This is a genomic window from Nocardia sp. NPDC127606 (assembly GCF_042671725.1).
Taxonomy (GTDB): Bacteria; Actinomycetota; Actinomycetes; order Mycobacteriales; family Mycobacteriaceae; genus Nocardia.
The window spans coordinates 227,652-285,038 of sequence record NZ_JBHXWQ010000004.1 but is presented as its reverse complement, the minus strand read 5'-3'; the positions used below and the strand labels follow the sequence as shown (position 1 = coordinate 285,038).

At 67.3% G+C, this 57,387-nt stretch carries 51 protein-coding genes; 26 read left to right on the top strand and 25 right to left on the bottom strand.

Going from position 1 to position 57,387, the window contains the following annotated elements; all coding sequences use genetic code 11:
* Nucleotides 1–80 precede the first annotated feature (80 nt).
* The 5 genes from ACFVJ5_RS20985 (at nucleotide 81) to ACFVJ5_RS20965 (ending at nucleotide 4,482) form a co-directional block, all read left to right on the top strand.
* Nucleotides 81–872 (top strand): TIGR03084 family metal-binding protein, encoded by a 792-nt coding sequence (locus ACFVJ5_RS20985; RefSeq protein WP_379222330.1) that lies wholly within the window; start codon nucleotides 81–83, stop codon nucleotides 870–872.
* Nucleotides 873–1,369: 497 nt separating this feature from the next.
* A complete protein-coding gene (locus ACFVJ5_RS20980; protein WP_379222329.1) occupies nucleotides 1,370–2,065 on the top strand; it encodes a hypothetical protein in 696 nt (231 codons plus the stop codon).
* On the top strand, nucleotides 2,062–3,279 hold the full coding sequence (gene lhgO / locus ACFVJ5_RS20975; RefSeq protein ID WP_379222327.1) for an L-2-hydroxyglutarate oxidase: 1,218 nt from the start codon (nucleotides 2,062–2,064) through the stop codon (nucleotides 3,277–3,279). Before ACFVJ5_RS20980 ends, lhgO begins: the two co-directional genes overlap by 4 nt.
* Nucleotides 3,280–3,350: 71 nt before the next feature.
* Entirely contained in the window at nucleotides 3,351–3,824 is a 474-nt protein-coding gene (locus ACFVJ5_RS20970; protein ID WP_379222325.1) for an SRPBCC family protein, read from the top strand.
* Between the two features lie 10 nt (nucleotides 3,825–3,834).
* Nucleotides 3,835–4,482 carry a ribonuclease H gene (locus tag ACFVJ5_RS20965; RefSeq protein ID WP_379222323.1) on the top strand — a complete coding sequence of 216 codons (648 nt, stop codon included), beginning with the start codon at nucleotides 3,835–3,837 and terminating at the stop codon, nucleotides 4,480–4,482.
* Nucleotides 4,483–4,573: 91 nt separating this feature from the next.
* Here the strand turns inward: ACFVJ5_RS20965 and ACFVJ5_RS20960 are convergent, their stop codons facing one another.
* The 9 genes from ACFVJ5_RS20960 to ACFVJ5_RS20920 form a co-directional block, all read right to left on the bottom strand.
* A complete protein-coding gene (locus tag ACFVJ5_RS20960) occupies nucleotides 4,574–5,332 on the bottom strand; it encodes a hypothetical protein (protein ID WP_379222321.1) in 759 nt (252 codons plus the stop codon).
* A gap of 133 nt (nucleotides 5,333–5,465) precedes the next feature.
* Complete coding sequence (locus ACFVJ5_RS20955; protein ID WP_379222319.1) at nucleotides 5,466–6,644, bottom strand: MlaD family protein; 1,179 nt, start codon at nucleotides 6,642–6,644, stop codon at nucleotides 5,466–5,468.
* The gene (locus ACFVJ5_RS20950) at nucleotides 6,641–7,741 is read right to left on the bottom strand and encodes an MCE family protein (protein WP_379222317.1); all 1,101 of its coding nucleotides are present in this window, start codon (nucleotides 7,739–7,741) and stop codon (nucleotides 6,641–6,643) included. Before ACFVJ5_RS20950 ends, ACFVJ5_RS20955 begins: the two co-directional genes overlap by 4 nt.
* On the bottom strand, nucleotides 7,738–8,841 hold the full coding sequence (locus ACFVJ5_RS20945; RefSeq protein ID WP_379222315.1) for an MCE family protein: 1,104 nt from the start codon (nucleotides 8,839–8,841) through the stop codon (nucleotides 7,738–7,740). The genes ACFVJ5_RS20950 and ACFVJ5_RS20945 overlap by 4 nt, the downstream gene beginning before the upstream one ends.
* Nucleotides 8,838–9,833: an MCE family protein gene (locus ACFVJ5_RS20940; RefSeq protein ID WP_379222314.1), complete on the bottom strand. Its 996-nt coding sequence runs from the start codon at nucleotides 9,831–9,833 to the stop codon at nucleotides 8,838–8,840. The genes ACFVJ5_RS20945 and ACFVJ5_RS20940 overlap by 4 nt, the downstream gene beginning before the upstream one ends.
* A complete protein-coding gene (locus ACFVJ5_RS20935) occupies nucleotides 9,830–10,855 on the bottom strand; it encodes an MCE family protein (RefSeq protein WP_379222312.1) in 1,026 nt (341 codons plus the stop codon). The genes ACFVJ5_RS20940 and ACFVJ5_RS20935 overlap by 4 nt, the downstream gene beginning before the upstream one ends.
* Nucleotides 10,852–12,351 carry an MlaD family protein gene (locus ACFVJ5_RS20930; protein WP_379222310.1) on the bottom strand — a complete coding sequence of 500 codons (1,500 nt, stop codon included), beginning with the start codon at nucleotides 12,349–12,351 and terminating at the stop codon, nucleotides 10,852–10,854. The genes ACFVJ5_RS20935 and ACFVJ5_RS20930 overlap by 4 nt, the downstream gene beginning before the upstream one ends.
* A gap of 7 nt (nucleotides 12,352–12,358) precedes the next feature.
* Complete coding sequence (locus ACFVJ5_RS20925) at nucleotides 12,359–13,222, bottom strand: MlaE family ABC transporter permease (protein WP_379222308.1); 864 nt, start codon at nucleotides 13,220–13,222, stop codon at nucleotides 12,359–12,361.
* 3 nt (nucleotides 13,223–13,225) lie between these two features.
* Nucleotides 13,226–14,080 (bottom strand): ABC transporter permease, encoded by an 855-nt coding sequence (locus tag ACFVJ5_RS20920; RefSeq protein ID WP_266294734.1) that lies wholly within the window; start codon nucleotides 14,078–14,080, stop codon nucleotides 13,226–13,228.
* 488 nt (nucleotides 14,081–14,568) lie between these two features.
* On the opposite strand from ACFVJ5_RS20920, the gene ACFVJ5_RS20915 reads away from it, so the two are divergent.
* On the top strand, nucleotides 14,569–15,237 hold the full coding sequence (locus ACFVJ5_RS20915) for a S1 family peptidase (protein WP_379222306.1): 669 nt from the start codon (nucleotides 14,569–14,571) through the stop codon (nucleotides 15,235–15,237).
* A gap of 63 nt (nucleotides 15,238–15,300) precedes the next feature.
* Here the strand turns inward: ACFVJ5_RS20915 and ACFVJ5_RS20910 are convergent, their stop codons facing one another.
* Both ACFVJ5_RS20910 and ACFVJ5_RS20905 read right to left on the bottom strand, forming a co-directional pair.
* Nucleotides 15,301–16,752 carry an MFS transporter gene (locus ACFVJ5_RS20910; protein WP_379222304.1) on the bottom strand — a complete coding sequence of 484 codons (1,452 nt, stop codon included), beginning with the start codon at nucleotides 16,750–16,752 and terminating at the stop codon, nucleotides 15,301–15,303.
* Between the two features lie 34 nt (nucleotides 16,753–16,786).
* Complete coding sequence (locus ACFVJ5_RS20905) at nucleotides 16,787–17,419, bottom strand: hypothetical protein (protein WP_379222302.1); 633 nt, start codon at nucleotides 17,417–17,419, stop codon at nucleotides 16,787–16,789.
* Nucleotides 17,420–17,590: 171 nt separating this feature from the next.
* Between ACFVJ5_RS20905 and ACFVJ5_RS20900 the strand changes: the two genes are divergently transcribed.
* The 7 genes from ACFVJ5_RS20900 (at nucleotide 17,591) to ACFVJ5_RS20870 (ending at nucleotide 25,755) form a co-directional block, all read left to right on the top strand.
* Entirely contained in the window at nucleotides 17,591–18,769 is a 1,179-nt protein-coding gene (locus ACFVJ5_RS20900; protein WP_379222681.1) for a serine hydrolase domain-containing protein, read from the top strand.
* Nucleotides 18,770–18,777: 8 nt separating this feature from the next.
* The gene (locus tag ACFVJ5_RS20895; RefSeq protein ID WP_379222300.1) at nucleotides 18,778–20,115 is read left to right on the top strand and encodes a cytochrome P450; all 1,338 of its coding nucleotides are present in this window, start codon (nucleotides 18,778–18,780) and stop codon (nucleotides 20,113–20,115) included.
* Between the two features lie 320 nt (nucleotides 20,116–20,435).
* Nucleotides 20,436–21,326 (top strand): L,D-transpeptidase, encoded by an 891-nt coding sequence (locus tag ACFVJ5_RS20890; RefSeq protein WP_379222299.1) that lies wholly within the window; start codon nucleotides 20,436–20,438, stop codon nucleotides 21,324–21,326.
* A 158-nt stretch (nucleotides 21,327–21,484) separates the two neighbouring features.
* A complete protein-coding gene (locus tag ACFVJ5_RS20885) occupies nucleotides 21,485–22,396 on the top strand; it encodes a carbohydrate ABC transporter permease (protein ID WP_379222297.1) in 912 nt (303 codons plus the stop codon).
* Nucleotides 22,393–23,259 carry a carbohydrate ABC transporter permease gene (locus ACFVJ5_RS20880; protein WP_379222295.1) on the top strand — a complete coding sequence of 289 codons (867 nt, stop codon included), beginning with the start codon at nucleotides 22,393–22,395 and terminating at the stop codon, nucleotides 23,257–23,259. Before ACFVJ5_RS20885 ends, ACFVJ5_RS20880 begins: the two co-directional genes overlap by 4 nt.
* A gap of 21 nt (nucleotides 23,260–23,280) precedes the next feature.
* A complete protein-coding gene (locus ACFVJ5_RS20875; protein ID WP_379222294.1) occupies nucleotides 23,281–24,609 on the top strand; it encodes an ABC transporter substrate-binding protein in 1,329 nt (442 codons plus the stop codon).
* 69 nt (nucleotides 24,610–24,678) lie between these two features.
* A complete protein-coding gene (locus ACFVJ5_RS20870) occupies nucleotides 24,679–25,755 on the top strand; it encodes an ABC transporter ATP-binding protein (RefSeq protein ID WP_379222292.1) in 1,077 nt (358 codons plus the stop codon).
* On the opposite strand, the gene ACFVJ5_RS20865 is transcribed toward ACFVJ5_RS20870, so the two are convergent.
* From ACFVJ5_RS20865 to ACFVJ5_RS20845, 5 genes are all read right to left on the bottom strand, one after another.
* The gene (locus tag ACFVJ5_RS20865; protein ID WP_379222290.1) at nucleotides 25,752–26,933 is read right to left on the bottom strand and encodes a Fic family protein; all 1,182 of its coding nucleotides are present in this window, start codon (nucleotides 26,931–26,933) and stop codon (nucleotides 25,752–25,754) included. The two genes, ACFVJ5_RS20870 and ACFVJ5_RS20865, sit on opposite strands and share 4 nt — an antisense overlap.
* 94 nt (nucleotides 26,934–27,027) lie before the next feature.
* Nucleotides 27,028–27,783: an MBL fold metallo-hydrolase gene (locus ACFVJ5_RS20860; RefSeq protein ID WP_379222288.1), complete on the bottom strand. Its 756-nt coding sequence runs from the start codon at nucleotides 27,781–27,783 to the stop codon at nucleotides 27,028–27,030.
* Between the two features lie 66 nt (nucleotides 27,784–27,849).
* Nucleotides 27,850–29,865, bottom strand: coding sequence for a M13 family metallopeptidase (locus ACFVJ5_RS20855; protein WP_379222286.1), 2,016 nt, complete (start codon nucleotides 29,863–29,865; stop codon nucleotides 27,850–27,852).
* A gap of 42 nt (nucleotides 29,866–29,907) precedes the next feature.
* Nucleotides 29,908–30,273: a DUF397 domain-containing protein gene (locus ACFVJ5_RS20850; RefSeq protein ID WP_379222285.1), complete on the bottom strand. Its 366-nt coding sequence runs from the start codon at nucleotides 30,271–30,273 to the stop codon at nucleotides 29,908–29,910.
* A gap of 10 nt (nucleotides 30,274–30,283) precedes the next feature.
* Nucleotides 30,284–31,138: a helix-turn-helix domain-containing protein gene (locus ACFVJ5_RS20845; RefSeq protein WP_379222283.1), complete on the bottom strand. Its 855-nt coding sequence runs from the start codon at nucleotides 31,136–31,138 to the stop codon at nucleotides 30,284–30,286.
* A gap of 220 nt (nucleotides 31,139–31,358) precedes the next feature.
* On the opposite strand from ACFVJ5_RS20845, the gene ACFVJ5_RS20840 reads away from it, so the two are divergent.
* Entirely contained in the window at nucleotides 31,359–31,889 is a 531-nt protein-coding gene (locus ACFVJ5_RS20840) for a hypothetical protein (protein ID WP_379222281.1), read from the top strand.
* Nucleotides 31,890–31,891: 2 nt separating this feature from the next.
* Here the strand turns inward: ACFVJ5_RS20840 and ACFVJ5_RS20835 are convergent, their stop codons facing one another.
* On the bottom strand, nucleotides 31,892–32,611 hold the full coding sequence (locus tag ACFVJ5_RS20835; protein WP_379222679.1) for a pirin family protein: 720 nt from the start codon (nucleotides 32,609–32,611) through the stop codon (nucleotides 31,892–31,894).
* A 142-nt stretch (nucleotides 32,612–32,753) separates the two neighbouring features.
* Between ACFVJ5_RS20835 and ACFVJ5_RS20830 the strand changes: the two genes are divergently transcribed.
* Nucleotides 32,754–34,067, top strand: coding sequence for an MFS transporter (locus ACFVJ5_RS20830; RefSeq protein ID WP_379222677.1), 1,314 nt, complete (start codon nucleotides 32,754–32,756; stop codon nucleotides 34,065–34,067).
* On the opposite strand, the gene ACFVJ5_RS20825 is transcribed toward ACFVJ5_RS20830, so the two are convergent.
* Nucleotides 34,036–34,272: a hypothetical protein gene (locus tag ACFVJ5_RS20825; protein ID WP_379222280.1), complete on the bottom strand. Its 237-nt coding sequence runs from the start codon at nucleotides 34,270–34,272 to the stop codon at nucleotides 34,036–34,038. The two genes, ACFVJ5_RS20830 and ACFVJ5_RS20825, sit on opposite strands and share 32 nt — an antisense overlap.
* 92 nt (nucleotides 34,273–34,364) lie before the next feature.
* On the opposite strand from ACFVJ5_RS20825, the gene ACFVJ5_RS20820 reads away from it, so the two are divergent.
* Nucleotides 34,365–35,888, top strand: a complete 1,524-nt coding sequence (locus ACFVJ5_RS20820) for a DUF4185 domain-containing protein (protein ID WP_379222278.1) — start codon at nucleotides 34,365–34,367, stop codon at nucleotides 35,886–35,888.
* 1 nt (nucleotide 35,889) lies between these two features.
* Here the strand turns inward: ACFVJ5_RS20820 and ACFVJ5_RS20815 are convergent, their stop codons facing one another.
* From ACFVJ5_RS20815 to ACFVJ5_RS20805, 3 genes are all read right to left on the bottom strand, one after another.
* On the bottom strand, nucleotides 35,890–36,747 hold the full coding sequence (locus ACFVJ5_RS20815; RefSeq protein WP_379222276.1) for a biotin-dependent carboxyltransferase family protein: 858 nt from the start codon (nucleotides 36,745–36,747) through the stop codon (nucleotides 35,890–35,892).
* Nucleotides 36,748–36,816: 69 nt separating this feature from the next.
* The gene (locus ACFVJ5_RS20810) at nucleotides 36,817–37,491 is read right to left on the bottom strand and encodes an allophanate hydrolase subunit 1 (RefSeq protein WP_379222274.1); all 675 of its coding nucleotides are present in this window, start codon (nucleotides 37,489–37,491) and stop codon (nucleotides 36,817–36,819) included.
* A gap of 15 nt (nucleotides 37,492–37,506) precedes the next feature.
* A complete protein-coding gene (locus ACFVJ5_RS20805; protein WP_379222272.1) occupies nucleotides 37,507–38,256 on the bottom strand; it encodes a LamB/YcsF family protein in 750 nt (249 codons plus the stop codon).
* A gap of 195 nt (nucleotides 38,257–38,451) precedes the next feature.
* Here ACFVJ5_RS20805 and ACFVJ5_RS20800 point away from each other — a divergent pair, with 195 nt between their 5' ends.
* The gene (locus ACFVJ5_RS20800) at nucleotides 38,452–39,267 is read left to right on the top strand and encodes a hypothetical protein (RefSeq protein ID WP_379222270.1); all 816 of its coding nucleotides are present in this window, start codon (nucleotides 38,452–38,454) and stop codon (nucleotides 39,265–39,267) included.
* On the opposite strand, the gene ACFVJ5_RS20795 is transcribed toward ACFVJ5_RS20800, so the two are convergent.
* Nucleotides 39,268–40,731, bottom strand: a complete 1,464-nt coding sequence (locus ACFVJ5_RS20795) for a CCA tRNA nucleotidyltransferase (RefSeq protein WP_379222268.1) — start codon at nucleotides 40,729–40,731, stop codon at nucleotides 39,268–39,270.
* Nucleotides 40,732–41,041: 310 nt separating this feature from the next.
* Between ACFVJ5_RS20795 and ACFVJ5_RS20790 the strand changes: the two genes are divergently transcribed.
* From ACFVJ5_RS20790 to ACFVJ5_RS20750, 9 genes are all read left to right on the top strand, one after another.
* The gene (locus ACFVJ5_RS20790; RefSeq protein WP_228536794.1) at nucleotides 41,042–41,497 is read left to right on the top strand and encodes an NUDIX hydrolase; all 456 of its coding nucleotides are present in this window, start codon (nucleotides 41,042–41,044) and stop codon (nucleotides 41,495–41,497) included.
* The gene (locus ACFVJ5_RS20785; protein WP_379222266.1) at nucleotides 41,494–43,962 is read left to right on the top strand and encodes a DUF6049 family protein; all 2,469 of its coding nucleotides are present in this window, start codon (nucleotides 41,494–41,496) and stop codon (nucleotides 43,960–43,962) included. The genes ACFVJ5_RS20790 and ACFVJ5_RS20785 overlap by 4 nt, the downstream gene beginning before the upstream one ends.
* 232 nt (nucleotides 43,963–44,194) lie before the next feature.
* Nucleotides 44,195–44,677: a hypothetical protein gene (locus ACFVJ5_RS20780; RefSeq protein ID WP_379222264.1), complete on the top strand. Its 483-nt coding sequence runs from the start codon at nucleotides 44,195–44,197 to the stop codon at nucleotides 44,675–44,677.
* A 611-nt stretch (nucleotides 44,678–45,288) separates the two neighbouring features.
* A complete protein-coding gene (locus ACFVJ5_RS20775) occupies nucleotides 45,289–48,906 on the top strand; it encodes a murein biosynthesis integral membrane protein MurJ (protein WP_379222262.1) in 3,618 nt (1,205 codons plus the stop codon).
* 295 nt (nucleotides 48,907–49,201) lie between these two features.
* A complete protein-coding gene (gene sigM, locus ACFVJ5_RS20770; protein WP_379222260.1) occupies nucleotides 49,202–49,798 on the top strand; it encodes an RNA polymerase sigma factor SigM in 597 nt (198 codons plus the stop codon).
* An 84-nt stretch (nucleotides 49,799–49,882) separates the two neighbouring features.
* Nucleotides 49,883–50,656, top strand: a complete 774-nt coding sequence (locus ACFVJ5_RS20765) for a hypothetical protein (protein ID WP_379222258.1) — start codon at nucleotides 49,883–49,885, stop codon at nucleotides 50,654–50,656.
* Between the two features lie 201 nt (nucleotides 50,657–50,857).
* Nucleotides 50,858–51,844: a thioredoxin-disulfide reductase gene (gene trxB / locus ACFVJ5_RS20760; protein WP_379222256.1), complete on the top strand. Its 987-nt coding sequence runs from the start codon at nucleotides 50,858–50,860 to the stop codon at nucleotides 51,842–51,844.
* 32 nt (nucleotides 51,845–51,876) lie between these two features.
* The gene (trxA, locus tag ACFVJ5_RS20755; RefSeq protein ID WP_189031738.1) at nucleotides 51,877–52,209 is read left to right on the top strand and encodes a thioredoxin; all 333 of its coding nucleotides are present in this window, start codon (nucleotides 51,877–51,879) and stop codon (nucleotides 52,207–52,209) included.
* A gap of 132 nt (nucleotides 52,210–52,341) precedes the next feature.
* The gene (locus ACFVJ5_RS20750; protein ID WP_379222254.1) at nucleotides 52,342–53,553 is read left to right on the top strand and encodes a peptidoglycan-binding protein; all 1,212 of its coding nucleotides are present in this window, start codon (nucleotides 52,342–52,344) and stop codon (nucleotides 53,551–53,553) included.
* 58 nt (nucleotides 53,554–53,611) lie between these two features.
* Here ACFVJ5_RS20750 and ACFVJ5_RS20745 read toward each other — a convergent pair whose 3' ends face one another.
* The 3 genes from ACFVJ5_RS20745 to ACFVJ5_RS20735 all read right to left on the bottom strand — a co-directional run bounded on the left by ACFVJ5_RS20745 (nucleotide 53,612) and on the right by ACFVJ5_RS20735 (nucleotide 56,431).
* Nucleotides 53,612–54,337 carry a GNAT family N-acetyltransferase gene (locus ACFVJ5_RS20745; protein ID WP_379222675.1) on the bottom strand — a complete coding sequence of 242 codons (726 nt, stop codon included), beginning with the start codon at nucleotides 54,335–54,337 and terminating at the stop codon, nucleotides 53,612–53,614.
* A gap of 80 nt (nucleotides 54,338–54,417) precedes the next feature.
* Nucleotides 54,418–55,455, bottom strand: coding sequence for a ParB/RepB/Spo0J family partition protein (locus ACFVJ5_RS20740; RefSeq protein WP_379222252.1), 1,038 nt, complete (start codon nucleotides 55,453–55,455; stop codon nucleotides 54,418–54,420).
* A gap of 34 nt (nucleotides 55,456–55,489) precedes the next feature.
* Nucleotides 55,490–56,431, bottom strand: a complete 942-nt coding sequence (locus tag ACFVJ5_RS20735; RefSeq protein WP_379222674.1) for a ParA family protein — start codon at nucleotides 56,429–56,431, stop codon at nucleotides 55,490–55,492.
* Nucleotides 56,432–57,387: the final 956 nt, after the last annotated feature.

The window sequence follows — 57,387 nt, the reverse complement described above, 5'->3', positions numbered from 1 at the left end:
CATTTTTTGACGGTCGCTGCGACTCTTGGTGACGACGGCGCACCGGCACCGGGTCGCGCCATGATCGGCAAGGGAACTCCATGGCTGACCTCGCAGCGCTGCTCGACGATTACGCCGCCGAATGCGCGGATCTGGAAAACCTGATCACACCGCTGACCCCCGAGCAGTGGAAGACGCCGACACCCGCGCCACGCTGGGACATCGCCACCCAGATCGCCCACCTGACCTGGACCGACGAGGTATCGCTGATCGCCGCCACCGACGCCGAGGCCTTCGCGGCGTTCCTCGCCGAATCGGCCCCGCGCGGCTTGACCATCGTCGACGACGGCGCCGAGGAAATAGCCCAGACCCCACCCGCCGACCTGCTGGTTCGCTGGCAGAACGGCCGCGAACAGCTGATCGCCGCACTGGCCGCCGTCCCCGCGGGCACCAAACTGCCGTGGTTCGGCCCGCCGATGAGCGCCGCGTCGATGATCTCGGCCCGCATCATGGAAACCTGGGCCCACGGCCAGGACGTCGCCGACGCGCTCGACGTCACCCGCGTTCCCACCGCCCGCCTGCGCACCGTCGCCCACATCAGCGTCCGCGCGAGAAACTACGCCTACCTGGTCAACGGCGAATCCGGCCCCACCGAAGAATTCCGTGCAGAACTCACCGCCCCCGACGGCACCCTCTGGACCTGGGGCCCCGAAGACGCGCCCCAACGCGTCACCGGCCCCGCCATCGACTTCTGCCTCGTAACGACCCAACGCCGCCACCGCGAAGACACCGCCCTGACCACCGAGGGCCCGGACGCCGACCACTGGCTCGGCATCGCCCAAGCCTTCGCGGGCCCCCCCGGACCAGGCCGCGAAGCAGGCCAGTTCGCCTAACCGCACTCTCAACCCCGCCCCCGCGACCCCTAGGGAGCGGCGGCCACGAAGTGGCCGGTCCGCGGCCGGGCCGCCGGTCAGGCGCCGGTGCGTAGGCGACGAAGGAGCAAGCACCGGTGCCTGACCGGCGGCCCCTCAGGGCCGCGGACACGCGCGCGCCAGCGCGCCAATAAACACAGGCGAGCGCCAGTCTCAGAGCGCCATTCGTGCCGACTGCCCCGGACTTCGTTGGCCGGGGGTGACCACCGTGGCAGTCGCGAATGACGCTCGCCTGCTCTCTTCAGATACCCGATACCCGGTGTGAGAAACACTTGCCCAGCCGAAAACCCGCCCCGACTAGGACTGATACGGCGCCGTTTCGGATGTGGCTCTGATCTCAGCCGTGGGAGGCGGTCACTGCGCGCGGTACTCGGTACCGTAGGTATCAGCACGTGGCTTTCAACGATGCGGGCCCGCTCTACTCGGGTATACCCACAGCCACAGGAGGGAACCGCATCGTGACCGCACATCGACCTGCTCAGATCGTGCGCCTGTCCGCGATCATCTTCTCCGGCGCCGCCAGTCTCTGCCTCACCGTGGCCGCGGGCGCCTACATCGTCAATCACATGCCGGATCTCACCCCGCCGCCGCCCGAATTCGCAGGACCGGCCGCGACGCCGAACCCCGGCCACCACCGCCCCTTCTCGGAAGAGGACTCCGCACCCCGCGTCGGCGGCGTGGAGCTGGCCATGTCCTTCGGCGCGCCGACGCTGTCCACCGAGCGCTCGGACCCCGCCGCCACGCGCACGCCGATCACCGCGCAGCAATCCGGAGTCGGTGCGCGACCGGGCAATTCACCGCTCACCGGACGGGTGGGAATCGGCGGCACCTATGTCGGCGCGCAGGTGACACCGCCGCGCAGCGATACCGTGGCGTTCACCGTCGACACCAACCTCGTGACGGTGGCGGCGAAATACCTCGGCCTGGCCGTGGATCCGGCCGCCGTGACCGCACTGCACACCGAATTCGACGCGCGCCGTGGCGAGTTGGTGTTCGTGCTGTCTGACCCCGGCCTCGGCAGCCACACGCTGCGGGTCGAGGGCGCCGGCACCGAACCGGCCGAGACCCCCGGCACCGCCACGGAATCGGCCGAGGACGACGCCGAGGCACCGCGATCCTCGACCGAGGAACTGCCGACTACCGTCGGCGTGTGACTCCTCGCGGCACCTCGAACGGTGCGTACGACTTCTGCGTGGTCGGCGGCGGCATCGTCGGCGTGGCCACCGCGCACCGGTTGCTGAGCCGGTATCCCGAGGCGAGCCTGGTGCTCATCGAGAAGGAAGCCGCGCTCGGCGCGCACCAGACCGGGCACAACAGCGGCGTCATCCACTCCGGGATCTACTACCCCCCGGACAGTTTGAAGGCACGGCTGTGCCGGGCCGGTGCGCGATGGACGAAGGAATTCGCCGCGGCACACGACATTCCGTTCCGTGAATGCGGAAAGTTGCTGGTAGCCACCGATTCCGCCGAACACGAGCGGATGCTGGCGCTGTACGAGCGCTCGATCGCCAACGGCGTGGAGGTCGAGGCGATCGACGCGGCGCAATTGCGGCGGCGCGAACCACGGATCGCCGGGGTCGGTGCGCTGTTCGTGCCCGCCACCGGCATCATCGACTACACGTTGGTCACCGCCGCGCTCGCCGCCGAGGTCGAGTCGATGGGCGGCAGGATTCTGCTCGGCACTGCTGTCGACGCGATCACCGAGAGCGTCTCCGCCGTCACGGTTTCGGGTCCGGGCGGTTCGGTCACCGCGGGCACACTGATCGTGTGCGCGGGTCTGCAGGCCGACCGGATGGCACGAAAGGCCGGGATCGACACCGACTTTCGTATCGTTCCGTTCCGTGGCGAGTACTACCGGCTCCCCGCCGAGCGGTCGGATCTGGTGCGCACGCTGATCTATCCGGTACCTGACCCCGCGCTGCCGTTCCTCGGCGTTCACCTGAGTCCCACCATCGACGGCGAACTCACCGTCGGCCCCAACGCGGTGCTCGGACTGTCGCGGGAGGGCTACCGCAAGGGCAGCGTGAACCGACGCGACGCCCTCGACGTGCTGAGCTTCGCCGGCGTGCGCCGGGTGGCCCGCGACCATCTCACCACCGGGATCCGCGAGCTCCGCAATTCGGTGTTCAAGCGCGGCTACCTCGCCGAATGCCGCAAATACTGCCCCGAACTCGGCACCGGCGATCTGCTCCCGCACCGCGCGGGAATCCGGGCCCAGGCGGTGCTGCGTGACGGCACGCTGGTGCACGACTTCCTCATCGAACGCACGCCGCGCTCCATCCACGTGCTCAACGCGCCCTCCCCGGCCGCCACTTCGGCGATGCCGATCGCGGAATACCTGGTCGAACAACTCCATTCCGCTAAATAAATAGGAGATTTGTAGTACTTTTGGCTCCTGTACGCGTGGGCGAGGAAACCCATCCGGAGCAGGGAGGGCCGATGGGCCACATCAGGTTTGCGAGCGACGTCGGCGCACCGGTCGCTGCCGCCTTCGCCTACGCCGAGGATTTCCGGCACGGGCCGCAGTGGATGTTCGGCGTCACCGACGTCGCGCCGCTGGGCGAACCGGATCAGGGATTGGGCGCCGCGTTCGCGGTGAAAGTCCGGTTGTTCGGGGTGATCCCGCTGCGATCTTCGGTGGAGATCACCGAATATCGGCGCAATGCCGTCATCGGGTATACCCTGCGTGGGCGGGTATACGGAACCGTTACCCTGCGATTCGATCCACTCGGCTACGAACGGTCGGTGCTGACCTCCGAAGCCGACTATCCACCACCACGCGGCCTGTTCGGCCGCCTGTGCCACGGCCTCGTCGACGCGGCCGCGAAATCGGCACTGCGCCGAACGGAATCGCGGTTGCGAAGGGAGATAGAGGCATTCCACGGTACCGATCTTGTCGGCCGCATCGCCTAGGGTGGCGGTCATGATCATCGTGAGCACCGACGGGTCCTGCCTGCGCAATCCCGGTGGTGCCATCGGCTGGGCATGGGTGAATCATTCCGGACCCGCCGACAGTGGTGGCGCGGCCAGCGGCACCAACCAGATCGCCGAACTGCGCGGGGTACTGGAAGCCATCCTCGCCCACCCCGGCGCCGAACCGATGCTCATCGAGAGCGACTCCCAGTACGCCATCAAGTGCGCCTCGGAATGGATCACCAGCTGGCGACGCAACGGCTGGCGCACCTCCACCGGCGGTGCGGTGAAGAACGTCGAGATCATCAAGCAGATCGACCGAGCCATCACCGGCCGCGAAGGACCGGTGCGTTTCCGCTGGGTGCGCGGTCACGTGGGCAACTACTTCAACGAACAAGCCGACAAACTGGCGGGCGAAGCGGCACGAGCGGTCCGCGAAGGGGTGCTCGTACCCGCGGCGCCGGCCGCCCCGGAACCGGTTCTCGGCCGCCTTGATTCTGGACTGACCAGAGGGTGCGACGAAGCAGTGCCCGGCGGGAGGGAAGAATCGAGGCTTCGGGGCCGAGAACCCGCGGCGCCAGCCGCAAATAATACGGTCTCCACAGGGAAGTCGGTCGCAACCGAAGCGCCGGTAGCAGGGACTCTCACCCTGTTCTAGGCGCGTGCGACCGGAGTGGGACCGCACAGCGAAACGCCGCGGGCGATGAATCTGCCCGCGGCGTTTCGATTGACTCGGTTTCCCGGTGCGCTCAGTTCCCAGGTGTCGGGACAGGCGCCGGAGCCGGAGAGGGAACGGCCTGACCGGGCGCCGTACCGCCGGCGGCCTCGCCGCCACCGTTCTTGAGCAGCGGCGAGTCCAGCTTGCTGACCAGCCACTTGTCGCCCGAGCGCTCGAGGCTCATCTCGATCGCGAACATCATCCGGTCGGGCTGGGTCTGGGTGAAGTTGGTGCGGTACTGGGTCATGGTGACCATGGCCTTGACATCCTCGGTGCTGCCCGATATGTAGGCGCACTGCACGTCTTCACCGGTCGACTTGACCTGGGCCTGCACCATGGCGCCCTTGAGCGCATCGCTGGCGTCGCTGAACTCCTTGAGGTAGTCGCCGGTGGCGCCCGCCTTCATCGACGCGATGTAACCGTCGAGATCCTTGGAGTAGTCGTAGTTGGCCAGGATGGCGCCGTAATCACAGGCGGCCTTGGTGGACTCGGCGATGGCGTCGAGCTTCTCGGCCTTGTTGTTGTTCTGCAGGAAGAACACCACACCCGCGGTGATCGCGCCGACCGCGACCACACCGGCCACACCTGCGGCGATCCAGCCCTTCGAGCTCGATGCCGCACTCGGGGCAGCGGCCGGAGCCGGCGCCTCGGTCGCGGTCTGTGCTGTGACAGTCGGCTGATCGACCTCGGGAGTCGCCGCCGCACCCTTCACGGTGTCGTCGGTCTTCGCCAGATCGGGCTTGTCTGCCGCGGCAGCATCGGACTTGCTCTGGGCATCGTCGCTGGTCATCGAATCAATCCTGCTCTTTCCCGGCGCACATAACGCACCGATTTCCTGTGTGTAACCCGTGAGCCGGGCCACACGTCTCCCCGCGAGTATGCCCGGTCAAGCTGTGAACAGCCTGGCCGGGCATCCACAGGCCTTACTTGGCGGGAATGGGCGTCCGCTCATTCGGGTCCACACCCGGCGGCATCTGCGCGCCGTTGTTGGGCACGTTCGGACGCGGGGCATTGGCCGAACCACGGATCTGCAGGTCAGAGGTCGGATTGGTGCAGTAATTCCACTTCGGAATGCTGCCGTCCTGTACCTCTTCGTTGCGCCGGTACGCGGTGTCGTAGTTACACGTCGGACGCGGCCAGATGTCGATGATGGTGTGGAACTCGCCGTCGTGCGCCGGAGCGCTGATCGACCCGAGCCCCAGTGCCAGCGACGGGAACAGCAGCCGCAGAGCGGGCTGACGCAGCTGCGCCGCCTTGGTGATCGCCACGAAGTTGGCCGCCAGCGAACTGATCGGGTCGGCGGTCGCGTCGAGCACCGCGCCGAGCGTTTCGAACTGACCGGGCGCGTTGTCGAGCACACCCTGCAGCTCGGCGTTGGCGTTGTTGAACTGCGTGAGCAGCGCACCCGAATTCCGGGTGAGCGTTTGCAGATCAGGCTGGGCGTTCGAGGTGGTCTCGGCGATCACCCGCAGGTTGGCGATGAGATTCACCGTCTGCGGGAGCAGGTTGTCCAGACCCGCGACCACCAGGCTGACGCCGTTGATCAGGCCGCGCAGCTGGTCGGGTCCGGCACCGAGCGCGATGTCGAGCTCGTCGAGGATCACGTCGAACTGCTTCGGATTCACCTGGGCGATCAGCGCGCTCGTGTCGTCGAGCACGGCCCACACCGGAACCGGCGTCTGGATCTGCTCCGGGTTGTACTTGATCACCGCGCCGTCACTGAGGAACGGGCCGACATCGCTCTTCGGACGGAAGTCGATGTACTGCTCGCCCGCGGCCGACAGCGCCGCCACCTGGATCATGGTGTCGACCGGGATCTTGAAATCCTTGTCGATCTGGGTCTTGGCGGCGATCGCCTCGCCGTCGTTGATCAGCTCGATCGAGGTGACCTTGCCGATCCGGAATCCGCGCATGGTCACGTCGTTGCCCGGCTGCAGACCGCCGGAGCGATCCAGGTTGACGGTGACGTCGTACTCGGACCGCAGCGGATTGACCCGCATCACGTTGACCAGCAGGTACGTCCCACCGAGCAACAGCACGACTACGAGCGCGCTGTTCGCCAGCAAGATCTTGCTGCTCGCGAACTTCTTCAGCCTGCTCATCGGTGGCCTCCCACTCGGCCCTGAACGATCTGCAGCACCTGGATGAAGCTGCCGACGAAATCGTTCACATCTTTCAAGTCCCAGAGCTTGCTGTTCGCCGGGTCGGTCAGCAGGCCCACATCGAGGTTGGTCAGCGTCGCGTACGGCGCCAGGCTCTTGCCCTTGAAGGTCTGGTTGGCGCCGGGGCGGATCGCGTGCAGCTGATCCATCACATAGCCGAAGTCGTCGCCGGTCGCGGCCAGCGCATTCATCAGGTTGTCGAGATTGGTGAGCAGATCCGACAGCTGGTCACCGGTGGTGTTGGAGTAGTCACCGATGGCGGCGGTGGCCGTGGCCAGCTTGCTGAGCAGATCGCCGATCGCCCGGTTGTTCTCGGCGATCGCGCCGATGGCCTGGGGCAGCGTGTCGGCCACCTGACCGAGCTGACCCTTGTTGGCCTCGATGGTGTTGGCGAGGGTGTTGAACTCCGTCAGCACCGAGTCGACCTTGGTGCTGTTGGCGTTCAATTCGCCGATGACGCCGGTCATCTCGTAGATCAGATGGCCGAGTTCGGTGCCGTGCCCGTTGAGAATCGAGCCGAGTTCGGTGCCGAGCCGGCTCAGGCTGGCGACACCGCCGCCGTTGAACAGCATCGACACCGAGACCAGCAGCTCTTCCACCGTGGCGCCGGCCGAGGTGGACTCCAGGGTGAACGTCTCGCCCGCGGCCATCTCGGGCCCGCCCGCCACGTTCTTCGGGGTGCTCAGCGCGATGAACACGTCACCGAGGGGAGTGGCCTGGCGCAACTCCGCCGTGCTGCCCCTCGGCAGCTTGAAATCGGTGTTGATCTCCATGTCGACCACGGCTTCGAAGTTCTTGGTCGTGATCGACGACACGACGCCGACATCAGAACCACCGACCTTCACCTTGGCCTGGTCGGGCAGGTTCAGCGCGTTCTCGAACTTCGCGTGCAGGGTGTAGGTCTCGCCGCCGGTGCCCGGCTTGGGCAGCGGCAGGTCCTCCACGGTGAAGCCACAGCCGGTCGTGATCGTGACCGTGGCCAGTGCGGCGGCTGAGAGCAGCGCGCGGCGGGCCTTCATCGTCATTCGCTGGTTCATTTCGTCAGTCCGAGCAGTGCGGCGGTGAGCCCGTAGTCGGGGCCGAAGTCCTGGACGTTGCCGGTGGTGCGGCAACCATCGGGCCGCATCTGGATCCGCTCACAGAACGCGCTGACGATCTCGCCCGAGAGGGCGGTGCCGATCAGCGCCTGCAGGCGGACGAAGCCCTTTTCCTTGTTGATCGCGCCGTCGATGTTCTGCATGAGCAGCGGCACCACGTCGACGATCTCGACCATCGCGCCCGAGTTGGCGCGCAACTGGTTGGTCACGGTGGTCAGGCCGGTCAGCGAGGCGGCCAGTTCTTCCTGATGCCCGGCGAAGGTCGTCGAGGTGTTGTTCAGGAACTGATTGAGCTGATCGAGGGTGGCCTGCAGACCGGGCGCCTGATCGGCGAGCAGCCCCGACATGGCGGTCACCCGGTCGCTGAAGTCGCGCACCGACTGATCGTTGTCGGCCAGCATCGTCGTGAGCTCGTTGAGCTTGATGATGATGTTGGCGATGGCGTCCTTGTTGTCGACACCGACCTTCAACGCACCCGAGAGCGCGTCGAGGGTTTCCCTGATCTTCTGACCGTTGCCGTTGAGCACCGGGTAGAGCACGCGACCCGACAGCGGGCCGAGACCCTCCTGGCCGGGTTCGGGCTTCAGGGCGGCGGCGAACTGGTCGATGGTCTTGATCATCGTGTCCAGCTCGACCGGTGTCCTGGTACGCGCCTTGGGCAGGTGATCGCCGGACTTCAGCGTCTCACCGCCGGTGTAGGGCGGGCTCACCTCGATGTGCCGGTCGGTGACGATCGAGGGCGAAATGATCGCCGCGATCGCGTCTTTCGGAATCTTGGTGCCCGCGTCGATGGTCATGTGCACCTCGACGTAGGTGCCCTTCGGCACGATCTTGTCGACCTTGCCCACCGCGAGGCCGAGGACCATGATCTCGTTGCCCTCGTACATGCCGGCGATGTTCTCGAAGTCGGCGGTGATCTTGGTCGAGCGGCCGAGCGCGTCGTCGAACTGGCTCGGCATCAGCGAGCAGCTGCCGAGGGCCAGCGCGGTGGTGGCGATCATCATGGTCCGCGCGATGCGGAGCTTGTTGGTCAGTTTCATCCTTGGCACCCCTGGATCACCTGAACGAAGCACAGCCAGTTGTCCGGGAACAACCACGGCAGTGCGACCGAACCGTAGTTACCGTTGCCGAGCGCGTTGTTGAAGTAGCGCGCCGTGGGCTGACCGATCTGCAGCAGCTTGTCGAGATTGTCCTTGTTCTTCTGCAGACCCTCGGCCATGGTGTTGAGCTGGCTGATGGTGCCGCCGAACTGGTCGCCGTTCTGGGCGCCGATCTCCTCCAGCTGACGGGTCAGCGTGGCGACGTTGTCCAGCAGCTGGCGCAGCAGACTCTGCCGTTCCATCACCCGGTTGGCGATGGCCTCGCCCTGGGTGATGACGAGCAGGATCGAGTTGCGGTTGTCGGCGAGCAGCTGGGTGACCCGGTTGAGGTCCTTGATCAGACTGTCGACCTCACCCTTTCGCTGGTCGACGACCTTCGCGACCGCGCCGACGCTGTCGAGCGCCTGGGCGACCAGCTCCGGCGAATCGCCGAGCTGGGAGTTGATGGTGTTGAGCGAGGCGGCGAGCTTCTTGGTGTCGAGCGCCTCGAACTTGGGCGTACCGACCTGCACCACATCGGCGATGTTGTACGGCACGTCGGTGTTGTTGCGCGGGATCGTCTTGTTCTTCAGACCCGATCCGTCGCCGGGCTGCAGGTCGACGTAGCGCGCGCCGAGCAGGGTCGCCATCTTGATCGCGGCGTGCGCGTCGGGACCGAGCTCGAGCGAGCTGTCCACGTCGAGGGTGACCACCACGTGATCGCCCTCGATCCTGGCGCCGGAGACCGTGCCGACCTGCACACCCGAGACCGCGACCTTGTCACCGGTCTTGATGCCCGCGGCCTGCACGAATTCCGCGTCGATGGACTGTTTTCCGAGCCCGATGAACTGGAAGATGCTCGAACCGACCAGCAGCAACACGATGCACAGCGCACCGATCACACCCAGCCAGAAGTTGCGGTTACCGACGAAGGCTGACTTGATCTTGCTCATCTGCACACCTCGGAATGGCCGGTGCCACCGATCTGGCTGACCAGACCGCGCGGGAACAGGACCCCGTAGAGCGAGATGTCCAGACCACACAGATAGGCGTTGGCGTGGGTGCCTTCCGATGTCATCCGGCCGAGGTCGGCGAGCATGGAAGGCATGTCGATCGCGACCTGGTCGAGCTTGGCGCCGTTGGCCAGCAGCAGATTCAGCGCCGCGGTGGTCGAGTTCTGGGTCGCAGCCAGCTTCGGCTGGATCTTGGTCATCATCCCGACCAGCGCGGTCGTGGAGTCGGCGAGGGTGACCGTGGACGCCTGCAGCGACTGACCCTGGTCGTAGAGTCCGCCGATCAACGCCCTGGTCTGGGTAATCAGGGTCTCCAATTCATCCCCTCGCTTTGCCAACCCGGCCATCACACCGGACAGGTTGGTGATCACGTCGGACAGGATCGCGTCGCGACGCTGGAAATCGGTGGCCAGCTGGGCCGCCTGAATGATGAACGCCGACAGCGAAACCCCGTCGCCCTGCAGCGCCTGGATCAGGGTCTCCGACATCGCGTTGACCTCGGCGGGCTCGAGCGCCTGGAACAGCGGCTGGAAACCGTTGAGCAGGGCCGAGATATCGAACGAGGGCTCGGTGCGGTCGAGCGGAATGGTGGAGCCGCTCTTGAGCGGCTCCGGGCTCGGCGTCGCGCCCGGGGTCAGCGCCACATAGCGCTGACCGATCAGGTTCTGGTACCTGACCAGCGCCTTGGTGTCGTTGAACAGGGTCTGGTCGCTCTGCACGATGAACGACACCTTGGCGTCGTTCTTGCCGTCGAGCTCGATTTTCTCGACCTTGCCGACGCGCACGCCGGCCATCCGGACATCGTCGCCGGGCCGCAGCCCGAGGACGTCGGTGAAGATCGCGGTGTACTTGCGGGTGTCACCGTCGACCGTGCGGGCCAGTGTGTTCCACACGACCACGGTGACGAGCAGTGAGACGAGCGCGAAGATACTGAACCCGATCAGTGGCTTACGGATACTCATGCGCCACCCCCGTTTTCGGACACTTGCAGGGTTCCGCCCTTCAAAATCGGACCGAGCAGCAGATATTCGGACGCGTTCGGCTTGCGACCGAGCAGCTGAGTCATCGCCGCGTCACCGGAGTAGGAGATCGGTGTCGCGGTGGGCACGCTCGCCGGAGCGGGCGCCGCGGCCGGAGCGGCCGCGGGAGCGGGCGCGCCGCCCAGCACACCGGGCAGGCCCGGAATCTGGATCGACGGGACGAGGCCCTCGAGCGGGGTGCCCTGGAACGGCTTGATCTCGGTGCCGTTGGCCGTGTGCATCGGTGCGACACCGGGACTGGTGAGACCCGGGATGTCGGGCATGCCCGGGATCGACACCAGCGGCGGGAGGCCCGCGGCCGTGTCGAGCCTGCGCGGACGCAGGTTGTCCGGGATCACCGGCAGGGAGGCTTCGGCCGGTGCGGTGAAGCAGCTGGGTCCGAGCAGGTCGCCGTAGCGCGGGCAGTCGGCGACGGTGTTGGGCTGGTACGGCGTGAAGGTCAGGCCGGCGTTCCACACCATCTGCTTGCCGCTCGGGCCACCGTGGAAGGTGGTGTTGAGCTGGGCCAGCGAGGGACCGAAGACCTGGAAGGTCTTGGTGATCGACGCGGGGTCGGCGGCCAGCGCACCCAGGGTGGCGTTCATGCCGACCGTGACTTCCTTGCCCACATCGGGATTCGACGCGAACAGGTCGTTCACCCGGTCGGTGGTGGCGCTCGCACCGGCCAGCAGCGCGATCAGCTGTTCGCGTTTGGTGGCGATGGTGTTCGCGGTCTGCACCGAGGAGCCGAGCACGTTGAGCAGTTCCGGCGCCGACTGGTTCAGCGCGTGTGCGGAGTTGGAGAAGTTGTCCAGCATGCCGCCCAGGTTCGGCCCCGCGTCGGCAACCGTGGTCAGCCAGTGGTCGAGGCGCTGGATGGTCGAGCCGGGAACCCGGCCGCTGCCGTCGAGTGCCTGGGTGAGCGTGCCGAGCACGCGACCCAGCTGCACCGGATCGACCTCGTCGAGGATGTCGCGCACCGTGGTGAGCGTGTCCTGCAGCGCGATCGTGCCCTGGCTGCGGTCCTCGGGAATCTGCGAACCCTCCTTCAGGTGCTGGCTGTTCGCACCGTTGTAGACCAGCTCCACGGACGTGACCGCGAAGAGGTTGGAGGGCACCACACGGGCGGTGACGGTGTTGGGAATGCCGTCGGCGAACTCGGGCTTGAGCTCGATGTTCACCTTCTGCTCGGCGCTCTTGCCGATCTCGACGTTCTTCACCACGCCCACGAGCACGCCGCGGAACTTCACGTCGGCATCGGAGGGCAGGCCGTCACCGGTGGTCGACAGGTTCGCGACCACGTTGACCTTGGGGACGAAGTAGCCCTGGTAGCGGGCCGTGAGGAAAGCCAGGATGACGCCGAAGACGATCAAACCGGCGGTACCGGCCACGTACAACTGCTTCATGGTGGGCCCGCGCCCACTCGGATCGATGATCATCGCGCCCTTACCCCGAGATCCTGATGCCGGGGTTGATGCCCCAGATCGCCAATGTCATGACGAGGTCGGCGAACACGACCAGGATGATGCACATCTTGATCGCGCGGCCGGCCGCGACGCCGACGCCTTCGGGACCGCCCGAGGCGAAGAAGCCGTAGTAGCACTGGATGAACGTCGTGATCATGACGAAGATGATCGCCTTGAGCAGGGAGTAGAGCACGTCCGTCGGCACCAGGAATTGGAAGAAGTAGTGCGAATAGGTGCCTGACGCGGTACCGCCGATCAACTGCACGGTGACCGAGCAGGCCAGGTAGGCCATCGTCAGACCGAGGCAGTACAGCGGCACGATCGCCATCACCGCGGCCATCATCCGGGTGCTGACCAGGTAGGGCAGCGGGCGGATGGCGATCGACTCGAGCGCGTCGATCTCCTCGGAGATGCGCATGGCGCCCAGCTGTGCGGTGAATCGACAGCCCGCCTGGGCCGCGAAGGCCAAGGCCGCCAGCAGCGGGCCGAGCTCGCGGGTGGTGGCGAAGGCCGAGATCGCGCCCGTGATGGGGCTCAATCCGAGCAGGTTCAGCGAGGTGTGGCCCTGAATGGCCACCGTCATGCCGCCGAAGGCACTGATGATCAGGATGACGCCGATGGTGCCACCACCGACGACGATATTGCCGTTACCCCAGGTGACGTCAGAGAGCAGACGCCAGATCTCCTTCGGGTACTGCTTGAAGGCCAGCGGGATGGAGCCGACCGAACGCAGGAAGAAGAAGACCTGGTGGCCGAGGCGGGCGAGCATGTCGCCGGGCGCCTTGCTGGCCTTCTGCAGCGACCGGATCGGTCGCAGTAGCGGAGGTACGTATGTAGATGACATGGCTCAGACCACCTGTGGGGGGAAGACGGCGGCGTAGATCTGGGTGATCGCCACGTTGACACCGAGCAGCATGACGGTGGAGCTGACCACCGCGGAGTTCACCGCGTTGGCGACGCCACCGGGACCACCGCGTGCGTTCAGGCCGCAGTCGCAGGCGATGATCGAGGCGATCAGACCGAACAGGACCGACTTCAACAGCGCCACCGCGAGGTCGCGGGTGACCGCGAACGAGGCGAAGGTGCTCATGTAGGAGCCGGGCGTACCGCCCTGGGCGAAGATGTTGAACATGTAGCCGGTCAGGAAGCCGACGAAGACGACGAAGCCGCAGAGCAGGAAGCTGACCAGCATCGCGGCGCCGAGGCGGGGAGCCACCAGGCGGCGCAGCGGGTCGACACCCATGACCTTCATCGCGTCGATCTCTTCACGGATGGTGCGCGAACCGAGGTCGGCGCAGATGGCCGAGCCGACGGCACCGGCGATCATCAGCGCGGTGACCAGCGGGGCGCCCTGCTGGATGATGCCGAGGCCGTTGGCCGCACCGATGAACGAGGTGGCACCGACCTGGCCCGCGACCGCGCCGACCTGGATCGAGACGATCACCGCGATCGGGATGGCGACCAGCAGCGTCGGCGCCGCGGCGACACTGGCCATGAACGCGGACTGCCGGACGAACTCGTCGAAAGGAAAACGCCGACGGAAGATCGCGACGATCAACTCCGTGATCGCTTCGATACCCATCGTGATCTGTCGACCGAAGGTTTCCAGCGACTTCTTCGGGTGGTCGTCCCAAAGGCCCTTCGTCCAGTCGACAGCCTCGCTGACTCGTGAACGTGTGGGCGGACTCTCGGTCGACTGCACTGCATAACCCCTCTCGACGCCGGACCCTCAACGCCCCGGCGACTTGTTTGCTTGACGCACCTTACTACGGAGTAGCGCAGAACACATCACCGACATGTGAGCGCTGTCATAGATAGAGGTCACTGTCCGAAACGGCTATGAGACCGGCCATGCCGGACCCTACAGCCCGTAATTCCGGGATTCCAGGGATTACCCACGAAGTCCTTTTCCCGCATGGATTCCCAGTACCAGCGGTCGCGGTAAAGGAATATTGCGGAAGTTTGTCATTCATAACGAAGTACTCGTCGAATTATCCGAACACTTCACGCGAGAATCACGAACGACTCGCCGCGACACGATTCCAATAGGGAATCGCTATGACAACCGTGCGGGAGGGCGCGCACGACTCGGCGGCAAACGCACCGGTCCGGGGGCGCGCCCGGGATCGAATACAGGCACGATAGACAGACCGTATTGATACTGTGCGAACTTCCGACATCTGGAGGGACATGTTCAGCAAACTCGCCAAGGCGGCCAACACCGCCTTCGCCCTCGCCCTCGGTGCAGCTCTGCTCGGCACCGGCGCGGCCAACGCGCAAGCAGGCCCCCCGGTGATCGGCGGCGGCTCCGGCATCGTGATCGACAACGCGTTCGAGTGCACCGTCACCACGGTGGGCCACGACAGCGCGGGCAGGCTGGTCGGACTGACCGCGGGCCACTGCGGCGACGCGGGCGCGCCGGTCAGCGCCGAGGTGGATCGAGGCTACGGCGAGATCGGCCGTTTCGTGTACAGCAACTCCGAACTCGACTACGCGGTCATCGAGTTCACCCCGGGCCGGATCACCCCGGTCAACCGGATCGGCAACGTCACCATCACCGGTGTCGGCGGACCGGCGCAGTTCCCGACGATCGTCTGTAAGGAAGGCCGGACCACCGGCAATACCTGCGGCATCACCTGGGGCGACGTGTTCGCGACCAATACCGAGACCTGGTCGCAGATGTGCGTGGTCGAGGGCGATTCCGGCGCGCCGGTCGTCGTCGGCTCGACACTGGTCGGCATGGTCAACGCCTATCTCGCGCTGGCCTGCTTCGGGCCCGAGGTCGGGACGAACATGAACTCGATCATGGACGACATCAACGCCCGCGGCGGCGTGGGTTCGGGTTATCACCCGATCTAGTCCCTCGCCCGTACTCCCCGGATGTCGAGCGGGTCGCGTGGTTGTCCACGCGGCCCGCTCTTGCTATGTGGCCAGTGATTTCGGTGCGAGCGCGGGTCCGTCGGCGCCCGCGCAGTGCGGCAGGCAGTCGACGCGTTCGGGCTGCGGAGGCTGACGCGGCACGCGCAACAGGACCGCCGCGACACCCGCGCCGATCAGCAGCGACAACGCGCACCAGCGCATCGCGGTGTCGAAGCCGGCGGCGAAGGCGACCGGGTCGTCGAACGCACCGGACAACCCGGCCAGACCTGGCAACGCCGCCACGGCCAGTAGCTGTGCCGTTCGCGCCACGGCGTTGTTCACTCCGGACGCGATGCCCGCCTCGCCCTCGCGCACCGCGGCGAGCACCGCGCCGGTCAACGGCGCTACCAGCACCGACAGACCGAGCCCGAAGACGAACACGCCGGGCAGCACATCGGTGAGATAGTCCGCGCCCGGTCCGATCCGCTGCAACGCGAACACCCCGCCCGCGGCCAGCAGCGGACCGAACGTCATCGGAATCCGCGGCCCGTTCCGCTGCGCCCATCGTCCCGCGGGCGCCGAGAGCACCAGCATCAGCAGGGTGACGGGCAGTCCGGCGGCGCCCGACGCCATCGGCGAGTACCCGGCCACCAGCTGCAATTGCAGGACCAGCAGGAAGAAGACGCCGCCGAGCGCGGCGTACACGAGCAACGTCACCAGATTCGCCACCGTGAACACTCGTGACCGGAACAGCGACGGCGGTACCAGCGGATTCGGGCTGCGCAGTTCCACCAGCACGAAACACGCCAGCGCGGCCAGTCCGACCGCTACCAGCACGACCCGGGAATCGATGAGTCCTAGGGTGAGCGCACCGAGCCCGAGCGCGACGATCACGGCGCCCGGTATGTCGATCCGCGCGGGCGCCTCCGGATCACGGCTCTCCGGTACGTATTTGAGCGTGACGACAGCGACCAGCAGCGCGAGCGGCACATTGAGCAGGAAGATCGCCCGCCAGCCGACCAGATCGATCAGACCACCACCGAGCAGCGGCCCGAACGCACCGGCCACCCCGCCGAGACCGGACCACAGTCCGATCGCACTGCCCTGATCGCGTCGATCGATCGACGCCGAGATCAGCGCCAGGCTCCCCGGTGTGAGCAACGCGCCCGCCACGCCTTGCAGCAAGCGCGCGGCCACGAGCATCTCGATGTTCACCGCGGCCGCGCACAACAGCGAGGTGATCGCGAATCCGACGATCCCCCAGACGAAGACGCGCCGGCGGCCGAGCCGGTCGCCGAGCGAACCGCCGAGCAGGATGAAGGAGGCCAGCGTGAGGGTGTAACCGTTGACGGTCCACTGCAACCCGGCGACGTCGGTGTGCAGCGATTCGCCGATCCGTGGCAGCGCGACCGAGACGACGGTGGCGTCCAGCGACGCCATCGACGAGCCGAGGATGGTGGCGAGCAGAATCCACCGGCCCGTGGCCGACTTCAGCCGAACCGTCTGAGGCACCACTCCAAACTAGCCGCCGTGCCCGTCCTCGGTAGGACTACAGGCTCTCCACGCAGACCACGACATGACGCTCGGCGTACTTGAAGCCGGAATCGGCGGCGTCGGGGCAGTCGTCGACGCTGTCGGAGTTCTTGTTGATCGTGATGACCTTGACCGGTTCGGTGCCGCCCTCGCTGCACTCGATGCGCTTGGGTTCGTCGCCGCCCACGTCGATGCAGCCGCCGACGACCCAGTCGATGTCGAGGCACAGCGCGCCGGTCTCGATGCCGTTGAGCGTCTCGGCGTAGAAGTTGTCGCGGTCGCCGACGCAGCCGTTGCTGGTCTTGGCCTTGCCGATGACCTTGTAGTTCGACGAACGGCTACCGCACGCGGCCTTCTCGATGGTCGCGTCGTTGACCGTGCCGCCGAGCGCGACGCAGTCACCGACATTGGCCTGGAAGTCGGTCTTGCCGCCCTTGCTCGACGTCGGCGCGGGCTTGCTCGCGGTGGGTTTGCCGGTGGTCGACTTGCCCGGCTTGGTGGTCGGCGTCGCTGTGCTGGTCGCGGGGACCACGTCGATCGCCGGCTGGGCGTGGCCGTCGATGGTGCCTCCGCAACCGGTCGAGACGAACGCGGTCACGGTGATGGCGATCGCGCCGACGAGCCGGCCGATTGGCAAATCTGCAAACACCCATTGTGAATACACCACCGGAGCCACCCCCGTCGACTCCAACCGGCGGGTCTGTCCCTGCGATACCCTTGGGATTCCGGTCGCCCTGTGCGGCGCGGGACCCCCGATCGCGTGTATCAGGAGGTATCCATCGTGTCAGCACCGGTCGACGACTTCGCGGCGCCACGGCAAATGGTGGTCGATCCGCGCTTCATCCGGCTCGCGGATCATTTCTTCGGGATGTTCACCCAGCCCAGTCGTGGTGGCGGTGCGCTGGCCATCTACCTGGACGGACGCCCGGTCGTCGACATCTGGGCGGGCTGGGCGGCCAAGGATCAGCGCTGGACCGGCGAGAACATCGCGCTCACCTTCTCCACCGGCAAGGGTGTCGCCGCCACCGTGCTGCATCGGCTGGCCGAGCGCGGGCTCATCGATTACGAGGAGCCGGTGGCCACCTACTGGCCGGAGTTCGGATCGCACGGCAAGGACGACATCACCGTGCGTGACGTGCTGTCCCATCGCGCCGGCCTGCACCGGGTGCGCGGGCTGGTGCCCGGTCGCGAGGGCATTCTCGACTACGACGCGGTGGTGACCGCCCTGGCCGAGAGCCCCGCCGACCCGCGCCGCATCCGCACCTCGGGCTATCACGCGATCACCTTCGGCTGGCTGGTCGCCGAGATCGTGCAGCGGGTCACCGGCGATCCGTTCACGGCGGTATTGCGCCGAGAAGTGGCCCAGCCCTTGGGAATCGACGAGTTCTGGTTCCAGGTGCCGCCGGGCGAGCGGCATCGGATCGCGAAGATCTTTCCGCATCTGGCGCCACCGGGGATCCGCTGGAACACCGCGTCGTCGGTGCTGTCGTGGGTGCGCCCCGCCCGCGGTCTGGCCGAGGCGGGCATGCCGGAGAGCTTCGACGAACTCGTCCGCGATCCGCGGGTGCACGACGCGGTGATGCCCGGCTGGAACGGCGTGTTCTCGGCGCGGGCGCTGGCCAGGATGTACGGCGCGCTCGCCAACGGTGGCCAGGTGGGCGACGTGCGGTTCCTGCGGCCGGAGACGATCGAGACGATCAACCGCACCCAGCAGACCAGCAGCCGCGACTATGTCCTCGGACTGCCGCTGCGGTTCACCCTCGGCTACCACCGGCCGGTACTGATGACCAAGCAGCAACCGCGAAATGCCTTCGGCCACTACGGCGTCGGTGGTTCCGGCGCCTATGCCGATCCCGATCTGGGGATGTCGATCGCGTTCGTCACCAATCGGCTGGGCGGGGCCGTCACGGCGCTCGGTGACGCGCGGTTGGCCAAGCTGGCGGCGATGGCGCAGGGGACGGTGCGGAGTGATCGAACCTCTCGAAGGGGTGCCACGTAGTACCGGGCATGAGTTCGCTGAGCCCTGCGCCCACCGCGCCGCGGTTGTCCCTGCTGCACGGCGTGGCCGCGGGGCGGGATTTCGAGGGCTACCTGCGACGACGCGCCGCGCGCAGTGATCCGTTCGCGGTCGGGTTCCCCGGGTTTCCGACGGTGCTGTTCACCGGAACGGCCGAGGGTGCGCGCGCGTTGTTCCGGGCGCCGGTGGCGCTGCTCGAGCCGCCACGGCCCAATCCGATCGAGCCGATGGTCGGGGCCGCGTCGCTGATTCTCAGTTCCGGGACGCGGCATCGCACCGATCGCGCGCTGCTGGCGCCCGCCCTGCACGGCGCGCGGGTGCGACTGTTGGGCAAGGTGATCCGCGAGGCGACCCTGCACGAGATCCATGGCGGCGCGGCAGGACCCTGGCAGCTCGGCACGCGGATCGATGCGCTCGCGGCCGCGCGCTCCGTCACCTTGCGCGTCATCCTCGCCGCGGTGTTCGGCGCCGATTCCGATCGCGCGGCCGAATACGGCGGCGTGGTCACCGATTTCCTCACCGCCTTCACCACCCCGCTCCTGGTAGCGCCCGTATTACGCCGTGGCATCGGCGGTTTCGGTCCGTGGGAGCGGTTCACCGCGGCTCGGGAGCGGCTCGACGAGCTGATCCTGGCCGACATCACCCACCGACGCCGCACCGGCCCCGCCGACGGCGACCTGCTCGATCTCCTCCTCGCCACCCGCTACGACGACGGCACCACCCTCACCGACACCGAACTGTGCGAGCAGCTGCGCACCCTGCTCGTCGCGGGCCACGAAACCACCGCGACCACTCTCACCTGGGCGCTCTACCACCTGCACCGCGAACCCGGCCTGCTCGCCCGCCTGCTCGCCGAGCTGCCCACCGCGGGCGACGACCCCGCCGAGCAGGCGCGACTACCGCTCCTGGACGCCGTCTGCCAGGAGACCCTGCGCCTGCATCCACCGGTGCCGATCGTGCTGCGCACGGTGAAGGAGCCGCTGCGCTGGCTCGGTGTCGACGTGGCGGCGGGCGCCACCATCGGCCTCGCCGTCAGCGTCCTGCACAGCCAACCGTCCACCTGGCCCGCACCGCATCTGTTCCACCCCGACCGGTTCCTCGACCGCACCGTCACGCCGTTCGAGTTCGCGCCGTTCGGCGGTGGTCACCGGCGCTGTATCGGCGCGACGCTGGCCGATTACGAGCTGCGGATCGTGCTGGCAACGCTGCTGACCGAGGTCCGATTGACCCTGGATCCCGCGCTGGCGCTCGGCGGGCGACCGCGCACTGTGCCGCGCAATCTCGCGACCGCGCCGGATCGGGCGATCCACTTCACACGCACCGGGTGATCTGCCTCACGTGACGTTTGAGAGTCACACCGATGTGCTTCCCTGCTGTTCGCACGCACCGCTGCCGACTCGCCGCTGTGAGCGCGGCGTTTGACGGAAGCCAGTGAATAACAGCATGTTATGTGACCCACGGCACATAGTTGCGCGCCTGTTATCACCGCGCAACACGGCTGGCACCGTGTCACCTGGTGCGGGTAGTAATGGAGGGTCAGGGTCGGGGAAGTCGTTACCCCGTAGAGACCCGTTGCGGCCTCTGCGGCACATGAGAACGAGCGTCACTGAGTAGATCTCGCGCCGCCGCACGCGGAACGAGAGATGGAATGGACGAGAAACCTATGCACTACGAGGCAAATATGCAGCAATCACACTGGCTCCGCCGGGGTCTGCTGCTGTCGGCAGCGATCGCAGCGACCGGCGCGTTGATCGCCGTGCCCGCGCAGGCTCAGCCGACTCTGCCGGGCTTCGGCGCCGGTTCGAGCCAGCCCGCGGTGAACGAGCCCGCGCAGCAGGCGCCGTTCGCGCCGCCGAACATCAACATCGCCGACGGCGAGACCGTCGGCGTCGCGCAGCCGATCATCATCACCTTCCAGGAGCCGGTCGAGGACCGCGCGGCCGCCGAGCGGGCCATCAAGGTCACCTCGAGCACCAACGCGCCCGGCTACTTCTACTGGACCTCGAGCAAGCAGGTCCGCTGGAAGCCCACCGAGTTCTGGCCGGCCAACACCAACGTGACCGTGGTCGCGGGCGGCACCTCCAGCGCGTTCCACATCGGTGACGCGTTCGTCGCCACCGTCGACGACGCCACCAAGATGATCGTCGTGACGATCAACGGTGAAGTCGTGCGCGAGATGCCGACCTCGCTCGGCAAGACCGGCCACGAGACCCCCAACGGCACCTACATCGTGGGTGAGCGGCTCGAGAAGATGACCATGGACTCGTCCACCTACGGCGTTCCGGTCACCGATCCCGAGGGCTACAAGCTCGAGGTTCAATACGCCACCCGCATCTCCAACAGCGGCATCTTCGTGCACGCCGCACCGTGGTCGGTTGCGCAGCAGGGCTATTCCAACGCCAGCCACGGCTGCCTCAACGTGAGCACCGAGGACGCGAAGTGGTTCCTGGAGAACTCGCGCCGTGGTGACGCCGTGGTCATCACCGGCACCCAGGGCGGAACCCTCAGTGCGGGTGACGGTCTCGGCGACTGGAACTGACGCACTGAGCGCGATGCGCTGAACAAAACCCGAACAATACGATCAATCGAGGTCGTGTTGTTCGGGTTTTTGCTGTAATCGGCTCTGTGTGCCCGATGTTCAGAAAGTCGGCGGGCAGGGTTAACCAACGGTTCGCCATGCGCCGTAAAGCTGCCGCGGTGCGAAAGAGTCCAGAGCGGGTACTCCCCGGGAGAAGCCGTCCGTGGCAGGACTACGCGCTGTTCGCAGTACTCGTGGTGCCGAACCTGGCGCTGCTCACCCTGTTCGTTTACCGACCGCTTGCCGATAACATCCGGCTATCGTTCACCGACTGGAATATCGCTGATCCAGTGGCGAATTCGGTCGGGTTCGACAACTACATCGAGTGGTGGCAGCGCGACGACTCATGGAAGGTCGTCAGCAATACGGTGATCTTCACCGCGGCGGCCGTCGTGGTGAGTATGGCGCTCGGTCTTGCACTCGCCATGCTGCTCGATCGAAAACTGTTCGGGCGCAATGTAGTCCGCTCGGCAATTTTCGCGCCGTTCGTGATTTCGGGCGCGGCGATCGGCGTAGCTTTCCAATTCATCTTCGATCCGAGTTTCGGTCTGGTACAAGATGTCCTGCACCGGCTCGGAGTCGACAATGTGCCGGATTTCTATCAGGACCCGGATTGGGCGCTGTTCATGGTGACGCTCACCTACATCTGGAAGAACCTCGGCTATGCCTTCGTGATCTATCTGGCCGCGCTGCAAGGCGTGCGCGCCGAATTGCTCGAAGCAGCCGAAATGGACGGTGCGAGCAGCTGGACCCGATTCACGAAAGTCCTTCTGCCACAACTGCGTCCGACAACATTCTTTCTGTCGATCACCGTGTTGCTGAACTCGCTGCAAGTCTTCGACATCATCAATGTGATGACGCGCGGCGGACCGCTCGGCAACGGCACGACGACGATGGTGTTCCAGGTGTACGAAGAGTCGTTCCGCAATTTCCGGGCCGGCTACGGCGCCACCGTGGCCACGATCATGTTCGTGGTGCTGCTGGTGGTCACGTTGATCCAGGTGCGCGTGATGGACCGAGGCGAACGATGAAACATGTAGGCCCGCAAACGCTTTCGTACCGGCGCCGCGAACGCGCCGTGACCCTCCTCGGCTACGCCGCGATGGTGTGCGTGCTGATCATCGTCGGTGTCCCGCTGTTCTGGATCCTGATCACCTCGCTCAAGGACCGCTCCGACATCTACACCCAGCCCGCGGTCTACTGGCCGCACAGCTGGCACCCGGAGAACTACAGCCACGCCACCACCACGGTGCCGTTCTGGACGTTCCTGCGGAACTCACTGATCGTCACCGGCGTGGTGTCGGTGGTGAAGTTCGCGCTCGGGGTGTTCAGCGCGTACGGCCTGGTGTTCCTGCGCTTCCCCGGCAAGAACATCGTGTTCCTGGTGATCATCGCGGCGCTGATGGTGCCCAACCAGATCACGGTGATCTCCAACTACGCGTTCATCGCCCAGCTCGGCTGGCGCAACACCTTCCAGGGCATCATCATTCCGCTCTGCGGCGTCGCCTTCGGCACCTTCCTGATGCGCAACCACTTCCTGTCGCTGCCCGCCGAGGTGATCGAGGCGGCGCGGATGGACGGGGCGAACTGGTGGCGGCTGCTCACTCGCGTGGTGCTGCCCATGTCGGGGCCGACGATGGTGGCGTTCGCGGTGGTCACGCTGGTCAACGAGTGGAACGAGTACCTCTGGCCGTTCCTGATGGCCGATTCCGCCGACGTCGCGACGCTGCCGGTCGGCCTGACCCTGCTGCAGAACACCGAGAACCCCAGCGTCACCAACTGGGGGCCGGTGATGGCGGGCACCGTGCTCACGATGCTGCCGATCCTCATCGTCTTCCTTGCCCTGCAACGTCACATGATCAAGGGCCTCACCTCCGGTGCGGTCAAGGGTTAAATCTCGAACAGGAGTTCGCCAGTGTCCAACTCACGATTCCCGGCGTTGAGTCGCCGTGGCTTCCTCGGCCTGACCGGTGGCGTCGCCGCTGCCGCGGCGCTGTCCGCGTGCGCGGGCACCGGCGGCGGATCCGGCGATTCCGGTGACGCCAACACCATCACCTTCTGGTCCAACCACCCCGGCACCTCCAAGGAGCTGGAGCTGGAGCTGATCAACCGCTTCCAGACCGCGCACCCCGACCTGAAGGTGAACCTGGTCGACGCGGGCAAGAACTACGAGGAGGTGGCGCAGAAGTTCAACGCCGCGCTCACCGGTGGTGACCTGCCCGATGTTGTGGTGCTGTCGGATGTCTGGTGGTTCAACTACGCGCTGAGCAAGGCCATCGAACCGCTCGACGGGCACTTCGGCGCCGCGGGTGTGCAGCTGGGCGACTACGTCGACTCACTCGCCGCCGACTACCTGTTCGACGGCAAGCACTACGCGCTGCCCTACGCCCGCTCGACGCCGCTGTTCTACTACAACAAGGACGTCTGGGCGAAGGCCGGACTGCCCGATCGCGGCCCGAACTCCTGGCAGGAATTCGACGAGTGGGGCCCGAAGCTGCAGTCGCTCGTCGGCGCCGACAAGTTCGCGCACGCCTGGGGTGACGCCAAGAACTACCTGGGCTGGACCTTCCAGGGCCCGAACTGGACCTTCGGCGGCGCCTACTCCGATCAGTGGAAGCTGAAGTTCACCGATCCCGGTTCGATCGCCGCGGCCACCTACCTGCGCGACTCGATCAACGTCAAGAAGTACGCCGCGATCCGTCCGCAGATCGCGGTCGACTTCGGCACCGGCGTCGCGGCCTCGACCATCGCCTCCACCGGTGATCTCAAGGGCATCAAGAAGAACGCCGACGGCAAGTTCGAGGTCGGCACCGCGTTCCTGCCGCATCCGAACGGTCCCGGCGTCACCACCGGCGGCGCCGGTCTGGCGATTCCGTCGCGGATCTCGGACACGCGAAAGGTCAACGCGCTCAAGTTCATCGAGTTCATCACCAACGCGGCCAACACGGCGTACTTCACGCAGAACACGGGTTACATGCCGGTGCGCAAGTCGGCCGTGACCGACCCGAGCGAGATCGACTTCCTGGCGAAGAACCCCAACTCCAAGGTCGCCATCGACCAGCTCTCGGTAGCGAAGTCGCAGGACTACGCGCGAGTGTTCGTGCCCGGCGCCGATCAGATCATCGGAACCGGCTACGAGCAGATCGGTCTCCAGAACGCCGATCCGGCAACAGTCCTCGCGAAGGTCGCCGCCGACGTGCAGGCGATCATCGACCGGCAGATCACGCCCAAGCTGCCCAAGTAGTTCCCCCACGGGCCGGTGGTTCGTTGTGACCACCGGCCCGTTTCGCTTTCCCCGCTAGGAGAATTCGCCATGGCGACAGTGCAGTTCGACGGTGTGACCCATCGCTATCCCGGCGCCGACGCCCCCGCCGTCGACGCACTCGACATCGACATCGCCGATGGTGAATTCCTCGTGCTGGTCGGGCCTTCCGGCTGCGGTAAGTCGACGAGCCTGCGCATGCTGGCCGGACTGGAATCCGTGGAGGCGGGCACGATTCGGATCGGCGAGCGCGATGTCACCGACCTGCCGCCGCGCGCCCGCGACGTGGCGATGGTGTTCCAGAGCTACGCGCTCTACCCGAACATGACCGTCGCCGAGAACATGGGCTTCGCGCTGCGCAACGCTGGAATGTCGAAGTCCGACACCTTGGTTCGGGTGAAGGAAGCCGCGGCGATGCTCGAACTCGAGCCGCTGCTCGACCGCAAACCGGCCAAGCTCTCCGGTGGCCAGCGTCAACGCGTGGCCATGGGCCGCGCCATCGTGCGACGCCCCCAGGTGTTCTGCATGGACGAGCCGCTGTCCAACCTGGATGCGAAGTTGCGGGTGAGCACCCGGTCCCAGATCGCCGCGTTGCAGCAGCGGCTCGGCACGACCACCGTCTACGTCACCCACGACCAGGTGGAGGCGATGACGATGGGGCACCGTGTCGCGGTGCTCCGCGACGGAACCCTGCAGCAGATCGCCTCTCCGCGTGAGCTGTACGACAATCCGCTGAACACCTTCGTCGCCGGTTTCATCGGTTCACCCGGCATGAATCTGCTCGAAGCCCCCGTGGTGGAGGGCGAGGCAGTGCTCGACGGACTGCGGATCCCGGTGCCCCGCACCATTTCCGGAGCGCGCGTGGTTCTCGGCATCCGCCCCGAATCCTGGGAAGTCACCACCGATCCCGCCGGCATCACCGTCGTCGCCGAACTGCTCGAGGAACTGGGCGCCGAATCCTTCGTCTATACCCACGGCGCGGGCACCGACTGGTCCACCCGCTCCGGCAAGATCGTCGTCCGGGTGGACCGCCGCTTCCAGACCACCCTCGGCGAAACCCTGCATCTGCGACCGAAGCCCGAAGAGGTGTTCTTCTTCGACGCGGACACCGAACTGCGCTTGCGCTAGGACAGACCCGCCGCTGTGCGTCGCCCGATCGCGGCGTTGAGGGCGTCGAGTTCGGCGAGGATGTCGGTGGCGGCCCATATTCGGTTTCGTTTGGAGTCGGAGACGACGTCGAGGATGCCCACCTCGACGAGTCGTTCGAGGGCACGGTAGGTAGCCGAATCAGTAGTCGCCGTGATGGCGTTCGCGTCGGCGACAGTGAGAATCGGGTGCTCGAGCAGGTTCGCCAAGAGCGCCTCGTCCGCGGAACCGCCGCGGGGGCGGGCGCGGTCTCGCCATCGCTGGGGGAGCACGGCGAGAGTGCGGGCCGAGTCGATCGCCGCCTCGCTGGCGTACACCGCGGCGAGCGCCAGATAGATGACGAATTCGTCGGCGGCGCCGGCGCGGTAGGCGGCCAGTTGGGCGAAATAGCGCGAGGTGTCGGCGAGCATGACCGATGCCAGGGGAACGGTGACTCTGTCGGTCAGCCCGCGTCTGCGCAGAATGGCGCTCACCAGGGCGCGGCCGATCCGGCCGTTGCCGCTGACGAACGGGTGGATCGACACGAACTGCGCGTGCGCGATCGCGGCTTGGACCAGGATCGGCAGATCACCCCGCGCCACGAAGGCGAGCAGGTCGGCCACCAATTCGGGCACGAGCTCCGGCGGCGGCGGTACATACAGGGCGTGCAGCGGCGTGTAATCGCTACCGCCGATCCAGGTTTGGACGGTCCGGAAGCGTCCCGCCTTCTCCCACTCCGGAGCGATCAGCACGCGATGGGCGCTGAGCAGATTCGCCTCCGTGATCCGGCCGGTCGCCGCACTGTCGACCAGTCCGGTGAGTGCCCGCACCGCGCCGACCTGTGACGCCGCCTCAGGTCCGGTCGTCGCGCCGCCGAAGGATTTGCTGAATGCTCGCCACCCGGCATCGATGTGCTCGATCCGCGACGACGCGACCGCCTCGCTGCGCAGCAGGAATTCGCGCAGCGGTGCCGAGTACTGGCCCTGGCCGGCTTCGAGATGGGTCACCGCGATCACCGCGGCCTCGCTGGCCGATGTTGTTCGCCGGGTGGCGAAGTCGAGTTCGGCGATGCGCGGGGGGATCGACACCGCCGCCTGCTCGGGGACGGGGCCGACTCGCGGACCTCGTCCGTCACGCGCCTGCCAGGAACGCTGCTCCGTGCGGTGGGCCGGCCAATCCATCTGCTCTTACTGTACTTTCGCTAACAGAAACTCGACTTGCTCGTTCGCTACTCGCGCTTGCCGAAGGAAACGACAGCAACGAGGTGACTACTCGCTACTTTCGTCGTTCGGTTCTCGCGTGGGTCCGCGCCCGATCGACGGCTTGTCCGATGCCCTCCGTGAAGGGGCCGCCGTGGCCGGGGAGGACCAGGTCGGCGGCGAGAGGCTCGAGGGCCTCCAGCGCCGTCAGGGTTTCCGGGGTCGAGTGGTTGAAGAAGTCGGGAAGTAGTTGGGGGCCTTCGAATTTCGAGGTGGGATGGGCGGTAACCAGAGTGTCGCCGGTGACCACCACACCGGCCGCCGCGAGATGGAAGGCGGAGTGGCCCGAGGTGTGTCCCGGGGTGGGGATCGGCGTGGGGCGGCCGGGCAGATCCAGCTCGCCCGCGGTGCGGAAGGGCTGGATATGGGGGACCTGGTTCTTGCGGAGGCCGCCCGCGCGGGTGATCCGCAGGGCCCAGGCACAGGTGGAGACATCGGTGAGGCGTTTGATCACGTCGAGCGGCGTGGCGGACTCGTGAACCTCGCCTTTGGCGTGGGCCACCTCGAGGTGACTGGTGTAGGCGGGGATGCCGTACTTCGCCTGGAGATGGTTGAGGGCACCGACGTGGTCCAGGTGCGCATGGGTCAGCAGGACCGCGGTGATGTCTTCCGGGCGATGACCGAGTGCCTCGATGGTGGCTTCGATCAGGCCGGCGTCGCCGTACCACCCCGCGTCGATCAGGGTGAGGTCACGACCCTCGCGGAGTAGGACCATGTTCACGTCCGTGCCCGCGATGGTGAAGACGTTGTCGGCTACCTGCTGGTGACGCATGAGAATTGTCCCTCTCCGATGCAGTGGGTTTCGACCCTACCGGCGACCGGCAGGGTCGAGACCTCGTCACCAGATGGTCACACGTTCCTCCGGCTTCAAGTAGAGCTTGTCCGCCGGAGTCACGTCGAAAGCCTCGTAGAAGCTGTCGATATTGCGGATCACCGCGTTGCAGCGGAACTCCGGCGGGGAGTGCGGGTCGACGGCGAGGCGGCGGATGGCCTCCTCGGTGCGGGCCTTGGTGCGCCACACCTGCGCCCAGCCGTAGAAGACGCGCTGCAGGCCGGTGAGGCCGTCGATCACCGGAGGTTGCTTGCCTTCGAGCGAAATCTTGTAGGCGGCAAGGGCAATGGACAGCCCACCGAGGTCGCCGATGTTCTCACCGATGGTGAATTCGCCGTTCACGGTGTGCTCGTCGTCGAGGTCGGCGGGGGAGAGCACGTTGTACTGGTCGATCAGGGCCTTGGTGCGCTTGCCGAACTCGGCGCGGTCCTCGTCGGTCCACCAGTCCTGCATGTTGCCGTCGCCGTCGTACTTCGCGCCCTGGTCGTCGAAGCCGTGCCCGATCTCGTGGCCGATCACCGCGCCGATCCCGCCGTAGTTGGCGGCGTCGTCGGCGTTCATGTCGAAGAACGGCGGCTGCAGGATCGCGGCGGGGAACACGATCTCGTTCATGCCGGGGTTGTAGTAGGCGTTCACGGTCTGCGGGGTCATGAACCATTCGCCGCGATCGACTTCGCCACCCAGTTTGCCCAGGTCACGGTCATGGTCGGCGGCATGGCCACGGCGGTAGTTGCCGACGAGGTCGCTCGCGTCGATCTCGACCGCGGAGTAGTCGCGCCAGGTGTCGGGGTAGCCGATCTTGGGGGTGAACTTCTCCAGCTTGGTCAGTGCGGCGGCGCGGGTGTCGGGGCCCATCCACTCGAGGTCGGCGATATTGCGGCGGTAGGCCTCCTGGAGATTGGCCACCAGCTCCACCATGCGGGCCTTGGCCTGCGGCGGAAAGTGCCGGGCCACATACAGTTTGCCGACCGCTTCGCCGAGCAGTTCCTGCACCAGCGACACCCCGCGCTTCCAGCGTTCGCGGTTCTCCTCGGCGCCGGTGAGGGTGCGGCCGTAGAAGTCGAAGTATTCCTCGACGATCTCGTCGGTGAGGAACCCCGAGCGCGCGTGCAGCACCTGCCACGCCGCCCACGCTTGCCAATCCGCTTGCGGCACCTCGGCCCAGGCGGAGGCGAAAGCGCGCAGGTAGTCGGGCTGGCGCACGACGAGCTCGGCGAACAGGTCCGTGCCGTCACGGTCGAGTCCGGTGGCGACACCGTCTACCCAAGCGGCCCAGTCGAATTCCGGATTCTCGGCGACCAGGTCTTCGAAAGTCGTGAGGTTGTAGCTCTTTTCGGCATCACGGCGCCGCACCACATCCCAATGGCCCGCGGCGAGTGTGCGTTCCAGCTCGAACACGCGACGGGCGGCGTCGGCCGGGTCAGCGGGGAGCAGGCCCGCCAGGGACGCGTCCGCGGCGGCGATGGTGAACGTCTTGGTGATGTGCGCGAGGTAGGCGTCGCGGATCTGCGCGAACTCGTCGGAGCGGTAGTAGGACTCGTCGGGCAGCCCGATGCCCGACTGGGTCGCGTGCACGAGGTAGCGGGTGGAGTTCTTGTCGTCGGTGTCCACGTAGTAGGCGAGCGCGCCACGGACCCCCGTGCGCTGCAAGCGCCCGAGCAGCGCGGCGAACGCGCTCGGATCGCCGACCTCGGCGATCGCGCGCAGCTCCTCGGCGACAGGCGTGAACCCGGCCGCCGCGACCACATCGGTGTCCATGAAGCTCGAGAACAGATCCCCGATCTTGCGGGCATCAGCATCGTCGGCCGCGCCGGCCGCGCTATCGGTGATGATCGCCTGCACATCCAGCTCGGCCTGGTCGTAGAGCGTGCGAAACGCACCGTCGACAGCCCGGTCGGCCGGAATCTCGTACCCGGCCAACCACTGCCCGTTGACATGCGCGAACAGATCGTCCTGCACCCGCACATCTTGATCGCGGAAGGACAGATCAATACCGGAGGGAGCACTCAGATCAGAAGTCACGCCCCCCAGTATGCCGAAATACCGGCGGCCGGCGACGTGGTCTTACACGCAGGCGAACTCGTCGTCTCGGACGCCGGCTTCGAAGGCGTTCCATTCGTCGGCGGTGAAGTGCAGGAGGACGGCTTCGTGGCGGAGGGTGGTCGAGCCGTCGGGGGAGGTGTGGGCGACCAGGTCGGGGTGGGGGCGGGCGGTGAGGAGGCAGTGGAGGAAGGCTGTCCACAGGGGGGCGTCGACGGTGATGATGGGCTCGTCCAGGCCGGCGTTCATCGGGTTGCGGCGGAATTTGCTGTCTCGTATCTGGACAGCGTCTCCATCGAAACGAACCTCGACACACTGGTTGCCGTTATTGGAGCGTGACGAGGTGAACCAGCCGTGTTCGGCCGGGCGGCGGCGAGCGGTGGTGGACATACCCCGAATCTTACACGCTTGCATACTCCCTGATCAGGGCGAGAGATTCGGTGCGGGAAAGGGATTGCTCGCGAGCGCGCACGTAGGCGAAGCCGAGATCGCGGACCTGGTCGGCGTCGTCGACATGGCCGCCGAACACCGCGCTCTCGGCCCACGCGAAGGTAGGTAGCTGATCGCTTGCGAAGTCGAGCAAATGGAAGCTGGAACCGCCGAGCACGGCCCCTTCGGGCGCGCTGAACGGAATGACGCGCACGTCGACGGTGTCGAGTTCGCGCACCAGCGCGACCAGGTGCCGCAACTGCTCACGCAGCACCTCGCTGCCGCCGGTCTGCTGACGCAGGGTCGCCTCGCCGAGCACCGCGGTGAGTTCCAGCGGATCGGACCCGTGCAGCCGCTGCTGACGACGCAGTCGTATAGCGACTAATTGGTCCACCTGAACGGGTCGAATCATCACATCCGCGCTGATCAGCGCCCGCGCGTACGCCTCGGTCTGCAACAGGCCGGGCACGATCATGCTGTCGTAGCTGCGGATGCTCTGCGCGCCGGCCTCCATCCCGTACAGCCGCTGCAATTCGGAACCGATCAGCGCCGAGGAGGCCGTCGTCCACCAGCCGCGCTGTTTACTCGCCTCGAGCAGGGCGAGCAGCTCGAGACGTTCGTCGGGCGTGACATCGAGAACGTCGAGAACCGGTTCGATGGTGGTGCGGGTGAGTACCCGCCTGCCCTTCTCCACATGCGACCAGTTCGCGGGCGTGAACCCGACGCGACGGGCGAACCCGGCCGAGTCGAATCCGCGCTGCTCACGCAGTTCGCGCAGACGCAGGACGAGTTCCCACCGCGCGACGGTCGGCGAAACGGGAGCCATGGGCGAATATCGTACGCTGATCGACACACCAGCTACTGACTATTGTCAGCGCGGTTGTGCGGCTATAGGCTGCGTAGAACGGCATTTTTCCCTCACGTCCTGCCGTTATGAAAAAGTTTCCGCGCCACCTGGTCGTGATGCTCCACCTCTCGCCGAGATTCGCCCCAATCGAGCGAACTCACAGCTACATCGAACCACCGTCGACAGAGACGAGGTCGTGATGAGCACGTTGCACACTGATGAGGACAAGGGCGGGTATACGGCGGCCGAGGAATACTCGGCCACCCAGGACGCTTTGGCGCGCTGTCGCCAATACCGCAAGCACCATGGCCTCTACGGCGTCGTCGACGCGGCGCTGGGGCGCATCGTGCTCGAGATCGGCTCGGTCGGCGCGGTGGTGATGCCCTCGACGCTGGGCGAACGGGTCCGCGGACTGCTCGTCACCCGGGGCCTGCGCTGCGGACCGATCATCGCCCACCCACGCTCCGGTCGCTGGACCTTCCTCACCGGGCCGGTCGACAACTCCTACCTCGACACCGCGCTGTTCGCCGAGCTGTTCCGGGTGTGCGCCTCGGTCGCGCTGCCCGGTAGCGATGTGGTGCTGCCGTCGCCGGCCGACGAGCGCAGTGGGTATCGCACCTGGATGCAGGCGCCCGACGGCGATTTCCGACCGGACTTCGCCGAGATCGTCGCCGCTACCAGGACCAATGCCAAGTCGGCGACCTTGACCCGGCAGCCGGGTTCGGCCTGAACTCACCCGCCGCCGAGGCGCGCGTGCATCTCCCAGACGAGCACCTCGGCGTCACCGTGCGGACGGACCAACTGGCCGCCGGAGCGGGTCAGCCGGATCGCGTCGCCCTGGGACAGGGTGCCGAGGCCCTCGACGTCGACCTCCCCTCGCGCGACGAAAACGTGCAGGTAGGGAGCATCGGGGAGGGTGACTCCGGGACTGTCTGCCGTCATCCTGGCGACGTGCATGGCGGCATGCGAGGAATTGATCGCGATGGCCGTGCGGTCGCGATAGCGGGGTAAGCCCGACGCGACCGTCACCAGATCGCCGCGCGCGAGCTCGTCATCGATCTCGAGCTGCTGGTAGCCGGGGTCGACGCCCGGCTCATCCGGAACCACCCACATCTGCACGAAGTGCACGGGCTCGTCGTGGGTCTTGCCGTCGAGGCGCCACGAATCGTTCTTCTCCGAGTGCTGGATGCCGGTGCCCGCGCTCATCCGCTGGGCCAGACCCGGGTAGATGACGCCGTTGTGGCCGAGCGAATCCTGATGCACGAGGCTGCCGCCGAGCACCCAGGTGACGATTTCCATGTCCCGATGCGGATGGGTGTCGAAGCCCTCGCCGGGCAGCACCACGTCCTCGTTGTTCACCAGCAGCAGCCCGTGATGGGTGTTGTCGGGGTCGTAGTGCTCGCCGAAGGAGAACGAATGCTTGGAGTCGAGCCACGGGATCCGCGTCTTCATCCGGTCGCCACCGCGGTGTAGTTCGATCCGCGGTGGTGTCGTCGATGTGGGCGTCACCCTTCAATTCTGGCACCACTATGGTCATGACGTGTCGACTCATCCCCCTGACGGCTCGAATCCGGCGGATGAGCAGCCGATCTCGATGAGACATCTGCTTCGCGACACCCGCGAGGTGGTCCGCCGGAACCCGCGGGTGCCCCGCCTTGCCCTGTTGCGGCTGGCGGCGCAGTTCGGTGACGGGATGTTCCAGGCGGCCCTGTCGGGCGCGATCCTGTTCAATCCGGAACGCGAGACCGATCCGCTGGCCATCGCCGCCGGTTTCGCGGTGCTGCTCCTGCCGTATTCGGTGCTCGGGCCGTACGCGGGTGCGCTGCTGGATCGGTGGGATCGGCGCAATGTGCTGCTGGTGGCGAGTGTGGCGCGGGCGGTGCTGATCGGCGTGGCCGCGATCGGGCTGTTCGTTGGGGTAGGGGAGACGCCACTGTTGGTGCTGGCCCTGGCGACGGTGGGGATCAGCCGGTTCGTGCTGGCCGGTGTGTCGGCGGCGCTGCCGCGCGTGCTCGAGCAGCGCTGGCTGGTGCCGATGAATTCGGTGCTGGCGACGGTGGCCTCGGTGTGTGCCGGGATCGGCGCCGCGGCGTCGGTGGCGGTGATCGCGCTGATCGGCGCGGGTGACGCGGCCTCGGCGGTCGCGGTGGCGTTGAGCGGGATCGGCTCGCTGGTCGGCGCGGTGCTGGCCCTGGGGTTCCGCCCGCATGTGCTCGGGCCCGACCGCGGCTCGGCCGGGACCGAGAGCACCGTGCACGCCATCGCGACCGGTCTGCGCACCGGCGCGCGGGCGGTGTGGCATTCGGCCCAGGTGACCACGGCGATGATCGGAATCGGCGCGCATCGCATCGTCTTCGGGATGAACACGCTGATCATGGTGCTGGTGCTGCGTCAGCCCAGCGACGGCACCGAGATGAGCGGCGGATTGGTCGGCTTCGGGGTCGCGATCGGCTTCGCGGCGGCGGGCATGCTGCTGGCCGCGATCGGCACACCGATCCTGATTCCGCGTCTCGGCAGGCCGCGCACGGTACTGCTGGGGCTCTCGACGGCGGTGATCGTGCAGCTCACGCTCGTGACGCCGATCGCGCTGGCGACCGGGCCCGCGGTCGACAACGCGCACCGACTGCTGCTGGCAGGCGCGTTCGGACTGGGCCTCGCCGGCCAGACGATCAAGCTGACCGGCGACGCGAGCATGCAGATCGACATCGACGACGACCAGCGCGGGCAGGTATTCGCCCTGCAGGACACGGTGTTCAACGTCTGCTTCGTGTTGGCGATCGCGGTGGCCGCGCTGGTGATCCCGGCCGACGGACGTTCGATCGGGGTGGTGCTGGCCGGCGCCGGGGTGTACGCCCTCGGCATCGCGGCCATCGCGCTCAATTCCCGTCGAGCCAGGGTGGCCTGCTGAGCGTGCCCGCGGGTTCCTGGGCCAGCACCGTTCGGTGATCGGCGGTGGCCAACGGGATATCGGGGAGGAGCGTGTCGTGGTCGACGGCGGTGTCGTAATCGATCCAGAGGGCGTCGACGACGCTCGTGTCGGCCAGTTCGTCGTGGCTCGACCAGTGGTGCACGACCGCGTCGCCGGTTCCGAAGACGTACTCGATTTCGTTCACATGTGTTTGGACGCACGGCAACAGCGATCGGTTCCGGTAAGTTCTCACAAGATCACAGGTGTTCCTCGCCGACACCGATTCGAGGGAGCCAGATGCGCGCAAGACCGGTATCGCACGGAACTGCCGCCGTGGGTGTGGTGCTGTCCGCCATCCTCGCCGTCCCCGCGCAGGCGGGCCCGCTGCCGTGGGTGCCCCCGCCGGTGAATCTCTGCGGGGAAACAGGATTCGACCCGGTCAACCGGCTGCCCGACCCGGCCGCGCCGCCCGCGCCCGTCCTGCCGCCGAGCATCGATATCCCGGTCTGGGTGCCGCAGCTGACTCCGGTGCCGATTCCCGACCCGCCGCACGACAACACGCGCGTGGCGCAGGTTCCGCTGCCCTCGGATCCGTGCCGCAATCCGTGCCCGGAGGTCCGCGACACGCCGGAACCGGAACCGGAAAGTACGGACGAGTCCACCTCGACCGGTTCGGCGATCGCGTTGCCGCGGATCAGGATCAACCCGGAGATCGAGCCGATTCCGATCCCGGTGCCCGGCGGCGAGAGCGAACCGGCCCAGGAAGCACCCGAACCGGTGGTCCGGCCGATCGAACGTGGTCCGCTCGCGGCGCCGGTCGTGCCCGCGAAGGTGGAGTCCGTCCGCCTCGTGGACCAGGTCACCGGACACGGCTCGACCAACCGGACCGATATGCGCTGGCAGGTCGACGGCACCGATCTCGGGCTGTTCTGGGAAACCGAACCGGGCAAGGTCGCCATGGTTTTCGGCGACACCTTCGGCGAGGGCTGGGCCTACGGCGGCGCCGGCTCCGACGGCGCCGACTGGCGCTCGAATGTGCTGGCCTACAGCACCGACAAGGATCTGAGCGACGGCATCACCATCGACTCGATGGTGCAGGACAGCCCGTGCCACGCCGCCGAACTCCTCGGCAGCCGCAAGATCAAGAACTGGGAGACCACCACGATCCCGACCTCGGGGTTCGCGCTCGGCAAACGGCAGTTCATGAGCTACATGTCGGTGAACCACTGGTCGAAGATCCCCGGCATGTGGATGACGAACTACGGCGGACTCGCCTACTCCGACGACGGCGGCTCGACCTGGACCAAGGATCAGCATGCTCGCTGGGAGAACATGTTCGGGCTCGGGCAGTTCCAGGTAGCGGCGATGGTGCCGCACGGGGATTACGTCTACATGTTCGGCACGCCCAACGGCCGGATCGGGATGATCGGCCTGGCCAGGGTGCGCAAGGCCGACGTGCTCAACAAGACGGCCTATCAGTACTGGGTGGACGGCAATTGGGCGCCCGCGGCGCAGAATTCGGCGACACCGCTCGTGAACGGGATGGCCAGCGAGCTGTCGGTGCGGTTCGACGAGGAAAGCCGGCAGTGGCAGATGGTCTATCTCGATTCGGCCGCGAGCCAGATCGTGTTGCGGACCGCGGGCCAGCCGCAGGGCGCCTGGACCTCGACGGTGCCGCTGGTGTCCACCGAGATGTATCCGAAGGCGTACGGCGGGTTCATCCATCCCTGGTCGACCGCGCAGGATCTGTACTTCACGATGTCGGCGTGGGACAGCTACAACGTGTACCTCATGCACGCGCGATTGAATCCGCCGCGCTGAGTCAGGACGCCACCACGAACTGCAGCCGGTCGCCGGGGCGAGCCTGCGCGACCCGGTCGACATCGGCATCGAGCACGACGGCGATCACCGGATAACCGCCCGTGATCGGATGATCGGCCAGGAAGACGACCGGTTGACCGCTCGGCGGCACCTGCACCGAGCCCAGCGCCACACCCTCGGAGGGCAATTCGCGACCGATCGACCGCACCAGCGGCGGTCCGTCGGCGCGATCCAGCCGGGCGCCGACCCGGTCGGTGTCGGTGGAAACGATCCAGGAACCGCGGAACAGCTGATCGGGATCGGTGAACCAGTCCGCGCGGGGGCCAGGACACGCTCGAACCGTGAGCACTTCCGGCGGCAGCGGAACCGGCGCGAATTCCACGGTCGGGAGGGTGCGCGGCGGGGGCCCGACCGGCAACTGCGTGCCGACTACCAGCGGGTCGGGACCGATGCCGGACAACGTGTCGCGGCTGCGTGAACCCAGCACCTTGGCCACATCGATGCCGCCGCGCACCGCCACGTAACTGCGCAGGCCGGTGTTCGCCAGGCCGAGTCGCAGCACCTGGCCTTCGTCGAGTTCGAGCACACTCGCATGCCCGACCGGGGTGCCGTCGACGGTGGCGGGGGCGGGCGCGCCGGTGACCGCGACGGTGAGGTGACCGTCGGCGCGCAGAGCGAGGCCGCCGAGCAGCGCTTCGATGGCGGCGAAGTCCTCCGGATTACCGACCAGCCGGTTCGCCAGCCGCAGTGACCCGCGGTCGGCCGCACCCGCCTGGCCGACGCCGGAATCGAACCAGCCCTGTCTGCCCAGGTCCTGCACCGTCGCGAGTGGCCCCACCCGCTCGATGAAGATCTGCATGCGATCTCTCCCCGATTCGCTGTCGAGGCGGCGCACCGTTGAGCAGCCCTTGATTTTCCGCCGAAGCAGCTATTCCTCGGAAGCGACGAACCTGATCGACGAACCCGCCCGCACCAACGCGGGTGGATCGCGGTCCACCGCCCACATTCGCAGATCGGTGGTGCCGATCAACTGCCATCCGCCCGGCGTGCCGCGCGGGTAGACCGCCGAATATCCGCCCGCCAGCGCCACCGCGCCCGCCGGGATGGCCGTGCGGGCATGGGTGCGGCGCGGCACCGTGAGCCTGCCGTCGGGTGAGGTGAGATAGCCGAAACCGGGCGCGAAACCGACGAACGCGCACCGCCAGACGGTGCCGGTGTGCGCCGCGATCACCTCCGGGATGGACAGGTCGAGCAACCGGGCCACCTCGGGCAGGTCCGCGCCGTCGTAGTGAACCGGGATCTCCACGACCGGCTCGGAATCCGGCGCTGTTCCACGGGAAACATCCGGCGAATCCGCTTGCGGTAGCTCGTGATCGAGCCGGTCCAGCAGTGCGACGAGCTCACGGCGGACCTGCACGCCATAGCTCACCGAATGCATGGTGACCAGCACGGTTTCCGCCGCGGGCAGCACATCCTCGACGCCGGCGATCGCGTGCACGCGCAGCGCGGAGGCCAAGCGCTGCACCGGGCGGGGATCGTCGAGGGTGATGAGCATGGCGCGGTCACCCGCGGGTCGGATCCGCGCGTTCCAATCGATGTCCATCGTGCCTCCCACCCCTCAGCTGAACGGCTCCACCGGTATCCCGGCTTCGTCGAGCGCCCCCCGAATCCGGCGGGCCATCTCGACGGCCGCCGGAGAGTCGCCGTGGACGCACACGCTGGCCACGGACACGGCGACCGTACCGGGACCGTCTACGGTACGCGCGGTCCCTGACAGCGCAAGAGTTGTCGCCTGGGCCACGGCGTCGTCGGGCGACAGCACCGCCCCGGCAACTCCGCGCGGGGCCAGCGAACCTGTTGCAGTGTAGGCCCGGTCGGCGAATCCCTCACCGACGAAACGCACCCGCTGGGCGGCCCGTTCCAACTCGGTACCCGCCGGTCCGAGCAGCGCGAGACCGGGTTCGGCTTCGGCCACCGCGGCGACAAGGGCCTCGGCGAGCAGGCGATCGCGGGCGGCCGCGTGATAGAGCGCGCCGTGCGGTTTCACATAGCGCACCCGATCGCCCGCGGCCCGCGCGAAGGCCGCGAGCGCACCGATTTGATAGAGCACCTCGTCGCGCAGATCGGCCGGGGCGATGGCGATATCGCGACGGCCGAAACCGACCAGATCGCGATAGCCCACGTGCGCGCCGATCCGCACACCCTTGGCCACCGCGAGTTCGCAGGTGCGGCGCATGATGGTCGGATCGCCGGCATGGAAACCACACGCGATGTTCGCGCTGGTCACGATGTCGAGCATGGCGGCGTCGTCACCCATCCGCCACGGGCCGAAGCCTTCGCCCAGGTCACTGTTCAGGTCCAGCGGCATGCGATGCCCTCCGGTCTTCGCGGGTCACTCGCCGGGAATGTACCCCGGTATTTCGAGCATGAACGCACAGATTCATACCGATGTCACCGAGGCGTTGTTCAACAGGCATACCCGTGGACCCCGGTCGAACATCGTCGAACATCAGGTCACACTTCATGGCCTCCGACGACGCGGCCAAGTACGCTCAAAGCCATCATGGCCACGTATTTCGATCCGAAGTCCTGGTCACTGGCAGGCGCTGTCGATATGGGCAAACGTCTGCTCGACCCGTCATGGATCGACCAGTGGCTCGGCTTCACCACGTCCTGGGCCGACCCCGTCGCCGACCTCGGCTCCGGCACCGTCACCGCGCTCATGCCCGATGTGCTGATGACCGTACTCAGCGAGGGCATCCTCAGCCGTTTCGGCGGCCAGGAGATCAACGCCACGCTGCTCGAGCACGACCTCACCGCCACCCTCGACTCGTTCAAGCTGCGCAGACGCGGCGCGCACTTCCAGAGCAAGACGATGTTGTCGAACCTGGTCTGGGACTCGCATCCCTTCGACACGGTCACCGTGGTCGCGCACGGCGTGCGGCTGATTCCCGGTGTGCCGACCAAGGTCCGGGTCCAGCAGCTCGACATCGAGGGCACCATCGGCATCGGCGCGCTGGCGGACTGGGTGGACGCGCAAAACCTGGACTGGCGGGTGCGGCTCGACGAGCGCGGACAGATCGTCGCGACGCATCGCACGCGCAAGATGCGGGCGGTCGTCGACGGGCAGGTCTACGACAACCTGCTCACCCTCGACATCCGCAAGGCCAGTTGGTACGGCATCCGGCTCCCCAAGCGCGTGGTACCCGCGCCCGCGCTGCTGCTCGACGACCTACCCAACCGGGCCAGCATTTCCTACGCGCACCGGCGCGGTGACGTGGTGAAATTCCGGCTCGAACTGCCCGAGACCACCGGTTCGTTCGACCTGACCCAGATCCGCGACGCCATCATCGCGGGGACAACGCTGATCGTCTTCTGATCAGTTCTGGGTAGCCCACCATTCCCGAAGGGCCGTTTCGGCCTCTTCCCGCGTCATCGGGCCGCGGTCCAGACGCAGATCCTTCAGGTACTTCCACGCCTTACCGACCTGGGGCCCCGGCGGCAGACCGAGCAGTTCCATGATCGCGTTACCGTCCAGGTCCGGGCGCACCCGAGCCAGATCCTCCTGCTCGCGCAGCGCCGCGATCCGCTCCTCGAGCTCGTCGTAAGTCGCGCGCAGGGCCGCCGCACGGCGCTTGTTGCGCGTGGTGCAGTCGGCGCGCACGAGCTTGTGCAGGCGATCGAGTAGGTCGTCGGCGTCGGTGACATATCGGCGCACCGCCGAATCCGTCCACTGTCCCTTGCCGTACCCGTGGAAACGCAGGTGCAGAAACACCAGGCGCGCAACCTCTTCGGTGAACGCCTTCGGGTACTTCAGCGCCCGCATCCGCTTGCGCACCATCTTCGCGCCGACCACCTCGTGGTGGTGGAAGCTCACGCCGCCCGCGGGCTCGTTGCGTTTGGTGTCGGGCTTGCCGATGTCGTGCAGCAGCGCCGCCCAGCGCAACACCAGGTCGGCGTCGCCTTCCTCCTGGTCGATCGCCTGCTGCAGCACGGTCAGCGAATGCTGGTACACGTCCTTGTGCTGGTGGTGCTCGTCGATCTCGAGCTTCATCGCGGGCACCTCGGGCAGCACGCGCTGCGCCAGACCGGTGTCGCACATGAGGTTGATGCCGTCGATCGGGTGGTCGGCGCCGATCAGCTTGTCGAGCTCGGCGCGCACCCGCTCGGCGGTGATCCGGTCGATCTGATCGGCCATCTCGATGATCGCCGCACGCACCCGCGGCGCCACCTCGAAACCCAGCTGGGCGACGAAGCGCGCGGCCCGCAGCATCCGCAGCGGATCGTCGTCGAACGAATCCTGCGGCGCCGCTGGAGTATCCAGCACGCCGTCGAGCAGCGCCTCGATGCCGTCGAGCGGGTCGACGAATTCCAGCGACCCGTCGGCGGCGATCTTGACCGCCATCGCGTTCACCGTGAAATCGCGGCGCACCAGGTCGCCCTCGAGGGTGTCACCGAAGGTGACCTCGGGATTGCGTGAGACCCGGTCGTAGGTATCGGCGCGGAAGGTGGTGATCTCGAGCTGCTGATCGTTCTTGGCCGCGCTGACCGTGCCGAACGCCAAGCCGCCGGTATCCCACAGGTGGTCGGCCCACCCACGCATCAACTCCTGCACGACCTCCGGTCGCGCGTCGGTGGTGAAATCCAAGTCGTTGCCGAGCCGGCCGAGCACCGCGTCGCGCACGCTGCCACCGACGAGATACAGACTGTGCCCCCGCTCGGCGAACATCGCCCCGAGCGGCGCCAAAACATCATTGAGCTGCCCCAAAGTCACCGCCGCCCCCGCCAGCAGGCGAGCACGACGATCCGCCACAGCATCAGGGACAACGTCAGGGGAAACCACGAAAAGCAGCCTACCGACCCCGTCGAACCGGTTATTCAACACACCCGGCCCCGTACCCGCGACCCTGGGAAGCGGCGGCCACGAAGTGGGCGGTTCGCGGCCGGGTCGCCGGTCGGCCGCCGTTGCGTACGCGACGAAGGAGCAAGCAACGGTGGCCAACCGGTGGCCCCTCGGGGCCGCGAACACGCGCGCGCCAGCGCGCAGACAACACAGCTAAGCTGGCGAGGTGTCTCCTCCGGCCGATCGCGCGAACAGTCGACGCCGCCAGCCGCGGCGGCGCGGTTCGGCGAACAACGCCGGCAAACCCCGCATGCGCACCGTCCGGGAAACCTCGGCGGGCGGCCTGGTCGTCGAAGGACTCGACGGGCCGAAGGAACAGCGCACCGCCGCGCTGATCGGGCGCACCGACCGTCGCGGACGGCTGTTGTGGTCGCTGCCCAAAGGGCATATCGAAGAGGGTGAGACCTCCGAGCAGACCGCGATCCGCGAAGTCGCCGAGGAAACCGGGATCGACGGGGAAGTGGTCGCCGAGCTCGGCAGCATCGATTACTGGTTCGTCACCGAGGGCAGACGGGTACACAAGACCGTGCACCATTTTCTGCTGCGGTGTCTGGGCGGTGAGCTGTCCGACGCCGACGTCGAAGTGACCCAGGTTGCGTGGGTTCCGTTGAGCGAGTTGGATTCCCGATTGGCCTACGCCGACGAACGGCGGTTGGCCGAAGTGGCGAACCGATTGATCGACCGGATGGAGACCGGCAAGCGATGACGGGTGGACTGATCCGGCTGATCACGGCGGTCCTGACCATCTTGGGTTCGATGACGCTGCTGCCCGCGGTCGCGCACGCTCAAACGGACGAGTCGGGAACACCGAAGTTTCTCAAGCTGACCCTGGACGCGGTGGCGCCGGGCACGGTCACCACCGGCAGTGACCCGAAGCTGACCATCTCCGGCACGGTCACCAACATCGGCGACCGGGTCGTCGACGATGTGAGCGTGCGGATCCAGCGGGCCGCCGCGGTGGATTCGCCGAGCGGGTTGCGCAGTTCGCTACGGCTGGACCAGGCGAACTACGAGGTGACCGGTCCGTTCCAGGATGTGGCGCCGCAGTTGAGTCCCGGTCAGCGCAAACAGTTCTCGGTGAGCATCGCGTTGCGCGCGGGCTCGGAGGCATCGCTCGGGCTCACCGATCCCGGGGTGTATCCGCTGCTGCTCAACGTCAACGGTGAACCGGCCTACGGCACCCAGGCCAGGCTCGACGACGCGCGATTCCTGCTCCCCGTCCTCGGATTGCCGCCGACCGGGGTGGACGGCAGCGCGGAACCGCCGGTGACGACGCCACCGGAAGCCTCACCGATCGCGACCACGATGATCTGGCCGCTGGCCGACCGGCCCCGCATGGTCGCGGGCAAACCCGGCTCGGTGAACGGCCAGGCCGAACTGCTCGACGATGAACTGGCGGCCTCGGTCGGCAAGGGCGGGCGCCTCGAACAGCTCGTCGCGGCGCTGGAATCGGTGGTGCCCACGCCGGGCAGAGACAAAGGTGTGGCCGGATCGGTGTGCATCGCCATCGATCCCGACCTGGTCTCGACCGTGCAGACGATGACGCGCGGCTATCGGGTGCTGGCCAGTCCGTCGGATCCGAGCGGGGCGACCAGGGAGGGGTCCGGGGCGGCGAACGCGCAAGCCTGGCTCGACCGGTTGCGCGCGCTGGCCGGGTCGATGTGCACGGTGGCCCTGCCGTTCGCGCAGGTCGACGTGTCGGCGCTGGCCGCGGTGAACGATCCGGGACTGTCGGCGCGGGCCCTGCTGGCGCCCGCCGACGTGGTGGACTCGATCCTCGGCACCCAGTCGCTGCGCGGGGTGAGCCTGCCCGACTCGGGCAGCATCGACGATCCGGCGGGACTGTTGTTGCGCCGGCACGGATACGGCACGGCGGTACTGGCCGGTTCCGCGGTGTCGGGTGACGGGTCGCCCGCCGACACCGACAACGCGCTCACCTCCGCCCCGACCACGCTCACGCCCGATGTGGTCGTCGGTGGGGAACAGTCGGCGCCCGATGTCGTGCGGGTGCCGGGAGTGAGCGTCGAACCGCCCACAGGCGCCGCCGCGGGTACCGATCCCGCGCTGCGGGTGACCACCTTCGACATCTGGTCGGCGACCGCGCTGGCCGCGGTCGGATCGAATCCGCCGACGCCGTCGTTCACACCGTCGAAGGTGCGATTCGACGTGACCAACGACTCGCGCGCGGCCCGGTTGCAGGACGCGCTCGGCGCGATGGCGTGGAGTGCGCTCAATCCGTCGCCGGACCGGCCACGCTCGCAGCTGCTGATGCCGCCGCAGCAGTGGGGCGCCAGCCGGGAGGAAGGCGTCGCGCTGCTCAAGCAGGTCGAGCTGCTCACCCGCAACAACCTCGCGAGCCCGCGCAGCTTCACCGACCTCGTCACGCAGGCGCCCGATCCGCGGCCCTTCGCGCTGGAATATCTGCCGCGCGCCGCCCAGGACGCCGCGCCGGAACGGTTCATCGGACCGGTGCACGACCAAGGCGCCCGAGTGACCGAGCTGATGCGCGCGCTGGTCGAACTGCCCGAATCCGAGCTCACCCCGCTCGCGTTCCTGACCCCGGCGCGGGAGGATCTGCTGCGCGCGCTGAGCCTGTCCGACCGCAGGGCCGACAACGACACGCTCGCCGACCTGCACGCCCAGCGGCGCATCGACCAGGCGACCCGCGAACTGGACACGATGTTCTCCTCGGTCTCGGTGCTGCCGCCGGGCGGGGTGTACACGCTGGCCTCGGAGCAGAGCCCGTTGTTGCTGGTGGCGCGCAATGAACTGCCCGTCGCCATCCGGGTGATGTTCCGGATCGAAGCGCCTGCCGAGACGAACATCACCGATATCGGCGAACAGCTGCTTCCGCCGTCCGGGACCCGGTCGTTCCAGATCCCGACCGAGGTGAGCGACAGCCGTAAGCTGGTCATTCCGATCGCCCTTACCACCCCGGACGGGATAGCGCTAGGAGAGGCGACCTCGGTCTCGGTGCGCTCGAACGCCTACGGTCAGGCCCTGGCCATAATTACCGCATGTGCCGCGATACTGCTGTTGCTGCTGGCCGGGCGCCGACTGCTGCGGCGGTTCCGTGGGCAACCCGACCCCGCCGACGAGGGGTTCACCCCGGAGACGGTCGAACGGGCGGGTCGACTGCGGCGCGCACGTCAGCGGCTGCAACGGCAGTGAACACCCGCGCCTGACGCGCGGTCAGGGCACCATGACAGACAAGGACGAGAGTGGCACTGGTGAGCGAAACGCTCATCGGACCGGCGGGATTCGCGGGTTACGCCGGGTACAGGAGGCATGATGGGCGACGATGATTCCGCTCATCGGCGTGACCACGACGACGACCCGACCCTGCGCCGGGCTCCCAGTGCTCCGTGGGAACGTGGGATGACGGCCGGACAGGACGCCGACCGTGACGAGGCCGTGCCACCCGTGGATCGACGCCCCGGCGCGCCTGGTCATCGACCGGACCCCGCACCTCGCGATGGCCGGCCGCCGGTACGCCCCGGTGATCCGGCGTTCGACCAGCCCGGTGGGTTTCGTCCGCCGGGGAATCGGCCCGCGGTGGATCTGCCCGGCGCGCCACGTCATCCCGGTGAGCGTCCCGCCGCGCCAGGTCCTCGGCCCGGGGTACGCCCCGACCAGGCCGGATACCGTCCCGGGCCGGATCACGGCGCTGCACCGGCTCCCGGTCGCCCCGCTGACCAGCCACCGGCCGGGTTCCGCCCGGCACCGGGTCAACCACGACCGGCCGACTACCGCCCGGATCAGCAGCGGCCGCCGCACGGCGAACGCCAAGGGCCCGCTCCACGTCAACGACCGCCCGGTCAGGCGAATCGTTCGGGTGAGTTCCCGCAGCAGCAACGTCCCGGACCGCCACCGCGCCCCGGTGTAGGCGGCCCTCCCGGCGCGCCGCAGCCCCCTGCCGGTCCGCCCGGCCGACCACCGCGCCCTGCGGCTTACGGGCCGGATGGTCGCCCCGCACCTCCCCAGCAACGGCCCGCGCCACGTTCCGGCGAGTTTCCGCAACAGCAGCGCCCGGGCCCTGGTCCCGGCGCGCGCTCGGGTGAGTTCCCGCAGCAGCAGCGTCCCGGACCGGGTTCCGCCGGGCGCTCGGGTGAGTTCCCCCAGCAGCAACGTCCCGGACCGGACGGATTCGCCCCGCGGCGATCCGGGCCGAACCCCTCGGGCGAGTTCCCCCAGCAACGACCGGTCCCGCCGCGTGGTGGGCAGTCCGGCGCCATTCCGAGGCAGGATCGGCCCGATCAAGCCGGTGGACGCAGGCAAGCTCCGCCGGAGCAGGGTCGGCCGGTGCCGCGAGCGAGTTTCCCCGGGATGCCCGCCGCGGATCCCACGCGAGACGGGCGCCAGGCGGGTGCCGGCTTCAACGATCGTGGACGGCCGGCGAGCGGTCCCGCCGGCGATCGGTCGGCGGAGCGGACTCAGGTCATCGCCCGGCCGAAGAAGGTAGCGGCCGAGCCTGCTCACAAGGCCGACGCCGCCCCGATGAGTGCCAATGCGAAGCTGCTCAAGGACTCGGGTTCGATCGCGGTCGCGACACTGATCAGCCGGATCACCGGATTCGCCAAGCAGCTGTTGTTGCTGACGGTGCTCGGTCCGGCCATCGCGAGTGCGTTCATCTCGGCGAACCTGATCCCGAACATGGTCGCCGAGCTCGTCCTCGGCGCCGTGCTCACTGCCATCGTCGTGCCGACCTTGATCCGCGCCGAGCAGGAGGACGCCGACAACGGCGCCGCGTTCGTACGCAGATTGGTCACAGCGGCCTTCACCGTGCTGTTCGTCGCCACGGTGCTCACCTTGGCGGCCACGCCGATCCTGGCCGGTCACGTGCTCGTCTCCTCCGACGGCAAGGTGAACACGAACCTGACCGTCGCGCTGACCTACCTGCTGGCGCCCGCGCTCCTCTTCTATGGCATGTCCGCGCTGTTCACCGCGATCCTCAACACCAGGCAGGCGTTCAAGCCGGGTGCGTGGGCCCCCGTGATGAACAATGTGGTCGCGCTGACGGTGCTGGCGGTCTACGCGCTGACACCGGGCGAGATCACGCTCGACCCCGTGCGGATGAGCGACCCGAAACTGCTGGTTCTCGGCCTCGGTATCACCGCGGGCGTGGCGACACAGGCGCTCTGCCTGCTGCCCGCGATCCGCAGGCACGGGATCAACCTGCGTCCGCTGTGGGGCGTCGACGCGCGCCTCAAGCAGTTCGGCAAGATGGGCATCGCGATCATCTTGTACGTGCTGATCAGCCAGGTGGGCCTGGTGGTCGCGAACAACGTCGCCTCCTCGGCCGACGAAGCGGGTCCCGCGATCTTCGCGAACGCATGGGCACTGTTGCAGCTGCCCTACGGCGTGATCGGGGTAACCCTGCTCACCGCGATCATGCCGAGGCTGAGCCGCAGCGCCGCCGACGACGACACCCCCGCTGTGGTGGACGACCTGTCCGTAGCCACGCGACTCACGATGATCGCGATGCTGCCGATCGTCACCTTCATGACCCTCGCGGGCCCGGAGATCGGCCAGGCGCTCTACGGCTACGCGCGCTTCTCGGGTGACGCCGAGCGGCTCGGCAGCGCGGTGAGCTGGTCGGCGTTCTCGCTCATCCCGTATTCGCTCGTGCTCATCCATCTGCGGGTGTTCTACGCGCGTGAGCAGGCATGGACACCGACCTGGATCATCCTCGGCATCACGACGATCAAGATCTTGATCTCGGCACTGGCCCCGGTCATCGCCCGCGACAGTGACGACGTGGTGATCGTTCTCGGTGTCGCCACCGGCCTCGGATTCACCGCGGGCGCGGTGATCGGCGGCGTGCTGCTGCACCGCAGTCTCGGCGACTTGCGAATGGTCAATGTCGGCCGAACTGTGACCAGAGTGTTGCTCGCCTCGATCGCAGGCGGCGCGGTGATGCTGATCGTCGACACGGTGACCGGACTCGACCGCGTCTCCGGCGGCGCGGGCTCGCTGCTGCGCGTCGTCATCGATTCGGTGGTCATGTTCTCGGTGGCCTTCGGCCTGATGCGTCTGGCCGGAATCCCCGAGGTCGTCGCCATCACCGTCGCGATCTCGCGCAAGCTCGGCATCACCCCGCCCGCGCCGGATCTCGGACTCGACGACACCCCGGCAGACGACATCTACGCGACCACCGTCCTGCGCCGTCCCGATACCTATGGATTCCCCGCATACGGGCAGTCTTTGGACACCCAGACCATGGTGCTTCCCGTCATTCGACCGGGCGCTGTTGACAGCACCGGTAAAGCACAGTTCCCGTACGCTGTTCCGCAGACCGACACGGGTTTTCAGGCCGAAGGAGGACCAAGGGTGAGCGATGACGCGGTGGGCGGCGTCCCGGCCGCTGATTCTGCGGCGCGCGCGGCAGCAGGAATGTCCACCGAGGTCGGGCCCGATACGCCGGACTCCGCGGACAGCGAGCATACCGACGCGCCCGACGAACGCGACACGCACGAAGAAGACGCGCGTTCGGCTATGCCGCCGCACGACCCGACACACGACACCGGCATGTTGCCGATCCCACCGCAGCTGCCTCCCAGCGCCGCGGCCAACCGTGCCCAGCGCGGCCCCAAGCTCATCCCCGGCGCGTCCGTCGCCGGTGGCCGGTACCGGCTGCTCGCCGGTCACGGCGGTGCACGGGGGCTGAAGTTCTGGCAGGCACTCGATATCAAGCTCGATCGCGAGGTCGCGCTGACCTTCGTGGACGCCGATCAGACCTCGGGCGAGAACTCCGGTCACGACGGCCCGCAGGCGGTGCTGTCGCGCACCCTGCGACTCGGCCGGATCAATTCCCCCGGCCTGGCCAGGGTGCTCGATGTGGTCCGCGGCAGCTCCGGCGGCATCGTCGTGGCCGAGTGGACCCCCGGCCGTTCGCTGCGCGAGATGGCCGAGACCGTGCCGTCGCCGGTCGGCGCGGCCCGGGCCATCAGGGCGCTCGCCTCGGCGGCCGAACTCGCCCACCGTGGCGGCGGCTCGCTGTCGATCGATCATCCCGATCGGATCCGGATCAGCGCCTCCGGTGACGCCGTCCTCGCGTTCCCCGGCACCCTCGGCGATTCCGACGCGCAAGGCGACGTCCGTGGCCTCGGCGCGATGCTCTACGCCCTGATCACCGCACGCTGGCCGATTCGCGTCGGCGGCGTCACCGGGTCGGCGGCCACCATCGGCGGTCTGCGACTGGCCGATTTCGGGCCGGACGGCACGCCGGTGGAACCACGGCAGATCCGGCCGGAGGTGCCGTTCGAGATCTCGGCCGTCGCGGTTCGCTCGCTGGAATCCAACAAGGGCGTGCGCACCGCTGCCACCGTGCAGCACGTGCTCGAGCAGGCCTCGGTCGTCGATCAGAAGACCGACTTCATTCCGGTCTTACGTCTGGGTCAGCGGGCTGTGGCCCCCGGTGCCGATTCACTCGCCGACCCGGAACTGCTCGCGGCCGAGCGGGAACGCTCCAAGCGGATGATGTGGATCATGGTCGGCCTCGGCGTGCTCGCCGCGCTGGTGGTCGGCGTGCTGATCTGGTGGATGGTCAGCATCTTCGCGCCCGGCGCGTCGGACAAGCCGCTGGACCAGCAGATCAATATCGGGCTCACCTCGAGTGTGGCGCCGCCCGCGGCGTCCGCACCGCCCGCCGACGACCCCGCGGCACCGCCGACGAGTGTGCCGGTGCCGGTCACCGGTGCCGCGGTGTTCTCCCCGGAGGGCACCCCCGACGGCGCCGCGGCGGCGGGTGCGGTGCTCGACCACAACGCCGCGACGGTGTGGCGCACCGATCAGTACTTCCAGCAGTTCCCCGCCCTCAAGAAGGGCGTGGGGCTGCTGGCCACGCTGCCGACGCCGGCCAAGCTCACCAATGTGTCGATCACCTCACCCAGTGCGGGCAGCACCGTCGAGATCCGTACCTCGCCCACCGAGGCGCCCACTCTCGACCAGACCCAGTTGATCGGTTCGGCCAAGCTCGGTGACGGGATCACCGATATCGCCGTACAGACCGATCAGGCCGCTCGTTTCGTGCTCGTCTGGATTACCGGACTGGCGAATTCCGGCGGTCAGTTCCAGACCGCGATCGGCGACGTCCGCTTCGACGCGGCCCCTTAGTCTCAGCGCGCCGTAAAACCCTCCCACCTCCGGTATCTGCGCAGGTGGTCGATCATTTCCGGGCCCATTGCCGATCTTCATCGAACCGCGGTCCGGTTGGTGCGTAATTGTTATCAACGATATGATGCCCCCGCGCTCTCGGTTGAGGGTTTCCCAGGGTTTGTCGACGTCGATCCTGGACGCCGCGTAGTAGTCAGGTGATGGATCGGCCTTGTTCGTCGGCTTGAAGTCGCCGTAATGAGCGCTGTCCAAGGGGTCAGTTTTGTCGCCGGATGTCAACGAGCAAGTCCGCGGTATGCCGCCGCGGCAGGACGCGTCCAGCGTCCGCTCGTTCCTGGAGAACGGCAGCGACAAGCAACTGCTCGCCGCCCACGTTCGCGGGGAACCGCATGTTTTCGCCGAACTGCTGCGCAGGCATTCCGACCATCTTTGGCAGACCGCGCTGCGTACGTCCTACAGCCGCGAGGACGCCGCCGACTGTCTGCAGGACGCCCTGTTCTCGGCCCACCGCACCGCCGACTCGTTCCGCGCCGAATCCGAGGTGCGCAGCTGGCTGCACGCGATCGTGGTGAATGCCTGCCTCGACCGGATCCGGCGCAACAAGACCCGTCGCGCCGTGTCGATCCTGCCCGACACCATGCCCGAGGCGGTCGACCCGCACGACGCGTTCGCACATTACGAACTGTCCACCGTCGTGAGCGAGGCGCTGTTCACCCTCCCTGACGAACAGCGGTTGGCGCTGGTCATGACCGAGATGGAGGGCCGCAGCGTCGCCGAAACCGCCGCTGCGCTCGGCGTGGCGCCGGGCACGATCAAGAGCCGATGCGCCCGAGCGCGCGTACGTTTGCAAGAACGTTTGGAATTTTTCCGGGATCCAGGGAACCGGATGTAGTCGGGATGCGTCATTAACAGTGACGAACAAGTCAGCGATGTAAATCCTGCGATCCGATATCGACAGAACAGGGGAGGTGCGAGGGTGTCTCGATCCGTGCCGCAGCCTCCGTTCCCGTCGGAACTGCTGGCCGATCTGCATGCCGACAACCTCGCGCCCGAATTGTGCGAGCAGCTGTGGCCCGTGGTCCGCACCGACGAAGACGCGCTGCACTACCTGAACAAGCTCGACGAGGTGAACACCCACCTCCGCACGCTCGCCACCGACGAGCGGGTCATGCACCGCATGCCCGACGACGTGGCCGACCGCATGTTCCGATTCGTCGCCGAACTCGACGCGGGGGAGGGCCCGACCGAGCGCATCACACCGCTCGCGGCCGTTCCCCCCGCACCTCCGGCCGAACCGGTACCCACCGCCGATCAGGCCCCGATCTCGCTGGACCGTTACCGCTCCCGGCGCCGGCTGGGGCTACTCGCCGCGGCCGCCGCCGCGGTGGCCGTCCTGGCGGGCGCGGGCGCCGTGTTCAGCACGTTCGACACCACCGAGGGCATCCCCACCGCCGCACCGTTCACCGAACCGGCGGCCGCCGACGAACTCACCACCGCCGCCGCGCTGCGCGCACTGGGCAAACGGGACGTGATCGGCCCGCTGGCCGACGAAGCCGCCCTCACCCGCTGCGTCCGAGCCAACGGCATCGACCGCGCGGTGCTGGGAGCGTCGAATATCACTTTCCGTGGCTCCGAGGCCGTCCTGGTCCTCGTCCAGGGCGAGCAGGCTCCCACCATCACCGCCCTGGTGGTCGGCACCGGCTGCACCACCGGCACCCCCGAACAGCTCACCCTGCGCGACATAGGCTGAGCGCAAGGCGAAGCCGGTTCTCGGCGCGCCTGCGCCTATGAACTGAGTGGGGGTGCGACGACGGAGTGCCCGGAGCTAGGGAAGAGGCGGAGTCGAGCGCTGAGAACCAGTGGCGCCAGCCGCAAGACAAGCACAGGGAACAACACCGATTATGGTGTTGTTGACCGACACGTCCCCAGCTTTACTTCTCGGAAGGTCCCCATGAGCACGCCAGTTCGCGACCTGATCATCGTCGGCTCAGGACCCGCCGGCTACACGGCGGCCGTCTACGCCGCCCGCGCGGAGCTTTCGCCGCTGGTCTTCGAGGGCACCCAGTTCGGTGGCGCCCTGATGACCACCACCGAGGTGGAGAACTTCCCCGGCTTCCGCGACGGCATCATGGGCCCCGACCTCATGGAGCAGATGCGCGACCAGGCCAAGCGCTTCGGCGCCGAGCTGCGCACCGAGGACGTCGACGCGATCGACCTGTCCGGCCCCGTGAAGAAGGTCACCGTGGGTGACGAGACCTTCGAGGCCTACGCCGTGATCCTCGCGATGGGTTCGGCCGCGCGCTACCTGAACGTGCCGGGGGAGCAGGACCTGCTCGGCCGCGGTGTGAGCGCCTGCGCCACCTGCGACGGCTTCTTCTTCAAGGGCCAGGACATCGTGGTGGTCGGCGGCGGCGACTCCGCGATGGAGGAAGCGACCTTCCTCACCAAGTTCGCCGCCAGCGTCACCATCGTGCACCGCCGTGAGGAGTTCCGTGCGTCACGGATCATGCTCGAGCGCGCCAAGGCCAACGAGAAGATCAAGTTCCAGCTCAACTCCGAGGTCGTGAAGGTCAACGGTGAGAAGAGCGTCACCAGCCTCACCCTGCGCGACACCCGCACCGGCGCGGAGTCCGAGCTCGACGCGACCGGCCTGTTCGTCGCCATCGGGCACGATCCGCGCAGCGAACTCGTCAAGGGCCAGATCGCACTCGACGGCGAGGGCTACGTGCAGGTGACCGATCCGGGCACCGCCACCGATGTGGCGGGCGTCTTCGCCGCGGGCGACCTCGTCGACCACACCTACCGGCAGGCGATCACCGCCGCCGGCACCGGCTGCCGCGCCGCGATCGACGCCGAGCGCTGGCTCGCCGAGCAGGGCGACATCACCGCCAACACGCTCGACCACGCCGACGGCCCGGCCGCCGTGCGCACCAACTGATTTCGAGTTCCACCCCTGTCGAGGAGACACCCATGGCCGAGAGTGCCAACACCATCACCGTCACCGACCAGTCCTTCGCCGACGACGTCCTGCTCAGCGAAAAGCCGGTGCTCGTCGACTTCTGGGCCGACTGGTGCGGCCCGTGCAAGATGGTCGCCCCCGTGCTGGAGGAGATCGCGGGCACCCACGCCGACAAGCTGACCATCGCCAAGCTCGACACCGAGGCCAACCCCGGCACCGCCCGCGACTACCAGATCCTGTCGCTGCCCACGATGATCTTGTTCCAGGGTGGCAAGCCGGTGAAGCAGATCGTCGGCGCGAAAGGTAAGGCGGCGCTGCTGCGCGAGCTCGACGGTCTCATCTAACACAGAGCATCCGACAAAAGCGCCTCCTACCGGCCGACGCGCCGTAGGATGCCTGGACCCGGGATTCCCGCAAAGCGGCCCGGGTCTGAGACAATCGACGGACGCTCCGGCCGAAGGAAAGGGCTCTCACGCATGCACCGACTTCGTCACGGCGATTCAGGACCAGCCGTCGCAGAGGTTCGGAGCACCCTCGCAAGCCTCGGTTTCCTGCATCTCCCACACGTCGAATCCACTGACGGACCGGAGTATTGGAAGGACACCGAGGCGGTGTTCGATCGGCCCCTCGATTCGGCGATCCGCGCGTTCCAGCAGCAGCGCGGTCTCCTCGTCGACGGGGTGGTCGGTCCGGCCACCTACCGCGCGCTGAAGGAAGCCTCCTACCGGCTGGGTGCTCGCACACTGATCTACCAATTGTCGGCGCCGCTCTACGGTGACGACGTGGCCACCCTGCAGCGCAAGCTGCAGGATCTCGGCTTCTACGTGTACCGGGTGGACGGGCACTTCGGCCCGCACACCCACGAGGGCCTCAGCGCGTTCCAGCGCGAGATCGGCCTGTCCGCCGACGGTATCTGCGGACCCGACACCTTGCGCTCGCTGGATCTGCTCGGTGCGCGCGTCACCGGCGGCAACCCGCATCGCATCGCCGAGGAAGAAGTGGTGCATCGGGCGGGCCCGCAGCTCACCGGCAAGCGCATCGTCATCGATCCCGGATTCGGCGGCGCCGACAAGGGTTTCGCGGTACCCACCGAATTCGGCGACGTCTTCGAGTCGGAGATCCTGTGGGATCTGGCCTCCCGCCTCGAGGGCCGGATGGCCGCGACCGGCATGGAGACCTTCCTGTCCCGGCCGTGGGGCGCCAACCCCACCGATGTCGAACGCGCCGACACCTCCAACGCCTTCGATGCCGATCTGATGATCTCGCTGCGCTGCGCGACCAGTGACAACCCGTCCGCGAAGGGAGTGGCCGGTTTCTACTGGGGCAACTCGCACGGTTCGGTGTCGATGATCGGTCAGGTACTGGCCGGCTTCATCCAGCGCGAAGTGGTGGCCCGAACCTCGGTGCAGGACTGCCGGACTCATCAGCGCACCTGGGACCTGTTGCGCCTGACCAAGATGCCGACCGTTCAGGTCGACCTCGGCTACCTCACCAACGACTACGACGCCTCGGTCCTCACCAACCCGCGCATGCGCGACGTGATCGCCGAAGCGATTCTCATCTCGGTGAAGCGGCTCTATCTGCTCGGCCAGGACGACCAGCCGACCGGCACCTACACCTTCGCCGAGTTGCTCGCCGAAGAACTGGCGGCCGCCGACGCGGGCAACGTTCCCGCCCCGCGCGTCTAGCCCCTCACAAGACCAACGGCCCCGCGGTTTTCCGCGGGGCCGTTCTTGTTGTCTCGGGTCAGTGCGCGCCGACGCGCGAGGGCGGTTCCATCGACGCCGCGGCCAGGAGTTGGTCGAGCGCACGCTCGACGTCTTCCTTCCAGCCGTGATCGGAGTCGAGTTCCAGGCGCAGCCGGGGGAAGCGGTGGTGCGGGGCCACCACTTCGAAACCGACCTCGGCGAGGAAATCCGCGTCGATCATGCAGGTTTCGGGAGTGCACCTCGTCGCGGACGACGGGTCCCGCAGCGGCGCCGCGATCCATTCCATCAGCCGCATCGACGATCCGAAGCCGCGATCGGCTACCGAACTCGACGGCGGGCCGTTCCGAATGCCGAACGCCTCCAGTGCCCGCACGCCACGACGCACCAGATCGGCCACCACGGCCTGAACGAGGCGATGGGCTACATCGGCCTCGTCGTAGGGGAATTCGGCCTGCAGCGTGGTCAGCAGGACGGCGTCCGGGCTTACGGGGGAGGTGGGGAACAGCGCCGAACGCGGCACGGCACTCGGGGGCGAGTACAGCGCGCAGCCCGCGAGGTTGTTGTCCACGTGGGCCACCTGCCCGCACGAACCCCATTCGAGCATCACCGTCGACAGCCAGGCTTCCTTTTCGAAGACCGGATCGCTGAACGCGTGCGAGTCCGCGGCGACTGCCGGGTCGAGCTCCCAGAACACACACCGCCGGGTGTGCGCCGGGAGCTGACCGAGCCCGTCGAGGGTCAAAGCCGTGACGCTGGTCGACACCGCTCTGTTCAGCCTCCAGCTGTCGGATTCATCCACGCTCACGCCACATCACTATCCACAGTACGTGCCGCCTCTTTCAGTCACAGTGACGTTTCGGGGCCGACTTGCTCCATCAGCGCCACGATGCGCTCGAGATCTTCGACGGACCCGAACTCGACAACGATCTTGCCCTTGTTCTTGCCGAGGCTGACCGTGACCCGGGTGTCGTAGGACCCCGAAAGTCTTTCGGCAACATCTTGCAGACCCGGCATGTGGATCGGTTTGCGTTTCGGCGCCGGGGGAGCGGCCGGCGAAGGCTCGCGGTTCGCGAGTTGCACCGCTTCCTCGGTAGACCGAACCGACATTCCCTCACGGACGATTCGTGCAGCCAATTCTTCCTGTGCGTCCGCGCCGGCATCCAAGCCGAGCAGCGCCCTGGCGTGCCCGGCCGAGAGCACCCCGGCAGCCACCCGACGCTGCACAGGAATCGGCAGCTTCAGCAAACGAATCATATTCGTCACGACCGGCCGCGAGCGACCGATTCGCGAAGCCAATTCCTCATGGGTCACGTCGAATTCCTCGAGCAGCTGCTGATAGGCCGCCGCCTCTTCGAGGGGGTTCAGCTGCACCCGGTGGATGTTCTCCAGGAGTGCGTCCCGCAGCATCGAGCCGTCGTCGGTGTCCCGGATGATCGCCGGGATCGTGGCGAGTCCGGCCTCTTGGCATGCGCGCCAGCGGCGCTCGCCCATGACCAACTGGAACTTGTCGACGCCCGGTTCGACGCGGCGCACGACGATCGGCTGCATGAGACCGAACTCGCGAATCGAGTGCACGAGTTCCGCGAGCGCGTCTTCCTCGAAGACCTGACGCGGCTGTTTCGGATTCGGCTCGATCAGGTCCGCGGGCACCTCGCGGTACACCGCGCCGCCGGGGGAGACCAGATCGGATTCGGGCTCGGGCTCCGGCGTCGGCTCCGCGTCCGGAACACGATGCAGGAACGCCTCGGCCGGTTGCGGGCCGATCGGATTGATCCCGATCACGCTCGCGGCGGCACTGCTCAAGCCCGGCGCCACGGCCGGACCCGTCGGGATCAATGCGGCCAACCCACGACCGAGACCGCCCTTTTTCGCCTGACTCATCGGCTACCGATCCCTTCGTCGTTCCAACTCACGCTTAAGACGCGTCTTGCTTCAGCTGCGCACGAGCGGCGAGCTCGCGCCCCGCGTCCATGTAGCTCATCGCACCACGCGAGCCTGGATCGTAATCGAGCACGGTCATCCCGTAGCCCGGCGCCTCCGAGACCTTCACGCTGCGCGGGATCATCGACTTGAGGACCACATCGCCGAAGTGGTTGCGCACCTCCTCGGCCACCTGGTCGGCCAGCTTGGTACGGCCGTCGTACATCGTCAGCAGGACGGTCGACACGTGTAGCTCCGGGTTGAGATGCGCCTGCACCAGCCCGATGTTGCGGAGCAACTGACCGACACCCTCCAGCGCGTAGTACTCGCACTGGATCGGGATCAGCACCTCCTTGGCCGCCACGAGCGCGTTGACCGTGAGCAGACCGAGGGAAGGCGGGCAGTCGATCAACACGTAATCGATGTCGAAGCCGACCATGCCCGCTTCGCGGATAGCGGTCTTCAACCGACCTTCCCTGGCGACCATCGACACCAGTTCGATCTCCGCGCCGGCCAAGTCGATCGTGGCCGGAACACACAGCAGTCGCTCGCTGTGCGGGCTCACCTGGATCGCGTCCTTGACCGTCACTTCACCGATCAGCAGCTCGTAGCTGGACGGCACACCCGAGTTGTGTGCGACGCCCAGCGCCGTACTCGCGTTGCCCTGCGGATCAAGATCGACCACAAGGACCGTCATTCCCTGGTGCGCTAGCGCCGCAGCGAGATTGACCGTCGTAGTCGTCTTACCGACGCCGCCCTTCTGGTTGGCGATAGTGATGATCCGTTGCTCGCGAGGTTTCGGCACAGTGACCTTTCCTGGATGCAGAATCTGGCTGGCGCGTTGCGCTTCCGCCGCGATCGGGGTCTCGGCCGGGGAGATGTGCCCGAAAGGAGTATTCCCGAACGTCTCCGCGTCGAAGTTGCTGGAATCCAGCATCCCCGGGACCCGCGACGCTGTTTCCCGTGAAACATTCGCCGGACCGCTCGACATAGATTGCTCCTAACCCGAGAAACTTCAGATCACGTATCCCCGACGAACGTCGGCGCCGTGTCGTCACAAACTAACTGTGTCGGTGGAGAACTCGAAGACTCGAGGAGGGTGGCTCACTCCCGCCCGACTCTGACAGCTTGCCAGCCCCAAGACACTTAGGAAAGCTGAATCGCGGCACGCCGACAAGGACACACCCAACACTCGCGAATTAACACGCGAGATCGATGTTTCACGGGAAACAACAGGGGAGTGGACCACAAAAATCCGATCCCCGACGCGCGTTCCACCCCTCGGTTCGACCTCACCTCAACGGCTGCAGCAGCCACCCCATCCCCGAGCCAACCCCCCGGCGGATCATCCCCGAGCCAACCTCTCGGACACCCGCCTCCAGTTCCCACCGGCACCCGCCGACCAACCCCGGCATCCCCAAGCTCCCAACCCCACCCGCGAAGTCTGGCGGATCCTCCACCCGCACGCACTCCGTCCACTGCTCTACGAATCGCATCGCCATCCGCACTCCAGCACCCCACCGCCCACCATGACTGACCGCCGCCCGCACATCCCGCGCCGCGCAGCCAACCTCAAGCCGGGGCGGCAATCGCGCCCAGCCACACCGCCACACCGCCACACCGCCACACCGCCACACCGCCACACCGAAACCTCAGCCCAACCACACCCAGACCGCCACGCGGCTCCCCTAAAAATCCGCCACACCGCCCAGCCCAAAAGACCGCCATGCCTCCCTCCCCAATCACACCGTCCACCCCGGGTCCGCCATGACCGCACTCCCACCTCCGCACCCGCGACCCCTAGGGAGCGGCGGCCACGAAGTGGCCGGTCCGCGGCCGGGCCGCCGGGGGCCGGCAGCGACCGACGCGGCGCCGCGGCCCGTCTCCGAGGCC

Coding starts and splice junctions, on each gene's coding strand:
- ACFVJ5_RS20985 (WP_379222330.1), top strand. CDS start 81: ATGGCTGACCTCGCAGCGCTGCTCGACGATTACGCCGCCGAATGCGCG.
- ACFVJ5_RS20970 (WP_379222325.1), top strand. CDS start 3,351: ATGGGCCACATCAGGTTTGCGAGCGACGTCGGCGCACCGGTCGCTGCC.
- ACFVJ5_RS20965 (WP_379222323.1), top strand. CDS start 3,835: ATGATCATCGTGAGCACCGACGGGTCCTGCCTGCGCAATCCCGGTGGT.
- ACFVJ5_RS20960 (WP_379222321.1), bottom strand. CDS start 5,332: ATGACCAGCGACGATGCCCAGAGCAAGTCCGATGCTGCCGCGGCAGAC.
- ACFVJ5_RS20955 (WP_379222319.1), bottom strand. CDS start 6,644: ATGAGCAGGCTGAAGAAGTTCGCGAGCAGCAAGATCTTGCTGGCGAAC.
- ACFVJ5_RS20950 (WP_379222317.1), bottom strand. CDS start 7,741: ATGAACCAGCGAATGACGATGAAGGCCCGCCGCGCGCTGCTCTCAGCC.
- ACFVJ5_RS20945 (WP_379222315.1), bottom strand. CDS start 8,841: ATGAAACTGACCAACAAGCTCCGCATCGCGCGGACCATGATGATCGCC.
- ACFVJ5_RS20940 (WP_379222314.1), bottom strand. CDS start 9,833: ATGAGCAAGATCAAGTCAGCCTTCGTCGGTAACCGCAACTTCTGGCTG.
- ACFVJ5_RS20935 (WP_379222312.1), bottom strand. CDS start 10,855: ATGAGTATCCGTAAGCCACTGATCGGGTTCAGTATCTTCGCGCTCGTC.
- ACFVJ5_RS20930 (WP_379222310.1), bottom strand. CDS start 12,351: ATGATCATCGATCCGAGTGGGCGCGGGCCCACCATGAAGCAGTTGTAC.
- ACFVJ5_RS20925 (WP_379222308.1), bottom strand. CDS start 13,222: ATGTCATCTACATACGTACCTCCGCTACTGCGACCGATCCGGTCGCTG.
- ACFVJ5_RS20915 (WP_379222306.1), top strand. CDS start 14,569: ATGTTCAGCAAACTCGCCAAGGCGGCCAACACCGCCTTCGCCCTCGCC.
- ACFVJ5_RS20900 (WP_379222681.1), top strand. CDS start 17,591: ATGGTGGTCGATCCGCGCTTCATCCGGCTCGCGGATCATTTCTTCGGG.
- ACFVJ5_RS20895 (WP_379222300.1), top strand. CDS start 18,778: ATGAGTTCGCTGAGCCCTGCGCCCACCGCGCCGCGGTTGTCCCTGCTG.
- ACFVJ5_RS20890 (WP_379222299.1), top strand. CDS start 20,436: ATGGACGAGAAACCTATGCACTACGAGGCAAATATGCAGCAATCACAC.
- ACFVJ5_RS20880 (WP_379222295.1), top strand. CDS start 22,393: ATGAAACATGTAGGCCCGCAAACGCTTTCGTACCGGCGCCGCGAACGC.
- ACFVJ5_RS20870 (WP_379222292.1), top strand. CDS start 24,679: ATGGCGACAGTGCAGTTCGACGGTGTGACCCATCGCTATCCCGGCGCC.
- ACFVJ5_RS20865 (WP_379222290.1), bottom strand. CDS start 26,933: ATGGATTGGCCGGCCCACCGCACGGAGCAGCGTTCCTGGCAGGCGCGT.
- ACFVJ5_RS20860 (WP_379222288.1), bottom strand. CDS start 27,783: ATGCGTCACCAGCAGGTAGCCGACAACGTCTTCACCATCGCGGGCACG.
- ACFVJ5_RS20850 (WP_379222285.1), bottom strand. CDS start 30,273: ATGTCCACCACCGCTCGCCGCCGCCCGGCCGAACACGGCTGGTTCACC.
- ACFVJ5_RS20845 (WP_379222283.1), bottom strand. CDS start 31,138: ATGGCTCCCGTTTCGCCGACCGTCGCGCGGTGGGAACTCGTCCTGCGT.
- ACFVJ5_RS20840 (WP_379222281.1), top strand. CDS start 31,359: ATGAGCACGTTGCACACTGATGAGGACAAGGGCGGGTATACGGCGGCC.
- ACFVJ5_RS20835 (WP_379222679.1), bottom strand. CDS start 32,611: ATGAAGACGCGGATCCCGTGGCTCGACTCCAAGCATTCGTTCTCCTTC.
- ACFVJ5_RS20830 (WP_379222677.1), top strand. CDS start 32,754: ATGAGACATCTGCTTCGCGACACCCGCGAGGTGGTCCGCCGGAACCCG.
- ACFVJ5_RS20820 (WP_379222278.1), top strand. CDS start 34,365: ATGCGCGCAAGACCGGTATCGCACGGAACTGCCGCCGTGGGTGTGGTG.
- ACFVJ5_RS20815 (WP_379222276.1), bottom strand. CDS start 36,747: ATGCAGATCTTCATCGAGCGGGTGGGGCCACTCGCGACGGTGCAGGAC.
- ACFVJ5_RS20810 (WP_379222274.1), bottom strand. CDS start 37,491: ATGGACATCGATTGGAACGCGCGGATCCGACCCGCGGGTGACCGCGCC.
- ACFVJ5_RS20805 (WP_379222272.1), bottom strand. CDS start 38,256: ATGCCGCTGGACCTGAACAGTGACCTGGGCGAAGGCTTCGGCCCGTGG.
- ACFVJ5_RS20800 (WP_379222270.1), top strand. CDS start 38,452: ATGGCCACGTATTTCGATCCGAAGTCCTGGTCACTGGCAGGCGCTGTC.
- ACFVJ5_RS20790 (WP_228536794.1), top strand. CDS start 41,042: ATGCGCACCGTCCGGGAAACCTCGGCGGGCGGCCTGGTCGTCGAAGGA.
- ACFVJ5_RS20785 (WP_379222266.1), top strand. CDS start 41,494: ATGACGGGTGGACTGATCCGGCTGATCACGGCGGTCCTGACCATCTTG.
- ACFVJ5_RS20775 (WP_379222262.1), top strand. CDS start 45,289: ATGAGTGCCAATGCGAAGCTGCTCAAGGACTCGGGTTCGATCGCGGTC.
- sigM (WP_379222260.1), top strand. CDS start 49,202: ATGCCGCCGCGGCAGGACGCGTCCAGCGTCCGCTCGTTCCTGGAGAAC.
- trxB (WP_379222256.1), top strand. CDS start 50,858: ATGAGCACGCCAGTTCGCGACCTGATCATCGTCGGCTCAGGACCCGCC.
- trxA (WP_189031738.1), top strand. CDS start 51,877: ATGGCCGAGAGTGCCAACACCATCACCGTCACCGACCAGTCCTTCGCC.
- ACFVJ5_RS20750 (WP_379222254.1), top strand. CDS start 52,342: ATGCACCGACTTCGTCACGGCGATTCAGGACCAGCCGTCGCAGAGGTT.
- ACFVJ5_RS20740 (WP_379222252.1), bottom strand. CDS start 55,455: ATGAGTCAGGCGAAAAAGGGCGGTCTCGGTCGTGGGTTGGCCGCATTG.
- ACFVJ5_RS20735 (WP_379222674.1), bottom strand. CDS start 56,431: ATGCTGGATTCCAGCAACTTCGACGCGGAGACGTTCGGGAATACTCCT.